At 66.6% G+C, this 57,671-nt stretch carries 51 protein-coding genes and 3 pseudogenes (2 of these 54 only partly in view); 36 read left to right on the forward strand and 18 right to left on the reverse strand.

Annotation, left to right across the window (positions count from 1 at the left end; genetic code table 11):
- The 3 genes from ABD793_RS25115 to ABD793_RS42790 form a co-directional block, all read left to right on the forward strand.
- A protein-coding gene (locus tag ABD793_RS25115; RefSeq protein ID WP_344864118.1) for a transposase crosses the window boundary here: on the forward strand, window positions 1-524 show its 3' portion. Its footprint begins 199 nt before the window's first position; only the last 524 of its 723 coding nucleotides appear in the window; its start codon lies beyond the left edge, outside the window; the stop codon is at window positions 522-524.
- A 35-nt stretch (window positions 525-559) separates the two neighbouring features.
- Window positions 560-844, forward strand: coding sequence for a hypothetical protein (locus ABD793_RS25120; RefSeq protein ID WP_344864120.1), 285 nt, complete (start codon window positions 560-562; stop codon window positions 842-844).
- A gap of 241 nt (window positions 845-1,085) precedes the next feature.
- Window positions 1,086-1,442: a transposase gene (locus ABD793_RS42790; protein WP_425548771.1), complete on the forward strand. Its 357-nt coding sequence runs from the start codon at window positions 1,086-1,088 to the stop codon at window positions 1,440-1,442.
- Here ABD793_RS42790 and ABD793_RS25125 read toward each other — a convergent pair.
- Window positions 1,385-2,446 carry an endonuclease domain-containing protein gene (locus ABD793_RS25125; protein ID WP_344864122.1) on the reverse strand — a complete coding sequence of 354 codons (1,062 nt, stop codon included), beginning with the start codon at window positions 2,444-2,446 and terminating at the stop codon, window positions 1,385-1,387. The genes ABD793_RS42790 and ABD793_RS25125 overlap by 58 nt on opposite strands.
- A gap of 476 nt (window positions 2,447-2,922) precedes the next feature.
- Between ABD793_RS25125 and ABD793_RS25130 the strand changes: the two genes are divergently transcribed.
- From ABD793_RS25130 to ABD793_RS25140, 3 genes and pseudogenes are all read left to right on the forward strand, one after another.
- Window positions 2,923-3,624 carry a GNAT family N-acetyltransferase gene (locus tag ABD793_RS25130; RefSeq protein WP_344864124.1) on the forward strand — a complete coding sequence of 234 codons (702 nt, stop codon included), beginning with the start codon at window positions 2,923-2,925 and terminating at the stop codon, window positions 3,622-3,624.
- A gap of 67 nt (window positions 3,625-3,691) precedes the next feature.
- A pseudogene (locus ABD793_RS25135) lies at window positions 3,692-3,976 on the forward strand (transposase); the annotation flags it as partial.
- Entirely contained in the window at window positions 3,973-4,884 is a 912-nt protein-coding gene (locus ABD793_RS25140) for an IS3 family transposase (RefSeq protein WP_344864126.1), read from the forward strand. The pseudogene ABD793_RS25135 and the gene ABD793_RS25140, both read left to right, overlap by 4 nt.
- Here ABD793_RS25140 and ABD793_RS25145 read toward each other — a convergent pair.
- Window positions 4,827-5,231: a helix-turn-helix domain-containing protein gene (locus ABD793_RS25145; RefSeq protein ID WP_344864265.1), complete on the reverse strand. Its 405-nt coding sequence runs from the start codon at window positions 5,229-5,231 to the stop codon at window positions 4,827-4,829. The two genes, ABD793_RS25140 and ABD793_RS25145, sit on opposite strands and share 58 nt — an antisense overlap.
- A gap of 799 nt (window positions 5,232-6,030) precedes the next feature.
- Here ABD793_RS25145 and ABD793_RS25150 point away from each other — a divergent pair.
- Both ABD793_RS25150 and ABD793_RS25155 read left to right on the forward strand, forming a co-directional pair.
- Entirely contained in the window at window positions 6,031-6,456 is a 426-nt protein-coding gene (locus tag ABD793_RS25150) for a hypothetical protein (RefSeq protein WP_344864128.1), read from the forward strand.
- Between the two features lie 62 nt (window positions 6,457-6,518).
- The gene (locus ABD793_RS25155; protein WP_344864130.1) at window positions 6,519-7,145 is read left to right on the forward strand and encodes a hypothetical protein; all 627 of its coding nucleotides are present in this window, start codon (window positions 6,519-6,521) and stop codon (window positions 7,143-7,145) included.
- 613 nt (window positions 7,146-7,758) lie between these two features.
- Here ABD793_RS25155 and ABD793_RS25160 read toward each other — a convergent pair.
- The 10 genes from ABD793_RS25160 to ABD793_RS25205 all read right to left on the reverse strand — a co-directional run bounded on the left by ABD793_RS25160 (window position 7,759) and on the right by ABD793_RS25205 (window position 16,032).
- A complete protein-coding gene (locus ABD793_RS25160) occupies window positions 7,759-8,622 on the reverse strand; it encodes an aminoglycoside phosphotransferase family protein (RefSeq protein ID WP_344864132.1) in 864 nt (287 codons plus the stop codon).
- Window positions 8,619-9,356: an AAA family ATPase gene (locus tag ABD793_RS25165; RefSeq protein WP_344864134.1), complete on the reverse strand. Its 738-nt coding sequence runs from the start codon at window positions 9,354-9,356 to the stop codon at window positions 8,619-8,621. The genes ABD793_RS25160 and ABD793_RS25165 overlap by 4 nt, the downstream gene beginning before the upstream one ends.
- 18 nt (window positions 9,357-9,374) lie before the next feature.
- Window positions 9,375-10,277, reverse strand: a complete 903-nt coding sequence (locus ABD793_RS25170) for a radical SAM/SPASM domain-containing protein (protein WP_344864136.1) — start codon at window positions 10,275-10,277, stop codon at window positions 9,375-9,377.
- Between the two features lie 96 nt (window positions 10,278-10,373).
- The gene (locus ABD793_RS25175) at window positions 10,374-10,850 is read right to left on the reverse strand and encodes a hypothetical protein (protein ID WP_344864138.1); all 477 of its coding nucleotides are present in this window, start codon (window positions 10,848-10,850) and stop codon (window positions 10,374-10,376) included.
- On the reverse strand, window positions 10,850-11,785 hold the full coding sequence (locus ABD793_RS25180) for a hypothetical protein (protein ID WP_486303689.1): 936 nt from the start codon (window positions 11,783-11,785) through the stop codon (window positions 10,850-10,852). The genes ABD793_RS25175 and ABD793_RS25180 overlap by 1 nt, the downstream gene beginning before the upstream one ends.
- Window positions 11,755-13,044, reverse strand: coding sequence for a class I SAM-dependent methyltransferase (locus ABD793_RS25185; protein WP_344864142.1), 1,290 nt, complete (start codon window positions 13,042-13,044; stop codon window positions 11,755-11,757). The genes ABD793_RS25180 and ABD793_RS25185 overlap by 31 nt, the downstream gene beginning before the upstream one ends.
- 77 nt (window positions 13,045-13,121) lie before the next feature.
- Complete coding sequence (locus ABD793_RS25190) at window positions 13,122-13,955, reverse strand: S1 family peptidase (RefSeq protein WP_344864144.1); 834 nt, start codon at window positions 13,953-13,955, stop codon at window positions 13,122-13,124.
- Entirely contained in the window at window positions 13,952-14,779 is an 828-nt protein-coding gene (locus ABD793_RS25195; protein ID WP_344864146.1) for an SAM-dependent methyltransferase, read from the reverse strand. The genes ABD793_RS25190 and ABD793_RS25195 overlap by 4 nt, the downstream gene beginning before the upstream one ends.
- A gap of 40 nt (window positions 14,780-14,819) precedes the next feature.
- Window positions 14,820-15,458 carry a hypothetical protein gene (locus tag ABD793_RS25200; RefSeq protein WP_344864148.1) on the reverse strand — a complete coding sequence of 213 codons (639 nt, stop codon included), beginning with the start codon at window positions 15,456-15,458 and terminating at the stop codon, window positions 14,820-14,822.
- A 169-nt stretch (window positions 15,459-15,627) separates the two neighbouring features.
- Entirely contained in the window at window positions 15,628-16,032 is a 405-nt protein-coding gene (locus tag ABD793_RS25205; RefSeq protein ID WP_344864150.1) for a hypothetical protein, read from the reverse strand.
- 361 nt (window positions 16,033-16,393) lie between these two features.
- Between ABD793_RS25205 and ABD793_RS25210 the strand changes: the two genes are divergently transcribed.
- The gene (locus ABD793_RS25210) at window positions 16,394-17,827 is read left to right on the forward strand and encodes a helix-turn-helix domain-containing protein (protein WP_344864152.1); all 1,434 of its coding nucleotides are present in this window, start codon (window positions 16,394-16,396) and stop codon (window positions 17,825-17,827) included.
- Between the two features lie 27 nt (window positions 17,828-17,854).
- Here the strand turns inward: ABD793_RS25210 and ABD793_RS25215 are convergent, their stop codons facing one another.
- On the reverse strand, window positions 17,855-18,676 hold the full coding sequence (locus tag ABD793_RS25215) for an alpha/beta hydrolase (RefSeq protein WP_344864154.1): 822 nt from the start codon (window positions 18,674-18,676) through the stop codon (window positions 17,855-17,857).
- A gap of 592 nt (window positions 18,677-19,268) precedes the next feature.
- Between ABD793_RS25215 and ABD793_RS42795 the strand changes: the two are divergent.
- The 7 genes and pseudogenes from ABD793_RS42795 to ABD793_RS25245 all read left to right on the forward strand — a co-directional run.
- Window positions 19,269-20,057: pseudogene (locus ABD793_RS42795) on the forward strand (IS5 family transposase); the annotation flags it as partial.
- Window positions 20,058-20,307: 250 nt separating this feature from the next.
- On the forward strand, window positions 20,308-20,835 hold the full coding sequence (locus ABD793_RS42800; protein ID WP_425548765.1) for an IS110 family transposase: 528 nt from the start codon (window positions 20,308-20,310) through the stop codon (window positions 20,833-20,835).
- Window positions 20,832-21,305 carry a transposase gene (locus tag ABD793_RS25225; protein WP_344864267.1) on the forward strand — a complete coding sequence of 158 codons (474 nt, stop codon included), beginning with the start codon at window positions 20,832-20,834 and terminating at the stop codon, window positions 21,303-21,305. Before ABD793_RS42800 ends, ABD793_RS25225 begins: the two co-directional genes overlap by 4 nt.
- A 384-nt stretch (window positions 21,306-21,689) precedes the next feature.
- Window positions 21,690-22,556, forward strand: a complete 867-nt coding sequence (locus ABD793_RS25230; protein ID WP_344864156.1) for an SDR family NAD(P)-dependent oxidoreductase — start codon at window positions 21,690-21,692, stop codon at window positions 22,554-22,556.
- 137 nt (window positions 22,557-22,693) lie between these two features.
- Entirely contained in the window at window positions 22,694-24,820 is a 2,127-nt protein-coding gene (locus tag ABD793_RS25235) for a hydantoinase/oxoprolinase family protein (RefSeq protein WP_344864158.1), read from the forward strand.
- A complete protein-coding gene (locus tag ABD793_RS25240) occupies window positions 24,817-27,111 on the forward strand; it encodes a hydantoinase B/oxoprolinase family protein (protein ID WP_344864160.1) in 2,295 nt (764 codons plus the stop codon). The genes ABD793_RS25235 and ABD793_RS25240 overlap by 4 nt, the downstream gene beginning before the upstream one ends.
- Before the next feature lie 16 nt (window positions 27,112-27,127).
- Window positions 27,128-28,720: a class I adenylate-forming enzyme family protein gene (locus ABD793_RS25245; protein WP_344864161.1), complete on the forward strand. Its 1,593-nt coding sequence runs from the start codon at window positions 27,128-27,130 to the stop codon at window positions 28,718-28,720.
- Window positions 28,721-28,742: 22 nt separating this feature from the next.
- Here the strand turns inward: ABD793_RS25245 and ABD793_RS25250 are convergent, their stop codons facing one another.
- Complete coding sequence (locus ABD793_RS25250; protein WP_344864163.1) at window positions 28,743-29,525, reverse strand: enoyl-CoA hydratase/isomerase family protein; 783 nt, start codon at window positions 29,523-29,525, stop codon at window positions 28,743-28,745.
- 17 nt (window positions 29,526-29,542) lie between these two features.
- Entirely contained in the window at window positions 29,543-31,390 is a 1,848-nt protein-coding gene (locus ABD793_RS25255) for a helix-turn-helix domain-containing protein (protein ID WP_344864165.1), read from the reverse strand.
- A gap of 124 nt (window positions 31,391-31,514) precedes the next feature.
- On the opposite strand from ABD793_RS25255, the gene ABD793_RS25260 reads away from it, so the two are divergent.
- From ABD793_RS25260 to ABD793_RS25310, 11 genes and pseudogenes are all read left to right on the forward strand, one after another.
- Window positions 31,515-32,219 carry a TetR/AcrR family transcriptional regulator gene (locus ABD793_RS25260; protein WP_344864167.1) on the forward strand — a complete coding sequence of 235 codons (705 nt, stop codon included), beginning with the start codon at window positions 31,515-31,517 and terminating at the stop codon, window positions 32,217-32,219.
- Between the two features lie 298 nt (window positions 32,220-32,517).
- Window positions 32,518-33,660, forward strand: a complete 1,143-nt coding sequence (locus tag ABD793_RS25265; RefSeq protein WP_344864170.1) for an acyl-CoA dehydrogenase family protein — start codon at window positions 32,518-32,520, stop codon at window positions 33,658-33,660.
- The gene (locus tag ABD793_RS25270) at window positions 33,657-34,649 is read left to right on the forward strand and encodes a thiamine pyrophosphate-dependent dehydrogenase E1 component subunit alpha (protein WP_344864173.1); all 993 of its coding nucleotides are present in this window, start codon (window positions 33,657-33,659) and stop codon (window positions 34,647-34,649) included. The genes ABD793_RS25265 and ABD793_RS25270 overlap by 4 nt, the downstream gene beginning before the upstream one ends.
- Window positions 34,646-35,659, forward strand: coding sequence for an alpha-ketoacid dehydrogenase subunit beta (locus ABD793_RS25275; RefSeq protein WP_344864175.1), 1,014 nt, complete (start codon window positions 34,646-34,648; stop codon window positions 35,657-35,659). The genes ABD793_RS25270 and ABD793_RS25275 overlap by 4 nt, the downstream gene beginning before the upstream one ends.
- Before the next feature lie 3 nt (window positions 35,660-35,662).
- Window positions 35,663-36,895 carry a dihydrolipoamide acetyltransferase family protein gene (locus tag ABD793_RS25280; RefSeq protein WP_344864177.1) on the forward strand — a complete coding sequence of 411 codons (1,233 nt, stop codon included), beginning with the start codon at window positions 35,663-35,665 and terminating at the stop codon, window positions 36,893-36,895.
- Between the two features lie 11 nt (window positions 36,896-36,906).
- On the forward strand, window positions 36,907-37,953 hold the full coding sequence (locus ABD793_RS25285) for a zinc-dependent alcohol dehydrogenase (RefSeq protein WP_344864181.1): 1,047 nt from the start codon (window positions 36,907-36,909) through the stop codon (window positions 37,951-37,953).
- 26 nt (window positions 37,954-37,979) lie between these two features.
- Window positions 37,980-38,717 carry a hypothetical protein gene (locus ABD793_RS25290; protein WP_344864183.1) on the forward strand — a complete coding sequence of 246 codons (738 nt, stop codon included), beginning with the start codon at window positions 37,980-37,982 and terminating at the stop codon, window positions 38,715-38,717.
- Window positions 38,710-40,077 carry a dihydrolipoyl dehydrogenase gene (lpdA, locus tag ABD793_RS25295; RefSeq protein ID WP_344864185.1) on the forward strand — a complete coding sequence of 456 codons (1,368 nt, stop codon included), beginning with the start codon at window positions 38,710-38,712 and terminating at the stop codon, window positions 40,075-40,077. The genes ABD793_RS25290 and lpdA overlap by 8 nt, the downstream gene beginning before the upstream one ends.
- A complete protein-coding gene (locus ABD793_RS25300) occupies window positions 40,074-40,850 on the forward strand; it encodes an SDR family NAD(P)-dependent oxidoreductase (RefSeq protein WP_344864187.1) in 777 nt (258 codons plus the stop codon). The genes lpdA and ABD793_RS25300 overlap by 4 nt, the downstream gene beginning before the upstream one ends.
- Window positions 40,851-40,903: 53 nt before the next feature.
- Window positions 40,904-42,406 carry a class I adenylate-forming enzyme family protein gene (locus ABD793_RS25305; RefSeq protein WP_344864188.1) on the forward strand — a complete coding sequence of 501 codons (1,503 nt, stop codon included), beginning with the start codon at window positions 40,904-40,906 and terminating at the stop codon, window positions 42,404-42,406.
- 95 nt (window positions 42,407-42,501) lie between these two features.
- Window positions 42,502-42,950, forward strand: a pseudogene (locus ABD793_RS25310) (transposase); the annotation flags it as partial.
- Window positions 42,951-43,055: 105 nt separating this feature from the next.
- Here the strand turns inward: ABD793_RS25310 and ABD793_RS42805 are convergent.
- Together ABD793_RS42805 and ABD793_RS25315 are read right to left on the reverse strand one after the other, a co-directional pair.
- Window positions 43,056-43,232, reverse strand: a complete 177-nt coding sequence (locus ABD793_RS42805) for an integrase core domain-containing protein (protein ID WP_425548766.1) — start codon at window positions 43,230-43,232, stop codon at window positions 43,056-43,058.
- 85 nt (window positions 43,233-43,317) lie between these two features.
- On the reverse strand, window positions 43,318-44,142 hold the full coding sequence (locus ABD793_RS25315; RefSeq protein ID WP_344864190.1) for an HARBI1 family protein: 825 nt from the start codon (window positions 44,140-44,142) through the stop codon (window positions 43,318-43,320).
- Between the two features lie 654 nt (window positions 44,143-44,796).
- Between ABD793_RS25315 and ABD793_RS25320 the strand changes: the two genes are divergently transcribed.
- The 4 genes from ABD793_RS25320 to ABD793_RS25335 all read left to right on the forward strand — a co-directional run bounded on the left by ABD793_RS25320 (window position 44,797) and on the right by ABD793_RS25335 (window position 48,196).
- Window positions 44,797-46,161: a helix-turn-helix domain-containing protein gene (locus ABD793_RS25320; RefSeq protein WP_486303690.1), complete on the forward strand. Its 1,365-nt coding sequence runs from the start codon at window positions 44,797-44,799 to the stop codon at window positions 46,159-46,161.
- Complete coding sequence (locus tag ABD793_RS25325) at window positions 46,158-46,718, forward strand: NUDIX domain-containing protein (RefSeq protein WP_344864194.1); 561 nt, start codon at window positions 46,158-46,160, stop codon at window positions 46,716-46,718. The genes ABD793_RS25320 and ABD793_RS25325 overlap by 4 nt, the downstream gene beginning before the upstream one ends.
- Before the next feature lie 809 nt (window positions 46,719-47,527).
- On the forward strand, window positions 47,528-47,809 hold the full coding sequence (locus ABD793_RS25330) for a hypothetical protein (RefSeq protein ID WP_344864196.1): 282 nt from the start codon (window positions 47,528-47,530) through the stop codon (window positions 47,807-47,809).
- A gap of 63 nt (window positions 47,810-47,872) precedes the next feature.
- Window positions 47,873-48,196, forward strand: coding sequence for a helix-turn-helix domain-containing protein (locus ABD793_RS25335; protein ID WP_344864198.1), 324 nt, complete (start codon window positions 47,873-47,875; stop codon window positions 48,194-48,196).
- Between the two features lie 180 nt (window positions 48,197-48,376).
- Here ABD793_RS25335 and ABD793_RS25340 read toward each other — a convergent pair whose 3' ends face one another.
- Window positions 48,377-49,258: an SDR family NAD(P)-dependent oxidoreductase gene (locus tag ABD793_RS25340; RefSeq protein ID WP_344864200.1), complete on the reverse strand. Its 882-nt coding sequence runs from the start codon at window positions 49,256-49,258 to the stop codon at window positions 48,377-48,379.
- A gap of 251 nt (window positions 49,259-49,509) precedes the next feature.
- Here ABD793_RS25340 and ABD793_RS25345 point away from each other — a divergent pair, with 251 nt between their 5' ends.
- The 5 genes from ABD793_RS25345 to cas7c all read left to right on the forward strand — a co-directional run.
- Complete coding sequence (locus ABD793_RS25345; RefSeq protein ID WP_344864202.1) at window positions 49,510-50,127, forward strand: MerR family transcriptional regulator; 618 nt, start codon at window positions 49,510-49,512, stop codon at window positions 50,125-50,127.
- A 1,209-nt stretch (window positions 50,128-51,336) separates the two neighbouring features.
- The gene (gene cas3, locus ABD793_RS25350; RefSeq protein WP_344864204.1) at window positions 51,337-53,550 is read left to right on the forward strand and encodes a CRISPR-associated helicase Cas3'; all 2,214 of its coding nucleotides are present in this window, start codon (window positions 51,337-51,339) and stop codon (window positions 53,548-53,550) included.
- Between the two features lie 926 nt (window positions 53,551-54,476).
- The gene (gene cas5c / locus ABD793_RS25355; RefSeq protein ID WP_344864206.1) at window positions 54,477-55,142 is read left to right on the forward strand and encodes a type I-C CRISPR-associated protein Cas5c; all 666 of its coding nucleotides are present in this window, start codon (window positions 54,477-54,479) and stop codon (window positions 55,140-55,142) included.
- Window positions 55,143-56,924 (forward strand): type I-C CRISPR-associated protein Cas8c/Csd1, encoded by a 1,782-nt coding sequence (gene cas8c / locus ABD793_RS25360; protein WP_344864207.1) that lies wholly within the window; start codon window positions 55,143-55,145, stop codon window positions 56,922-56,924.
- Window positions 56,925-56,976: 52 nt separating this feature from the next.
- Window positions 56,977-57,671: the 5' portion of a type I-C CRISPR-associated protein Cas7/Csd2 gene (gene cas7c / locus ABD793_RS25365; RefSeq protein ID WP_344864209.1), read on the forward strand. The gene runs 196 nt beyond the window's last position; 695 of the gene's 891 nt are visible here — the first part of the coding sequence; the start codon lies at window positions 56,977-56,979; the stop codon falls past the right edge of the window.

Genomic DNA, 57,671 nt, shown 5'->3' on the forward strand with positions numbered 1-57,671 from the left:
TCCGGGCCTGGGACCGGCTGCACCCACGACTGACCCACCGCATCGTCTGGCGGCTGGCCACGGCGAACCACATCAGCGTCTTCGATCTGACGCGCTATCTGGCCGGGGCACCCGAGAAACCTCTGCGGCCCGAGTGGGTGGCCGCCGCCAGCGGCTGGCCGTTGCCGATCTTGTTGCAGCGGATTCGCGGCCTGCTGGCCGAGGACCAGGTGAGCGGGCATTCGGGCACCGTCTGCCGACGTTGCATGGCTCACCGAGGCGTGTTCGAGCGCGTCGTCGTCTGCCGCCCCTGGCACATCAACGTCTGCCTGCGCCACCGACTCTGGGTCGGCGACATCCACAGCCCCGAAGAGCAGTTCGGCCTCAGTGACCTCCCGACGTCGTCGCCGCGCAACGAGCCCATGACCGTCTGGTCCGCCGGCACGGCACCGACCTCGCCAACCATGCTTATGACGCCGCCGACCGAGTCGTCCGGCGCTGGACCGAACGCCGCGACTGGCCCGAACACCGGGACCGCAGGCTGAAGGCCGGGCTCGCACGCCGATACGAACGCATCCTCATGAACTCGATCGAACTCGACGTCACCAACTACCCGGAAGTCGTCACCCTCGCCGGTCTCCTGGCATCCGAGTACTGGCGACGCACTCTCGTCAACCACGACGAACCGCCCAACTGGGCGCCCAACAGCGCCGAGCAACGCTTATACGACGAAGCCAGCAGACGCCTCAAGATCGCATACCAGCCCTGGGGCTACGACCCTCTGGCCACCTGGGTCGACCACATCAGGCGCTCCTACCTGCTCCAACGAGCAAACCACCACGTCGAAGGCCAGCCCAGGCGATAGACTGCGTCATCGCTGATCGGTCCCCGCGGACACGGTCGGAAGTGAGCCGGGGAACGCGCCCGATGGAATCGGGACCCCGGCTTCGCGCTATCCAGGGACCAGAGACGTCACCCCGCAAACACCTGCTTGGCTCAACTCAAGTGGCAGACACCGGGAGCCGTCATTGACACCCAACCTGAGCCACCGCAGCTCGGAGCCTGTTCAATGGATCAGATCAACTGGCAAAGGACAGCAGTGGGCGTTGATCGAGGGCTTGTTGCCGGTGCAGGCGGGCAAGCCGGGTCGGCCGTTTTCGGATGCGCGGGAGATGGTCGAGGGGATGATCTGCCAGTATGCGTGCGGGCTAGCGTGGCGGGATGTGCCGCCTGTTTTTTGGTCCGTGGCAGTCGCTCTGGACCCGGCACCGGAGGCTGGCCCGCGAGGCCATCTGGCATGTGGTGCTGCGGCGGTTGCTCGCGACGGGCGACGCTGCGCGCGAGATCGACTGGGCCATCTCGGTCGATCCCACCATTGCCCGCGCGCATCAGCACGCCACCAACATCACCCGCGCCACGGGGGCTTCGTCGAATTACACGAATCCTCGGATCGAGTCGCCTGACCATGCGCTGGGCCGCTCATGCGGCGGGCCGTCGACCCGGATTCATGAACTCGTCGACGGCGACGGCCGTCCGCTGGTGGTGCTGCTGACCGCGGGGCAGGCCGGGGACTCACCGAAGTCTCTGCCCTTATTGGGCCATTTGTCCGTGCCCGGTCAAGCCGGAGAAGCAGCGCGGACACAGCCGGAAGGGGGCCGATGCCGAGGTACTCGATCCGGGCGCGGTGGTGTTCCCGGTCGCGGTGCGCGAATGGGTAGCGCATGTGCAGGTCCCGGGTGGGCGGGTTGTTGAGGTAGTCCGCGCGGGGGCAACCGTCGAGGTGCGGACACTCGTCGATCCAGACGTTGCAGTTCCAGCACACCAGGCCGCGGCACATCCCGGTGAAGTGGTCGTGGTCGACGATGATGCCGATGGTCCGGCCGCAGGCGTGGCACATCGGGCCGGCGTGGTCGATCAGGCGTTGGCGGATCCGGCCGAGGCGGTCGTCCCCGGTGTAGCGCGGCCAGATACTCCGGCCGCCGATGAACGCGCACCGGCGGGCAGGCGACACGGTGCTCGGGTCGACCGGGTCGTTCCGCAGGCCCACCGTCCACCAGACTCGATGGTGTTCGCGAGGAGCACGCCGTTGTTCGTCGTTGGGTGCGAACATGCGGTAGACGATGCCGTCAGTCCACCAATCGCACTGGCGCTCGTGGGGGATGCGGCCATCGTGGCGAGCACGATCTTCGGCCGCGAAACGCTGTTGGAGCTGGTTCGCCTGCGCGACCAGCTGTTTCCCCAGTGCGGCGCGCGCGTCGGCGTCGGGGTTTCTGGCCGCTCGGGGATTCCGGCCCATCACAGCGTGGACTTCGTCGCCGTAGTACATCTCGGTGCACAGCACCGCATCCTCGCGAAAGAGGTGGTAGCGGCCGTCGTCGCCGAGCACGGTCGTCATCAGCCCTTCGGGGGGCTTCCAGTCCGCGTTCAGGCAGGACAGGTGTGTGCTGGTGCGGACGTAGTCGTCCACCCCGTCGTAGTCCAGGGTGAGCGTGAACCGCTACAACAGCGCGTCCCGGCGCTGCTCCGGCCACTCCTCGATGCCGCGCAACCGACGTCGCCGACGGGCAGCCACTACGGGTCTCGTCGAGGAGCCCGGCTGGCTTCCTCGGCCAGCACGCGGTCGAGCTGGCCGAGCACGCCGTGCGGATCGTTCGCGACGCCGTCGCATGATCCGAAGGTGCGCGAGCGGCGGGTTGTCGCGACCGAGCATCAGACCCTGCGTGGTACCGGCGAGCTGTTCCGCGGCGACGTGAACGTCCTTGCCGCTGTTCTGGCGGTGAGGACATCGTCAGCGCGGTCCCAGGTCGCGGTCGGCCAGGTTTGGTCCTGAGGCACAGTCACCTGTATCAGACGGTAGCGTCGGGATCCGATGCCTCAGTTCGGCTGGCTTGGTTGATGTTGGCGTCGACTGCAGCGTCGGCACGAAGGGAATGAGAGCGCCTGATGACCGACTACGAGTTTCCGAGGACACCCGAGATCGAGAATGCGTACCGGGCTGCATACAAAGCGCTGGCAGCCCTCGCCCCACACGCGGTCACCGCCGAAGAGGAAACTTCCTTCCCCGACGTGCTCTCACAGTTTCAGTTCCTGATCGACAGGGCGGATCTCGCGACCTCCGGGCAACTCGGCCCGCCTGTTTCATGGCAGGCACCGCGGCTAGATGGCGACTGGGACCTGGTCATGTCAGGCATCGATCTTGACAACGGCGTGCATGACTTCGACGATGTTCAGCTAGGCACGGACGCATGCGAAGGCTCGAACGGCTCTTGGCGCGATAGCGCTCTGGCTCGGGCGGGCTTGGTGTACAAGCGAGCGTGCAAATGGGACTTCCCGCCAGGTGAGGCCGGCGTGTGGCTGGTGATGTTGGCCCCGGTATCGGCGAGCGGCGGCGAGGATGAGGACGGCCCGTGGTACTTCAGTGGCCGTCTGGCCGGGTTCGTGGTGGTATACGACCGCGATGAGGACGGCGCCTACGAGTCGGTAGGCCACATCTGGACTGCGACCGCATGGCAACGCCGCGGGATCGCGCGGCGGCTGCTGGCAGAGGCAAGGTCGCGGTTCCCGGTCACCAGCGTCGAGGAGCCATACACCCGCGCAGGCGCCGCGTTCCTGGGTGCTTGCCGGGCACCGGGCTTCCCCTCGTAGCGTGGAGACCTGAACCAGGAGAGATGATCAGGTCGTGGGAACTAGAAGGCGCTAGTTCGACCCGGGGTTCCGGGCTGGTGCGGTGCGGATCGTGGCCGAGACCGGGAAGCCGGTCGCTCAGGTTGCGCGGGACTTGGAGATCAGCCCGTACACGCTGCACAACTGGGTGCAGGCCGAGCGAGGCAAGGCCGAAGGGCCACAGGGTGCGTTGAGCGAGGCCGAGCGTGAGGAGTTGGCCCGGTTGCGTGCTGAGAAAGTGCGGTGGGCCAAGGAAAAGACGGAGTTGGAGATGGAGCGTGATGTGCTCAAGCGCTCCGTGGTCCTGTGGGTGAAGGATGCGATGAACCAGTGATCGTGGCGGAGTTCATCGCGTCCCAGAGGACCGGTTTCGGCGTTCCGCACGCGATCGCCTGCCGGGCTTTGGAGGTCTCGCAGTCCTGGTTCTGCAAGTGGATCAACCGTACGCCCACCGGCCGGGACCGGCGGCGGGAGAAGTTGGATGAGCAGATCAGGCGGCTGTTCACCGCCTCGGGCGATACCTACGGCAGCCCGCGCATCGCCCGTGACTTACGCGAGGCAGGCTGGAGGATCTCGGAAAACACAGTCGCCGCACGGATGGTCGAACTCGGCCTGGCCGGGCGGGCGCCCCAGCGGCGGCGGTCGCTGACCCGACAGGGCACACGGCCGGTCGCGCGGGACCTGGTCCGGCGGGTGTTCACCGCAGTGGCACCGAACGTGCTGTGGTGCGGCGATGTCACGCAGATCGACACCGACGAGGGACTGCTCTACATCGCCACCACCGAGGACCTGTTCTCCCGGCGGATGCTCGGATACGCGATGTCCGAACACCATGACTCTGCGCTGGTGGTGGCCTCGCTGCGGATGGCCGCCACCACCCGGGGTGGCCAGGTCGACGGGGTGATCTTCCACAGCGACCGCGGATCCGAGTACACCGCTGCCGCGACCGGTGCGGCCTGCCAGGCGCTGGGTGTGGTCCAGTCGATGGGCCGGGTCGGGTCCGCGCTGGACAACGCCGCAGCCGAGTCATTCAATTCCACGCTGAAGGTCGAGTTCGCGCACGGACACCGGTTCGCTACCCGGGCCGGAGCGCGGATCAAGATCGCGACCTGGATCGCGGACTTTTACAACACCACCCGCCGCCACAGCGCCAACGACGGACTCGCCCCGATCCCGTTCGAGCATCAGATAGCACACGCACGGGCACCATCAGCGACGCAGGTCAGGACCGAAGTGGCATAACACCGTCTCCACGATTCGAGGGGATTGACAGTCCGGGCGGGCAGCTCGCAGGCCAGCGCTTTGATCTCGGCCACGGTCGTCGCGGTGAACACCCGAGGCCGCCCACTGCGCGGTCGATCCTTCAACCCCGGCATACCTTCGTCGCAGAACCTCCTGCGCCACTTGCGCACCGTGTCCTCAACCACGCCCAGCTCGCGGGCGATGCCGGCATTGGATCGCCGGTCGGCGGCGGCCAGCACGATCCGAGCCCGCACGACCTGACGATGCTCGGCAGATCCCGAACGCGCTATGCCCTCCAGGATCTGCCGGTCTGCTCCGGTCAACGTGATCACATCGGGGCTCACCATGCCCACCGACTCACCCGCCTCAAGATCGACTGTAAGGGTGGGACGGTATTGGGCAGGATGTCGTCATGGCCTCCCCGCCCGAGTCAACCAAGACCTCGCTGCGTCAACGCCTGCAAGCACGAGTCCGGGACCGCTGGCCCGTCCTGGCCAGCGTCACCACCCGCCACCACGGGGCGTTCGCATACATCAGCGGCCACCTCGCCGACGACACAGTGTTGCCCTTGTTCCGGCTACGCTACAACGGATCCGCCACCACTGGGGGTTCGCCGTCTATCTGGCCAGCCGAGACGGCTACGAAAACTCCATCCTGCCCAGCGGCTACCCCTCCGGAACCCCAGAAGAAGCCCTGGACTGCGCCTGCGGGCTACACTTCAACGACGCTACCGCCTGGCTCAAACCCCCGACGAACTAACGGGCGCAACCACTAGTTAGTTCGTCCGCGACCGCAGCCATCAGTGCGCCCGCCGAGCCGAACGGCGGATCGCAACCGCCCCGTACATAGCTGTGAACCCGGTCATCACAGCGCCTGGGCCGACCAGACCAGTTCAATCCGATGTGCGGTAACAGGAGCCTACGCTGGACCGAGAGCCATTATCCGCCCTCTACCTACGATCTTTTTGCGAAATCTGCAGGTAATTGGCCTACTATTGACTGGTTCGCTTTCTCGCGCATTACCCGTACCCCGGTAGCCACCCGTTTGGGCCTTTCGGCACACTTGTCTGCCATGCAAAGATTGTGATCACGTCAGTAGTGATAAGTCTTATTATTGGCCCACTACCAGGAAGGCAGGATGAAAACTATGAAGTCGATTGCCTTGCCAGTTATCGCCGCAGTCGCCGGTTTGACATTTAGTACACCTGTAGCGTCGGCTTCAGATCAGGCTGTTCCCAGAAGACCGAATCCTGCGGCGCCGTCGTGTGGCGGCACGTTCTCGGTGTTCTACCTTGGGTCTAAGCCGGTGAACGACGTCTTTTCAGTGAGAATCTACTACAGCGATATGTATCGCTGGACTCAGGGACAAGGCGGAACTATCGACTACACCGCTTCCTCCGGCCAGTCGTTCGACGGCTACAACGCAAACCCGAGCGGTGGATCCAGCGTGATCGACAATGTTCCATCCACGTTTGTCGGAACTTGGCACGCCTACGTGTACCGCATCGACGGCACCAACGCGTGTATAGCAGAGTTCGATGTAGCCCATGACACTCCACCCAAATCGCATTAGTAGCCGCTAATAGGATGACGCGATAGGATGCGTCATCCTATCGATGCTGGTATGCTCTCCTGATGAGCGACACGTTTTCCGTCCCTCTCGCTCTCTATGAAGCAAGTGGACGAGGCGAGCGGAGATGGTTGGAAGGTTTCCAGGTCGATCCAATAGAGCAGACTGTCATCGAGATGTGGATTGGTCATCGAGATGACAGTACCCCGACATGTCGAGACACGCTCACAAGTAGCTACTCTTCAGATTTCCTGGAAACTCCAATAGTGACTAGCGTTGGGGCAGAGCACTACGTTGCACGCGAGGCGCTTCATGTCCAATTAAACCGAAATCTGCCAACCAGAAATCATCCTGATGGTTTCACCAGAAGAATGATGCGTTTTGCTGAATCTGTAGTATTTACCTCATTAGGGTGGTCCACTGAAGATGTGATCGTAGGCGACAACAGTGCATCTTTCAGGTATCTCCAATTTGCGGAAGACAAAGTTGGAGTGGTCAGGCGAGGTAAACTCCCGCCGATCGGGTTGATTACTCCTACTGGCTTCTCGGGCCGCCTGAAGTTGTCGAAGGTGGAAGATTTCTCAAAGTACGGTTTCGAGAAATTTTTAGGGGTTAGTCGAGAGTCAATTTCGAACGCAGTTCATCGCCCATCAAATTACCATCCTGACTACTCACAATTTTTCGAAGACTAATGCAGGCTACGTCGTACTCGCCGCTCTCCGCGCTAGCCATGGCATTTCACGGTGGGGCGGATGTTTGGCCCTGCGACGAGGAAAGAGAATGATGCCGTGAGCTGCGATGATACGGCTTGTCAAAGCCTACAGCGGTTGCACGTTTTAGGAGTACCCGTTTAGGAACTGCCAAAGCCGCCGACCGGCGCGCCGTGCTCGCCGAGGCCTGGGCCAGGCACCCGCACCGGTTCGGTGGTATCACCACGGCACCGAAGGTGCTCGATCTCCCCGACACCGTCTGGATCAACCGACCAGCCGACAACACCAGCCAGGAGACCAAAACCGAAGCCGCCTATCACCCACTGGTCTCACTCACCTTGACAAATTCCGCCGTGGCCCGTCGCTGCGCGGGTGCTGGGAATCCATCCGCTCATTGTCGCCCTCGACTACCGGGGACACGGTCTTGCGGGTCATGTCAGTCGATCCGTATCTCGCCCTGCATCAGGCCGGGTTGCTGTGAACCAGTGGACTCAACTCACCCTGACACGCAGGGGAGCACGATGCGAGTGGGTTCCGGGGTCGGCTTGCTGCGACAGGTTCGCCGGGTGTGGCGGCGGGACCGGCTTCTGGGCTGTTACCTGGGGTGGTGGGTGGTTGCGTTGATGAGTGGGGTGATGAAGTGTCGGACGGGGTTGGCGAGGTTGGGGTGGTCGCCGTGTGTGGTGCGGTGGAGGATGCGGGCTGCTGCGGTGATGAGGGCGGCGTGTCCGGTGGGGGTGGTGAGGGTGTCGGTGAAGGTGTTCCAGACGTGTGTTGCGGTGTCGGGGGTGGGTAGGGAGTGCAGGTAGAGCGTTGCGGCGTCGATGCCGGTGGGGCCGCGGCCCCACATTTCCCAGTCCAGTAGCCCGAATCGGGGCTGGGTGAGGTTGTTCCAGTGCAGGTCGCCGTGCACGGTTTCCCAGTGCCGGGGGAGTGCGTCGGCGACGTGGTCGCCGAAGATGTGCCGTACTCGTGGGGGTTCGGTGGTGTCGTGGTGGAAGCGGTGGGTGGGGATGGTGTGCAGGTGCTCGAGGCTGTGGCGTAGGTCGTGCCACCACTGTTGGGGCAGCGTGATCGGTGTGTGCAGGGTGTCGGTCGGGGAGCAGGGGCGTTCGGGCAGGAAGGTCATGAGTTCGGCACGGACGCGTCGTTGCTGGTCAGGTGTGTCCCATTGAGTCCAGTCGAGGACGTGGGGTTTGCGGATGCCGGTGATGGTGTTGGCGTCGACGTTGCCGGTCCACCAGTCGGCGTCGGTGGTGAGCCATCGGGTGTGTTCGGTGCAGATCCGTAGCCAGCGTGGGGTGCCGTGGTGGTTGCGGACGGGTGCGCTGAGGGAACGGAGCCGCCAGCCGGTGACCGGTGGCCCGGTGACCGTGACGGCGAAGTGGCGGGCGGCGGTGTCGAGGTTGGTGCGCATCCAGGCGGTGAAAGTGGCGTCGGAGCGTTCGATGCCGGTCATTTGGTGAGGTGGTGCAGGTAGAAGGCCGGGTCGGTGAGGAAGCGGCGCCATTGGGCGGTGAGATCGAGTTCGGTCCAGCGTACGTGCCGGGAGCCGTGGTCGCCGACCTCGATGATGTCGGCGCCGGGGGTGGCGGCCAGGATCGGTGAGTGGGTGGCGCAGATGACTTGCGCGCCGGTGGTGCCGAGGTGGTGCATGAGCGCGGTGAGCTGCAGACATGAGGTGAACGAGAGGGCTGCCTCGGGTTCGTCCATGAGGTAGAGGCCGGGGCCGGTGAACATTTCGTCGAACACGGTCAGGAAGCCTTCGCCGTGGCTCATCGTGTCGGTGTCGGCTTGCCAGTATCCGAGCCGGCCGGAGACGGCGTTCATGAGCCCGAAGGCCGTTTCCGCGCGCAGGAAGAACCCGCGTCGTTTGGTGCGTGGCCCGGACCGCAACCGCGCACCCTCAGCTGTGGTGTCCAGCCGCAGCACCTGCCCGAGCGCGGTTTTGGGGCGGTTGTTGCCGTACTTGCGTCCGGCCCGTCCGCCCTGGGCATCCAGTCCGAACGCTTCGGCGAGCGCTTCCACGACGGTCGATTTGCCGGACCCGTTCTCGCCCACGACGACCGTGACCGGCGCGGTGAACTCCCACCCGTGCTCGGCCAGCTCCGCCACGCACGGCACCGTGTAGGGCCAGGTGGTCATCGCGTGCGGGCGCAGCGCGCCGGGCACGGACGCGCGGGTCACGAGCATACGGTCCCTCCCAGCTGGTCACCGGTAGTCGGGCGCGCACGCCCCGGCAGGCCCGCAGTTGCCGGCCGGACGGCAGGCGGGGCTGCACGACGGGCCGCACTGAGGGTTGCACATGTTCGGCACACAGGCTCTCGCGGCGGGTCGTGTGTCGAACTCTGCCCGCAGTGTGGCCTGCACGTTGGCCGCTGTGTCGCCGGTGAGGATCGTGTGCAAGGCGGTGTCGTGGACGTTGCCGATCGGCAGCCAGCGGGAGAACACGCACGGCCAGACCGAGCCGTCCGGTCCGATCGCCGCTGTGCCGGTGCCGCAGCGCCCGCACAGCTGGGCCAGCGACCGCTGGTCGGCCCGGACCCCGCGCCCGACCTCACGCAGCCGGTCGTACCCGACCATCGGCACGCCGAGATCGACCAGCTGTGCGCCCGCTTCCCGGGCACGTTGGTCGCCGCCGATGTCGATGATCCCGGCCCGCACCGGGATGCCGCGGCGGAGTGCTTCGTCGATGTTGGCGCGGGTTCGGTGATAGGTCGGGCGTCGGGTGATCGCCTGGTGCTGGGCGGGGTCGTCGGAGTAGAACGACGTCGCCAGCGACACTCCCTCGCCCGCGAACGTCTCCCACAGCTTCTCGGTGATGTGCACCAGGTTGGTGAACACTTCCACCGTCAGCCCCAGCATCCGTGCGTACGACACCAGAGCGGGCAGGCTGGGGTGCAGGGTCGGCTCGCCCCCGATGAACTGGACCGTGCGCACACCCATCGCAACCGCCTGGCGCATTACCTGGCACCAGCCAGCCGTCGTCATCGTCCCGTGGTCACCATCCGGGCCGCTATCGGCATAGCAGTGAACACAGTCAAGCTGACACCTACCGGTGATTTCCAACCACAGAAAGTTCATCGGAACTGCACTCGAGTCCATGGTGGACATTGCAGAGCTCCCATCCCGTTGTGCGATGACGTCACTACCTGCGCGACGCTGACGTGTCCTCCTGCAGGGCGTATTCCTCGCCGAGGAGTGGCGCGATCACAGCGTCGCCAACAACACGGCGGACACACTGAGCGCGGTGCTATGCAGTGCTTGATCAGTCAGGTATATGCCGTTGAGTCCACCCGCGTTGAGCCGGGCGAAGCCCTTCTTGCCGATGTGGTCTAACAGCCAACGAACCGGCCAGCGACGATCCAGGAACGCATGGGTGGCAGCCGACCAGAGCAGCGCAGTCGTGATCCCCCATGCTGACCAATGCAACGGCAGCACCAGCCATGCCAGGGACCCGAGCAGGAGCAACGTCGCGTGGTACTGCCCGACATGAGCCAGGTTCGCCGGCCATCCCGTATGCGGGTTCGCCCCGGCGGCGATCTGGTGCGACGTCGGTGCGCCCTTGTTGTCGGCTTGCCAGTCGGTCTGGCCGGTGACGTGATCAGCGAGGTTGTGGGCGACGTGCACGACTGCCCAGCTGGCCGCGAACGTCGCCAGCGTCGCCAGTTCGGCCTCCGTGGCCATCAGGGCACCGCCGGGGCGATGTCGAGTTCGCAGGACACGAGCCAGTGGTCAGACAGGTGTGTGCCGGGGCGGACGTGGACGCGGTAGCTGCCGGGGACCAAGGTGATCGGTGCCCGCGTGCTCCAGGCGATGTGGTCGATGCACATGCCGGACGTGCCCTCGGCGGCGGGGTTCACCGTCGGGGTGAGGTCGCCGGCTTCGATGGCGGCGTCGCGCCAGCCGTGTTCGAGGAACGCGTCGTAGGCAGTGGTGTGTACTTTCCACCCCTCGCTTGTCCGGATCCCCTTCTGCGAGCGTTTCCACGGTGTGCCCTGGGCATCGCAGTGGGCTCCCCAGTCCTCGGGGTAGGTCGCATCGGGATGGGTGGGGGCGGCGTTGAAATCACCACCGGTGAGCGAACGGTATTGGGCCAGTTGTCCCGATCGGCTCGCTTGCTGGTCGAATCCGGTGGCGCCGTCGGAGCCGTTCCAGTGTTCGCATTTGAGACGGATCTCGTGGCCGTTGATGTCGGCCAGGAGGGTGTTGGCCAGGAGTTTTCGTTCTTCGTCGTGCTCGTACCACTCCCGGGGGCGCACGAAACGGGTCTCGACGAACAGGCCGGGGACGTTGATCGATCCGGGCACGGTGGAGATCCAGCCCTGGTAGCGGCCGACCGTCGTGCGCTGCCCGTCCGGCGTGGTCGTCATGCCCCAGAGGTCTTGCAGCAACTCGAGGAACTCGAAAAACGGTCGACACCGAAACTTCGTGTAGTAGGTGCATTCGGGCATGAACAGCACGTGCGGGGGCTGCTCCAGTGTGGAGAGTGAGTCCCGGACCGCGCCGAAGTCGTGGATACCGCTGTCGCGGTCGTAGCCGCCGCGCTTGTGGTTGAGCGTGGCGACCCTCAGCCGCATCGGCAGGGACGTCATTCGATGCCTCCTGCGAAAGGACGGCATGCGGCGGGTGCGCCGGAAGGCGGATGGTCGGTCAGGACGATGCGGTGGCTGCGGGTGTGGATCACCCCGGGCCGGTGGATGCGGGCGCTGACGGGGGCTGGGTCGGGGCCGATGTCAAGAGACCACGTGCGGTGGGGTGAGGCGCGCCATTCGCGCAGCAGCCGCGCGATCCGTACGGCGATGTGGTGGGCACCGGGGCCGTGGAAGGCGACTCCCAGTTCCACCGTGCCGGTGGTGCCGGGCACGGGGCGGGAGGTGAGGTAGGCCAGGTCGCCCTGGTAGGCCACGGCGGGGCCGCTGTGGCCGGAACCGATGGGGATTTCCAGCGGGACGTCGGTGGGTGTGCTGAGGCGGCAGCTGCCGGTTTCGGTGGCGGCCAGGCGCAGCCACAGCCCGGTCGTGGTCAGGGTGGGCGGGATCTGCAGCTTGGTCCAGAACACCCGTGCCGGGACGGTGAGGGACTGGTTGATCCACTCGGGTCGTGGTGGTCGGGTGTGGCAGAGCTGGTCGTCGTCGGCTTCCAGCCGCCACTGGTAGGCCAGCGCTCTGGTGTGTGTGCCGGTTGGAAGTGTGCCGGTGAGCCGGTTGAGCGCGATCAGCCGGGTCGGGGTTGCCCGTACTGTGCCGGGCGCGGAAGGCCGCGGCCGGGTGCCGGCGAGCAGGTAGGTTGCGCCGCGCAGCCGCAGGGGCACGGTCAGGATGCCGTCGTGCCGCAGCTGGGTGATCCAGGATGGGGCGAGGTCAGATGCCGCGGCAGTGACGATGATCCGGTCGTAGGCACCCGGCGAGCCCTGGAAGGTGGCGCCGTCACCGGCCGCCACGTGCACGTGCGCAGCGTGGACGGCGAGCAGGTCCCGGGCGAGCGCCGCGGCGGTCGGGTCGATCTCCACCGCCACGACGCTGCCGGTAGGGCCGGTGCAGTGGGCGGCCAGTGCGGGAATCAGCCCGGTGCCGGCCCCGACGACGAGGACGGAGTCGCCGCGCTGGATGCGGGCGGTGTCGAGGATCGCGGCGCTGAGGCGGGCCGAGACCACGTGCACGGTTGACGGGCCACCCGCGAGCGGGACCCGGACCGTGGTGTCGGGGTGGTAGACCTCGGTGAGCGGGATTCCGGGCAGGAAACTGTGGCGCGGTAGCGCGGCGACAGCGTCGGCGACTGCGTCCTGCTGTAACGCGGGGCGCAGCGTGGCGGCCAGGCCGGCATGCAGCTCGGCTGCCGCGGCATCGGTCTCCGTGGCGGTGGTGTGGTGTCGGGGCATGGGGTGCACTTCCAGAACGCGAACGAGGCCGGGGCGCCCGCCACCAAGGGAGGGAATGGCGGACACCCCAGCGGCTGTCAGCTGGGCCAGGGAGCGGCGTTGCGGGCGACGTCGACGACCCACACGCGCCAGGCCGCGGCGGCGCTGTAGACGGTGGGTGCCTGCCCGGGCGGGGCCGAGGCTTCGGCGCGGCTGCAGGCGCCGACGAGGACCTCGTGGCCACGGTGGTTTGTGACGGCGGGGCCGCCGGAGTCACCGGGGCCGGGCCCGTCGGTGCCGTGAGGGTTGGTGGTGCACAGCTCGTCACGGCCGATCCCGGCGTCCCGGCACGCGGCGTGTGGGAGCACCGTCGTAGGTAGCTGCTGCAGCTGTTGAGGCAGGGTTCCGGTGCCGGAGGGGTCGAGGCTGCCCCACCCGAGGAGCGTCACCATCTCGCCCGGCCAGGCCGGGACAGTCTCCAGTGGGATCGGCTGGTTACGTAGCTGATGGTCCAGCCTGAGCATGGCGACGTCCCACACGTCGTCGCCCGCGCCCCATGCCCAGCCGGGGTGGACCACGATGTGGGGCACGGTGGCGGTTTCACCGCCGCGCGTGCGGTCGGCCGAGCCCACGCGCACGTGGAATCGCTTGCTGCCGACCGGCACCTCGTCGGTCGGCAGCGGGCCGGCTGGGTCGGTGACACAGTGAGCGGAGGTGACAACCCACCCGGGAAATACCAGTGAGCCGCCACAGGTATGTGCATTCTTCTTGTGGTAGTCCGGGGCGTCGTATTGCAACGACACCATCCACGATCGGGGCTGCGCTGGGCTGCCACCCACCAGGAAAGGGTCGGCGGCTGCGGCGGGAGCCGGTGCTGGCCCCATGGACAGCAGCGCCGCACACGCCAGCGCCGCGAATACCCGGAGTGTCATTGCTCTCCTTCGGTGTCGTGAGGACATGCCGACGTGGCGTCCCCGGTGCTGGTTGGGGTGCTCCAGGTGTGGGCGACGATTCCAGCGATGAGGTCCTGTGCGTCGGTAGCCTGCGTGAGAGCCGGGCCGTGCGGGAACCACTGCTGGGCGGGACCCGGTGGTCCTACGAGGGTGTAGCCGGTGAACAACTCGGCAATCGCGTCGGGACTGCGGAAGTGCACGGGTCCGGCGGCAGCGTCGTTGACCTCGTCCTGTATTTGCTGCGCAAGACTCGTTCCTGCAGGGGTTCCGGGGTCACAGGCGTGAGTTGCGACCACGCAAACCCCGTGGCCTTCGTCTAGCGATCGAACGTGATCGAGGAGGGTTCGTGCGTCGTCGCTTGTCATCGTGTCCAGTAGTCCGGGAATGACCACCGATAGTGGCAGGTGGTCGCGAAATAGCCGAGATACATCGTGATGGTCGGGTACTCGTCGTGGCATGGACACAATCCGGACGCTGTCACCGTCGGCAATCCACGCGTGCGCCTTTGCCAACAGCAGTTCCCGATCCTCCACGTACACGGCGTGGAGCTCGTCCCACGCGTATTCGGGCGGTGCTACTCGCCGGTGCAGCGGCTCACCGACAGGTACCTCGGCTCCCAGAACAAGCAGATTGCAGCGAAACGTTTTGACTGCCCACCGCGCGGCCCGCTCGATGAACATCTCGCGGTCGCGTACCGCGCAACCCAGGTCAGGTGTGATCTGCTCGAGCTTGTCCAGCAACCTATGGTCGGCGTCGTACATCACTTCGTTGCCGCCCAACAGATGGTTACGAATCCGGCCCAAATCCGGGCAATAATAGAAGAAACTGATGTCCTAACCCCGTTCACTGAATGCAGTTTGCGTCTCGTCGTCCCAGCGAATACAGGTTGGCCGATCTCGGGTCCTGCAGAACTCGTACGCCGCGGTGTACGACCTTGACCCGTTCGGTTTCGGATCTGATCGGCTGAGGTAGCACGGTTCCTGCCGCGCAGTGGCAGCACATCGACGTGGCCTCATGCGAGCCACCGGCCGGATGGGCTTCTTTCCCGTGGTCACTCCAGGCGAGCAGCCCGTTCTTGCCGTGCGCCCCGACCCGGAGAAACGCGGCATCTGGTGGGGTGTCCGCGTAGAGCCAGACCACCCCAGCACCCGCTGAGGCGGGCCCACGTCTAAGAGCCCGACTCGGAGCGAGCCGGTCAGTCGGCGCGGGGAGGGCGAGGAGTGCATCAACGACCTCCGCGATGCCACCCGAGCGTTCCCGCCTCAGTGAGTGGTCGGGGGCGCGGTGGAGGCCCATGGCGTTGCAGAGCCCCTTGAAGGCGAACACGTCAGCCGACCCTTCTGGCCAGCGCTCTGCTGCCATCACCCCTGCTATCTCGCCGTCGTGCTCGGTTTCGGTGACGAAAAGCCATCCGGCACGGCGCGGATCCGGGAGATGCCGAAGCTCTGGAAACTCCACGAACGCCGCCAGTTCGTTCGTCATCGGTCCATTCCGTCCTGTCGAGTTGCTCGGCCTTCCCGTCAGAGAAGACGGAGATGGAGGGGCCTGCCCCGCCTCTGCGGGGCAGGGGCGCTACGCCGGGCGGGGCAGGCATGGCGATGCAGCGAGCGATCTGCGGGACGCTCGAGCCGCACCGAGGTCTGCACGCGGATCAGCTTCCCCGAGTTACCTGCTCCCGCGGACGCATGCCCGCATCCGGGTGGTAGCGACGCACCGGGGATGCCTGGAGCGGGACGACTGCGATGTCCTCAACCTCTGGGATCACCGACATGATCTCTTCGTCGCGCTCTGCCGCTGTCCGTTCGGCACGTGCACGGAACTCGGCAGCTCGCCGGTCCCGGATCGCAGCCTGTACTTCATAATTCTGCTGTGCCTGCCTCTGCAGCCGCGTTTCGACGTCCTTCACCGTCGGCCGCCCACGCGGGGCAGGGATCGGCCGCCGCGCTCGCCGCAGCAATCCCATGACCAGGATCATCAGCGGAAATAGGCAACACACGATGACCGCTGCCGGGTGCCCCTCTCGAGCTACTTCGCCAAGCGTGACCACTTCCTGCATGTCATGCACCCCTCTCGCCGGACTCGCTTCTCATCGGCGGTATCTCGTCGTCGGTGCCGGGCGGGCAGCGCCTGGAGCCGCTGCCCGCCCGGCGGCACCTCCGCTAGGCGGGGCTCCGCTCAGCTCCCGGAACGGCGGTTCTGCATTGGGGAGACGCCGCCTGGGAAGAGCTGGCCTCAGCGAAAAGGCCGTCGCGCCGGTCCGCCGGAGGTGCACGTCACAACCTTGAGACCAGCGGCCGACCGGGACCAGCCAGTAAACCGGCAGAAAACCGGCAGCGAACCGGGCTACATCACTTGCCAACAGCATGATGACCTGCGGTAATGTGACGAACCCGGGTTGTGACTGAGGGGAGACGGTCATGGGTACACGGCGCACCGGACTCATCCGCGCGCGCAAGGCGGTCGGCCTGACCCAAGAAGAACTCGCTGAGCTGCTCGGCGCCGGCGTAAAGAGCGTCCGAGCTTGGGAAACAGGACGCTCCGAGCCTCAGCCGTACCGCCGGGAGCACTACGCGACATACCTGCACATCACCCCGGCGGAGCTGGAAGCGCATCTGCGATGGGGTTCCACGGCCGGCTCGCCCCAGCCGTCAGCCCCTACCGAGCCCCGGATTCCGACCATCCCGGCTGTTACATCCGGCATCCTGCTTCCCGTTATCGTGGATGGACGACCTGTCGCGCTGCCCCTCGACAGCACAACCGTCGCAGCCAGCGCCCTGGGTCCGCTCGTATCCACCGTCAGCTCACAGCGCAGTGAGAGGGCAACCGCAGCGGTTCCGATCGCAGAATGGGACGCCATGAGCCCACTCAGTCGCCGCTCTCTGCTCAAGAACGGCATCCCCGCAGCCGCACTCTCCACGCTGGGGCTAGACAACGTCGAGCACATCACCCGAGCGATCGAGAATCCACGAAGGTATATGGATAAATCTGTCACAGAGTACTTCCGGCAGAACCTCGATAATTACAAATCCGACGACGGGGAACGTGGACCATCCAAGACATTTCCAATGGTGGTCGGTTTAATGGATCTGATTAAACGGATTTCTCCCGAAGTGAAGTCGGAAAACCAGCGAGATCTCCTTCAAATAGCAGCAGAAGGAGCCGAGTTTGCCGGGTGGCTCTGCCGCGACCGTCGAGAGATGGGCGAGTCCTTGTACTGGCACGACCGCGCTATGGAGTGGGCGCAGGCGGCAGGTGACTTCACCATGCAGGGCTACATCCTGTTCAAGAAGGCGCAATCCGCGTACGACGAACGCGATCCCCGACAAATGCTTACTCTCACCAAGGCAGTCCGCAACGGCCCCTGGGCACTGCCACAGCGACTGCAAGCTGAGGCCGTCCAGCAGGAAGCCCGAGCCGACGCGATGCTAGGCGCATCCGCCCACCAAATAAGCCGCAAGCTTGACCTTGCATGGCAGCTGCTGGATACGGCAGGCTCATCGGAGTCTTCGCTCGGCTCACACTTCAACGCGACGCTCTTGAATATGCAGACAGCGATCTGCTATGCCGAAGCGGGCGAGCCGCGACGATCGGTCGAGCTGTACGAGAGAACACTCAAGGAAACCCAGCTCTCCCGTCGGGATTACGGCTTCTTCCTGTCACTCATGGCCAACTCCTTGGCACTGTCAGGCGAGCCTGATCAGGCGGCGAAAATCGGAATGATTTCCGCCCAACGAGCGTCGGAAACCAACTCCCGCCGTACCAAGGACGAGCTTGTCCGTGTTGTCGAGGTACTCCGCCCGTGGCGGAACCGCCCGGCCGTCCAACAGCTGCGCGAGGCGGTGAGCGCCTGACGACAGGCGCTCACCTTCATGAGGTGATCAAGCGGCTCCGAACCATTCCTGAACCTCGCGGATGACCTGCCGTTGCCAGGCTTGGGTTTGCGGATCGGCGTACTTCGGGTCGTCGTGCACCGCCAAGCCGTGCTGCGCACCGTCCAGCAGGAGCAGCCGATGTTCGCACGTCAGTTCCCGGCTGGCAGCACGCGACGACTCGACGGAGATGAAGGTATCCGCGGTGCCATGCACGATGAACGTTGGTGCAGAGATCAGCGGCAAGCTCTGACGGGCCTCGAACCAGAACGCCTCGTTGAGCAAGGCGCGGCCCAGCCGGAAGCCCGGCCCATGGCCGAGGTAGCCAGGCTTCTTGAGATCAGCTGCACCTTCATCATCGATGTAGCCATCGTCCGACCACGTTGATTTCTCATCGACAAAGCGCTTCCGGTAGTCGATGAGGGGGTTGAACAAGACAAGGCGTTCGACGTCTTCCGGTCGCTTCGCTGCGTAGTATGCCGCAGCCCCACCAGAAAAGCTGGCTGCCACGAGAGACGTGCGAACGCCCGGTACAGCAGAGCGGAGATGTTCGAGACTACCGCGAATAACGTTGAGCAGCGACGACAACGAAAGATCTTCCTGACGACCCTCGCTGTCACCATGTCCCGGAAGGTCGACACGAAGTGACGCGACACCAACGTCCGCCAGTGCGGTGGCGAGCCTGGTGAAGAACCCGCCCTCCTCGCGAGTGACGCTCGCACCTTGAACCAGGAGGACGGCACGGCTGGGCGCCCGATCCGGCTCCGTCAACGTGCTGGCCAGGTTCAGACCGTCCGGCGTGCGAACCTTCGGGTAGCTGTCGCGCGGCATGAGTACTCCCGGAGTTGTCGGTTACACACAGTGTGACAGGTCGCCACCGACCGAAGACGGCAGGCGGGTCCGGCGCACCGAGGCGTCTCTATGGCTGCTACGTGAGCCAAGTGTCTTCATGCGCCGGGCGTTGACGGCCTGGTGGTGTTGCTGGAGCAGACGGAGCGGTTGGTGTGAGGTTCCCTCGGACCGGACATCCTGAGCTCGGGCAGTGGCCTGGGAACGATGTCCTGGTGTCTGCGCTCGAATGGGACGAAGACTAGCTCGCGGCACCCACACCGAGCACCGTGGGGAGGCTGCCGAACAACAACCGGACGCCTCGGCGTTGGTTCCGCTGTCGATTTGATCGAGCTCGCCGCAGTACTGAGATGTGTCGACATCGCCCAGGCGAATGCCTTCTCGTTCGGTGTCGATATACGGTTGAGCACCGCGGACCCAATGCCGTTGATCGTCGGTGTGCTGCTGGCTGGCCTATTGGACACGCTGGTCTTCCTTGGCGCGTTCATCCTGGTGATCGGCTCGGCGGTCGCGGGAGTTGTCGCGGTCCAAGAAGAACCTGAACACCACCGGAGACCTCGTGGACACTCTAGCGGTGGCGGAGTGGTTCGACCTGACCGACGAGCAATGGGTAGCGCTGGAGCGTTTGCTGCCTGAACCGTCGCGGCCGGGTCGGCCGTCATTGTGGAGCAAGCGGCAGTTGATCGACGGGATCCGGTGGCGGGTGCGCGCCGGTGCGCCGTGGCGGGACATGCCGGCGGGGTATGGGTCCTGGGCGGCTGCTTATGGGTTGTTCCGGCGGTGGCAACGCGCCGGTGGCTGGAAGCAGGTCTTGACCGCGTTGCAGGGGCTGGCCAAGACGGCTGGGCGCAGCACCTGGGATGTCAGCGTGGACTCCACGATCGCTCGGGTACACCACCATGCGGCAGGTGCGCGGAGAAGGGCGATCTTCAAGCCGAGCCGCCCGGCGGGATCACCACCGAGCCGGGCGGCTCGGCTTGGGGCGGTCGCGGGGCGGGCTGACCACGAAGCTGCGTCTGGGCTGCGAGCAGGGACAGAAGCCGTTGTCGATCGTGCCGACCGGGGGCAGCGTGGCGACAGCCCGCAGTTCATCCCCGTCCTGGCCGGGATCCGGGTGCCTCGCCCGGCCGGTGGCCGGGCACGGACTCGTCCTGACCGGGTGCTGAAGGCCAACCGGGCTCACCTGCGCGGGCGCGGTATCCGGGCGACTATTCCCCGCAAGGCCGACCAGGACGCTCACCGCAAGGCCAAGGGGTCGCAAGGCGGACGGCCACCAACCTTCGATCCCGAGATCTACAAACAGCGCCACGCGGTGGAATGCGGCATCAACCGACTCAAACGCTACCGCGCCGTGGCCACCCGCTACGACTGTGAGGATGTTCAGGTGCCGTCCGGTGCTCGGGTCTGGCCCGCGCTGCGACCGGCCTGTGGTGCCGTGAGTTTGATCTGTCGACTCGGGTTCCGGGCGGTGCTTGCTGCCGCCGGACCAGCGGGACGTGTCCCGATAGGGGCCTTGCCGCTACCAAGGCGCCAGCACAGTCCTGACTGTCCCTGCCGGCCCGGCGACGGCCGTCCGTTCCCGAGCCCTCAGGAGCCGAACAACCGTGCCCGGCATGTCCCACCCACCGGCGATCGGCCAAGGCGGCATCTCTCTCGAAGTGATTCTGGGTGTCGACACGCACAAGGACATCCACGTCGCCGCGTTCATCAGCAGTCACGGTGCCCTCCTTGGCAGCCGGAGTTTCCCCACCACCGCCGAGGGCTACCGCGGGCTGCTGGACTGGGCTACCGCACTGGGCCGGGTGCGGCAGGCTGGAGTGGAGGGCACCCATTCCTCTGGCGCCACTCTGACTCGTCACCTGCTCGGCGCCGGGATCGGTGTCATCGAGGTCAATCAGCCGGACAAGGCCCACCGCAGGCGCCGGGGCACGACCGGACACCATCGACGCCGAAGCAGCAGCCCGAGCGGTCCTGTCCGGCCGAGCTGCTGCCCACGCCAAGGTCGGCGACGGCCACGTCGAATGGATCCGCCTGTTCAAGCTGGCCAAAGCCTCCGCCACCAAATCACGGACGCAGGCGATCAACCAGCTCAAGGCCATCCATCCTCGTCGGCGCCGGACCCGCTCTGCGTGACTCGATGACCGGACTCAGCAACCCCAGACTCGTCCGCCGATGCGCCGACCTCGACCCAGGCCAGCCCGACACACCAGCGACAGCAGCCGCATACACCCTGCGACTGCTGGCTCGCCGGATCATCGAACTCACCCGCGAGGCCGACGACCTCAACCAGCAGATCACCAATGCCATCAACGCCCACACACCCGCACTGCGGCAGCGATACGGTGTCGGTCCCGACACCGCCGCAGCCCTGCTCCTGGCCGCCGGCGACAACCCGCACCGTCTCACCAGCGAAGCGTCTTTCGCGGCACTCTGCCGAGCCAGCTCCATCGAGATGTCCTCCGGCAAAACCCAACGACGCAGACTTAACCGAGGCGGCGACCGCCAAGCCAACTCCGCCCCCTACACAATCGTCATCGCGCGACTCCGCTGGGAACCGCGCGCCCGCGCCTACATCGACCGCCGCACCCGCGAAGGCAAGACCAGACGCTAAGCGATCTGCTGCCTAAAACGCTATGTCGCACGCGAACTCTACGGGCTCATCGCCCGGACACCCCAGCACACCAGCCAGCCAGCGATCACTTGACATCCAAGGGTGGCGGGACCGGCGGCAACGGCAGCCTGGGCCATCCGGCGGCAGCGTGATGGGAGCCATACCGATCCCACCCGCACAACTCGATCTTTCCGGACGACAGAGCGCACGTGAAGAAGGTAGGGCGTGATGGGGTCCCGGGCTTGCCTGCGGCCTTTCCGTCGTCGGTAGTCGACGGCGAGTGAATCTTGGAGATGCCTACAGGCGGTGTTTGTCGCTTGGGGCGGGTCATGCGGGTGCTGTTCCTACAGTCGGCTCGACAGGAGCGTGAAAGGGGCATCAGGCATGGCAAGTACGCAGCAGGATTTGCAGGGCAAGGTCGCGATCGTGACCGGCGCGAGCCGCGGGATCGGCGCGGACACGGCACGTCTGCTCGCGGCTCGTGGCGCATCCGTGGTGTGTGCCGCACGCACGCTATCCGCGGGCGGGCATCCGCTGGCCGGCTCGCTGGACGAGACCGTAGCCGACATCGTGAACGCGGGCGGCACGGCACATCCGGTTGCGGTGAACCTTGCCAAGGACGAGGACTGCGCCGAGCTGATCTCGGTGGCACGCGAGCGGTACGGCCCGGTCGACATTCTGGTCAACAACGCAGCGGTGGGGTTTTTCGGCCTGGTGGAGTCGATGCCGGCATCGCGGTGGCTGTTGTCGTGGCGGGTGATGTGTCACGCGACATTCGTGTTGAGCCAGCTGGCTTTGCAGGACATGCTGCCGAGGACGAGTGGCCGGATCGTCAACGTCACCTCGGAGTCGGCTATCGGTCCGGGGCGTGGTCCCTATGACGGGTCGGGCGATCCGATCGGGGATACCTGCTATGGAGCGCACAAGGTCTCGGTCGAGCGGTTCACCCAGGGCCTGGCGGAAGAGGTCTACGCCCGGGGCATCGGGGTGGCCGCGCTCGCGCCGTCACAGCTGGTGCCCACGCCGGGAGCGGTGCTCAACGAGCTGGTGCAGGGTGCTGAGGACCCGCGCGCCGAGCCTGCCGAGTACATGGCCAGGGCAGTCGAGATCCTGCTGACCGCTCCGTTGAAAGAGATCAGCGGTCGGGTCGTGTACAGCCAGCAGCTGCTCGCCGAGTATGGGCTGATCGACCACGGCCGCGGTTACGGCGTGGACGCCGAAATGCCGGTCAGTGGGTTCGCCACGCGCTGACCGGGTTTCTTGGAGACCTCAACAGGCTCGGTGCGGGCCATGAACTCCCGTTTTCCTGCTCGATCTGCCTGGATGAGTGCTGCGTCACGGCTTGGAGGTCCGGGCTGGCGAGCGATCATGACAGCAAGGGAGAAACCGTGTATTACATCGGCGTAGACATCGGTGGCACCTTCACCGACTGCGTGTTGGTCGATTCCGGGGGCAGGCACCTCACCGCGAAGGCGCTGTCCACCCGAGCGAATCCGGTGGACGGGGTCCGCGCGGCGTTGGGGCGGCTCGGCGAGCAGGTCGGCAGCGACCTGCCGACGATTCTGGCGAAGACGTCGCGGTTCAGCCATGGCACGACGATCGGCACCAACGCCGTGCTGGAGCGGCGCGGTGCCCGGGTCGGTCTGATCACGACAGCTGGACACGGCGACGCGCTGGCGATGATGCGGGGCCGGGGACGCGTCGCCGGACGCCCTGTCGAACAGGTTTTCGAGGTTCACGGCACATCGCTGCCGGAGCCGTTGATCATGCCGGGTGCGGTCCTGGAGCTGCACGAGCGGGTGGACAGAACCGGCGCGGTTGTGGCCGCACTCGACGCGGACCGTGCTCGGGAGAAGATTCGCGCGTTCGTACGGCGGCACGAGCTGGACGCGGTGGCGGTCACGCTGTTGTGGTCGTTCGTCAACCCCGCGCACGAGCGGCGGGTTGCCGAACTGGTGGCCGAGGTGGCGCCGGAGGTCTACGTCTCCTCGTCGGTGGACGTGTCGCCCCGTCTCGGCGAGTTCGAGCGCATGGTCGCGACCGTGATCAACGGCTACGTCGGCCCGGCCTGTAGCCAGTACCTTGGCACACTGGCTGATTCGCTTCGCCAGGAAGGGCTGGCCACGCCACTTCTGGTCATGCAGTCCAACGGCGGGGTGCTGCCGGCCGCTGCTGCGGCGGCGACCTCACTCGGCACGATCGACTCCGGTCCTTCCGGTGGGCTGACCGGGGTGTCATCACTGGCCAGGGCCTACGGCCACGACCGGGTGGTCGCGACCGACATGGGCGGGACCTCCTTCGATATCGGCCTCGTCGTGGACGGCCAGCCGGTGATGGCGGAGGAAAACATCGTCGATCAGTACACCTATCGGCTGCCCCACCTGGATGTGCGGACGGTGGCCTGCGGCGGGGGCACGCTGGCGCGGGACGACCGGGCGACCGGGTCGATCCGGGTCGGGCCGGAAAGCGCGGGTTCGGAGCCCGGTCCGGCTTGTTACGGGCGAGGCGGGACCGAGCCCACGGTGACCGACGCGGACGTGGTGCTCGGTCTGATCCGCCCGAAGGCGTTTCTGGACGGGCGGATGCCCTTGGACGCCGACGCCGCCCGCGCGGCGGTGGGCGCGCTGGCGGAGCGGCTGGGGCTGTCGGTGGAAGAGACCGCGGCGGGCGTTGTGAACGTCAACAACATGCGCGCGGCCACGCTGATCCGCCAGCAGACCATCGAACGCGGGCAGGATCCTCGTGACTTCGTGCTCTACGCCTACGGCGGCGCCGGGCCGGTGCACGCGTTCGGGTTCGCCGCCGAGATCGGGGTGCAGGACGTGATCGTGCCGCTCGGCGATGGGGCGTCGACCTTGTCCGCCTACGGCATTGCCTCGGGGGACGTCGTGCGCTACGTCGAGTACGAGACGGCGATCCTGGCTCCGTTCGCCGACGACGCTCTGGCCACGGCCGTCGACGACGCGGCTGACGCGGCGCGGAGGGCACTGGCGGAGGCCAAGGCAGACGGCGAGGTCACGGTCTCGGTGGTCGCGCTGATGCGTTTTCAAGAACAACTGGTCAACAGTATCGAGATCCCGGTCGCACTGCCGGTAGGACCGCGGACCGGCCCGCGGCTGCTGGAGGCGTTCCAGGCCGAGTACCAACGCCGCTACGGTGCGGGCGGTACCGGGTTGTTCGGCGCAGCCGAGGTATTCGCGTTGCGGGCCAAGGCAACCATCGCCTCGTCCGTCCCCACGGTGGGCGGGGCGTCCGCATCGGGGCCGGGTGCCGGGGCGGCGACGGACACGACCGAGGTGTTCTGGCCGACCCAGCACGAGTGGCTGCCCACCACGGTGTTCGACGGGCCCGCGTTCGCCGGGGCCGGCGAGGTCCGTGGTCCGGCGCTGGTCGAACTCGCCCATACAACCATCGCCGTACCACCGGAGGCAACCCTGTCCACCGGGCCGCGAGGGGAACTCCGGCTTCGTCTGTCCGCCGCGTCGACCGCGCCGAGCATGGAGGGAACACGATGACCGCCACCACCGAGATCGTCTGGGACGGCGTACAGCGAGGATACGTCCCCGGCGAAGAGCTCCATGTCGCCGAGGGCCTGTCGTTGCACGAGCGCGTGACCGACACCGTCGACCCGGTCACCTTTGAGGTGATCAGGTATTCGTTGCTGAACACCAATATCGAGCACGGGCGCACGCTGCAGCGTCTGTGTGTCTCGCCCATCACCATGCTCACGCGGGACTTCCAGCCTTCGATCACCCTGCAGAACGGTGACCTGGTGTTCCTGGGCCCGTACTTGCAGTACTTCTCCAACTGCCAGTCCCTGACGATCAAGTGGATCCTGGAGAACCGCAGCGAAAACCCCGGGATCGAGCGGGGCGACATGTTCCTGTCCAACGATCCTTACGTCGGTTCACCGCACCAACCCGACGCCGTGGTCGCCGCTCCGGTGTTCGTCGACGACGAGTTGTTCTGCTGGGTGGCCAACGTGCTCAACCACGCCGATGTCGGCGGCAACGACATGGGCAGCTTCTGCACCAGCGCCGAGGACATGTTCACCGACCCACCCGCGCTGCCTCCTGTCAAGATCGTCAGCCGGGGACGCGTGCAGGCCGACGTGGAGCAGCTGTTCCTGCGCCAGTCACGGCTGCCGAACAACGTGCATATGGATTTGCGGGCGGCGATCTCGGCGAACACGGTCGCGGTCGAGAAGATCACCTCGCTCATCGACCGTTACGGCGCCGACGCGGTCAAGACGGTCATGACGCGCGTGCTCGACGCCGGCGAGCAGACCTTCGCCGAGCGGCTGCGGCAGGTCCCCGACGGGGAGTGGTCGCACCGGATCTTCGCCGAGGGCAAAGGAACCGGGGACGACGGGGTCTACGCCTACCAGCTGACCGTGCGCAAGCAGGGCGAGCACCTGTATGTGGACAACGCCGGAACCGACCCTCAGGCCGGTTCGATCAACGCGACCTACGCCTCGTTCATCGGCGCGTTCCTGTGCTCGCTGACTGCGTCGATGACCGCGGACCTGGCCGGCGCCTACGGCGGCGTGTACCGGCGAGTGTCGTTCGACCCGGTGCCGGGGACGCTGTCCTGTGCCGACTTTCCGGCGGCGGTGAGCCCGGCCGGGGCCTACACCATCGAGACGATGATCAGTTTGTCCAGCGCGGTCATCGCGAAGATGCTGTCCTGTGCCTCCCCGGAGTTGCAGAAGCGGGCGATCGGGCCCGCCAATCCCGCCTTCTACGCGCTGATCACCGGTGGTGAGCAGGACGGGCGCCCGTTCATCGCGCCGAACGTGAACAACATGATCGGCGGGCTCAGCGCCACCCCGCACACCGATGGCGTCGACTTCGGCGGGCATTTCTGGATTCCCGAGGGGGAGGCCGGCAACGTCGAGGAACTGGAGTTGCTGTGGCCGATGCTGTTCCTGTACCGGCGGGCGATGCCGGTCCGCGCCGACGGCGCCGGTTGTTACCGGGGCGGGCGCGGCTTCGTCGAGGCGAGCATCCCCTGGTCGGTTCCGGGCCTGGCCGCCGCGCTGTACATTGATGAGTCCTTCCCGCGTCTGGTGGGCCCGTTCGGTGGCAACCCGGGCACGGTGGGCCGGTTCCGGCTCAAGCACGGCAGCGATGTCCTCGATCGCCTGGACCGGGGTGAGGTGCCCCAGGACTTCGACGTGCTCGACGGCGAGTCGGAGCCGGTGCAGGCCAAGGGACCGATGCTGATGGTCGGCGCCGCCGACGTGTGGGAATGGACCGGCGCCAACGGCGCGGGCTACGGGGATCCGCTCACCCGTGATCCGGCGGCGGTGTTGCGTGACGTGTTGGCCGGCGCCCTGGACGCGCCGACCGCGCGCCGCGTGTACGGCGTGGTGCTGACCTCCGGCGGGGGTGCCGTGGATGACGAAGCCACTCGGAAGGCGCGCGCGACGGCCACGGCCGAACGGCTGGCCGCGGCGACGCGGCCCAGCGGGGAAGTGCCGACCGTCGCCCCCGATACGGAGATCCGCCCGATCGGCGGTGAGCTCGGCGTTGTCGACCAGGACGGCAAGCCGGAGTTCTTCGCCTCGCTGACCGGACGGGCGCTGCTGGGGCTCGTGACCGGCAACTTCAAGGAGCACTGCGCGGTGCTGGAGCGCTTGACCGGCGAGGTCGGGCCCGAGTATGCCTCGTCGCCGGGCCGGGTCGGGGAGCGGATGCGCTACCGCGAGTACCTGTGCCCGATCACCGGGTTGCGCATCGACTCCGAGATCGTGCGCGAGGGCGACGAGGTGCTGCACGGCGTCCGGCTCGCGGTGGGCTCGTGACGGTGACGTGTCTCTCATGATCGATATTGGGCACATTCTGCGGGTGGCGACCGGGCCCACCGGTCGCCACCGCGGCGACGAAACCGCGCTGTCGCTGGAGAACGACGAATCCTGGAGCTGGGACCAGCTCGCCCAGCGGGTCAGCCGGCTGGCCAACGGCCTGCTCGACCTCGGTGTGGTCAAGGGCGACCGGATCGGGCTCCTGCTCTACAACGCACTGGACTACGCAGCGCTGTATCTCGCGATCACCCGCATCGGCGCCGTCGTGGTGCGCCTGAACTGGCGCCTGGCGCCCGAAGAACTCGACTACGCGATCAACGATTCCGGCTGCCGCATCGTATGCGTGCACGACTCCCTCGTGGAGCAGGTCGCCGCGATCCGCGGCCGGCTGTCGGCCGAGCGGATCGTCGTCGTCGACGACGTGGCCGGCGAGGCGGCAGGGGGCGTGGCGGGGCGAGGAGTGCAGCCTGGATGGGCGATGCGCCTGGACACCGTGCTCCAGGCGGAGGCAGGCGAACCGCCCTGTCCACCGCCGTCGCCGGAAGACCTCGCGATGATCATGTACACCTCGGGCACGACCGGGCGCCCGAAAGGCGCGATGTGGACCCACGCCAACACCATCACTGTGGCGGCCATGCAGGCGATGCAGTGGCAGTACTGTTCGGACACCGTCGCGATGACCACGGGCCCGATGTATCACGTCGCGGCCTGGGAGGACCTGGTCCTGCCCGCGCTGCTGCTCGGCGGGCGTGGCGTGGTCTCCCGCAGCGCGGGCTTCGATCTGGCGCGGGTGCTGCGGACCGCGGCCGCGCAGCGGGTGACCGACTTGTTCCTGTTCCCGGCGATGGTGGCCGAACTGCCCAGCGTGCCCGAGGCGCGTGAACTGGATCTGTCCTGCCTGCGACGCATCATCTGTGCCGGCACGACGGTCACACCCCGCATCGTCCGGGACTTCCGTGCCGTGCTGCCACATGTGGCGCTGGCCGTCGGCTACGGGCTCACCGAGGGCGGGGCCGTGGTGAGCGTGCTCAGCGACGCCGAAGCCGAAACCCACAGCGACACGGCAGGGCGGCCCTTCCCGCTCGTCGAGGTGCGGATCGCGGGCACGGACGGCATCGAATGCCCGCACGGTACTGACGGTGAGATCTGGGTGCGCAGCCCGGCGGTCTCGCCCGGCTACTGGCAACGCCCCGACGCCGACCGCGAGACCTTTGTGGACGGCTGGTGCCGTACCGGGGACCAAGGACGGATCACCGCAGGCGGGCTGGTCAAGATCACGGGCCGGTTCAAGGACATGATCCGCACCGGCGGGGAGAACGTGTACCCGGCCGAGGTCGAAAGCGTGCTCGCCGACCACCCGGCCGTCGCGGATATCGCGGTGATCGGCGTGCCCGATCCGGTGTACGACGAGGCGGTGTGTGCGGTCGTCGTGGCCCGTGACGACCTGCAAGCCGAGGAACTGGTCCGCTACTCCCGATCACGGCTCGCCGGCTACAAACGACCGCGGCACGTGTTCTTCACCGACCAGTTGCCACGCAATCCCTCCGGCAAGGTCCTCAAATACCAGCTGCGTGACCAGTACGGCCCGCTCGCCCGGCGCGATCGCTAGATGCTGAAGCGGCGTGCGGAGTTCACCGTCCGGTGAACTCCGCACGCCGCTTCTGCCTGAATGCGGCCAGGCCTTCGGTCAGGTCGTCCGAGGCCAGCAGGGTGGTCAGGGCTTCGTGCGTGCCATCGATGGCGTCGACGAGGGTCCGTTCGCGTCCGGCCGTGACTTCCGCCTTGACCGTGCGCACGGCGAGCGGGGCGTTGCGAGCGAGGGTGGTGGCCAGCCGCTGAGCGCGTTCGGGCAGGTCGTCGCGAGGGACGACCTCGCTGACCAATCCGATCTGCCGTGCCTCCGCGGCGTCGACGGCGCGGCCCGTCAGCAGCAGGTTCTTGGCGGGGCCTTCGCCGATCAGCCGCGGGAGTCGCTGTGTCCCGCCCGCGCCGGGAACGAGCCCGAGCCGGGTCTCCGGGAGCGCGAGCGTGGCGGTGTCGGCGGCGATCCGCAGGTCACAGGCCAGCGCCAGCTCCAACCCGCCGCCGAGCGCGTGTCCGTTGATCGCCGCGAGGGTCGGCACGCCGGTCAGGTCGATCCGGTTCATCAGGTCGACGAGCGAACGGTTGTACCCAGCATTGGCCGCCGGGGTGTTGCCTGCGATCTCGGTGAGGTCGGCGCCGGTGGCGAACACGTCGCCGACGCCGGTGAACACCACGCACCGGAGGCTGCTGTCCCGCTCGATGGCGTCCAGCGCCGATACCAGGTCGGGGATCGCCGACGGCGAGAGCGCCAGTCGCGTCTCGGTGGTGACGAGGCCGACGGTGGCGATGCTGCCGTGGTGCTTGACCGTGACGGTGGAGGGGCAGGGCACGGGTGCGGGCTCCTTGCTCACGCGGGTACGGCGTGTTCGTCGCGGGCTTCGGTCGGGGGCAGTTGCCCGCGCAGGCGGAGGATGAGCAGGGCCAGCTGACAGCTGACCTGGTCGTCCGCGCTGCCGGTCAGGTCGAGGCCGGTGAGGTCGTGAATGCGGCCGAGCCGGTAACGCACGGTGTTCTCGTGCACGGTCAGCGCGCGGGCGGTGTCGCGGACGTTGCGCGCGTGGCGCAGGAACACGTCGGCGGTGTGGATCAGCTCGCGGTCCCGAGGCTCGTCCGACAGCAGCCCGCCCAGCGTCCTGTGCACCTGCAGGTCCGCGCCGGTGCGGTCGATCGTGGGCAGCAGGACGCAGGCGAACCCCAGTTCGTCGGCGCTGAGGACCCGGGTCGAGTCAGGGCAGAGTTGGCGCAGGCAGTGCATGACCCGTTCGCTTTCGGTGTGGGCCCGCGCGATCGCGTCCGCCGTGCGAACCGGACTGGCCACTGCCGCGATCAGGTTGTCGTCCGCGTCGGCTGCCCGAAGCGCCGCCGTGGCCAGGGTGCGAACGCGCGCGGCCACGGCCGCCGGCGTGTCGGAGTCGAGGTCGACCAGCACGACGACGGACCCGTCTGCGGTGGGCGTGGTCAGCACCGGCGGGCCGTCGTGGACGGCGTCGAAGGCTTGGGCGATGTCGTGGGCCTCGAGCCGGATCGAAGACTCGTGTCGCTGCGTGACCAGGCAGAGCACGCGGTGCCGGTCGAGCGGGATCGAGTGCAGTGCGGCGCGGCGCCGGGTCGCAGTGTCCAGATTGCCCTCGATCAAAGCACGAGCCACCTGCTGGCGTCCCTCGGAGGTCGTGGCCGCGGAACCCGCCTCCACCCGGAGCTCGACCGCGATCGCGTGAGCCGCGCCCAGCAGTATCGCCTGGTCCTGGCTGGTGGCCTGCCGACCCTCGCAGACGAACGAGACGTGCCCCCACCGGCGCTCCTGCACACTGATCGGCGCGACCACCAACCCGCCGGAGTCCGTCGCGCCCGACGCGATCGGGACGTCGAGCACCTCGTCGTCGGACAACGACCGCAGTGCCGTGATCGTGGCCGGGTGAGCCAGGGCGCGCGCGATTCGTCCCTGGTCGCGGTGCGCGCCCGTGTGCGCGATCGGGCGATGAGCCCCGTCGGTGACCCAGCACTCGTGTCCGGCCGCGTCGGCGGCGGCTGTGGCGATCTCCTGCGGCGTCGTCCCTCGGCGGGACAGCCGCGCCAGGTCGTCGAGCACACTGTGCGCCTTCGTGGCTTCGTGGGCCCGGATCCGCAGATCCTGAATGGCGCCGTGCAGATCGTGGATGCGATGCAGACCGGGCAACAAACCTGCCACCAGGTCGGCGTAGAGGCAGACCCGGCGCGTATCGACCGGATCGAATCCCCGGTGGCTCCCGACCAGGTCCAGAAACAACAGGCCCTGGACCTCGCGGCGCAGCATCAGAGGCACGCCCAGCACTTCCTTGACCTGAAGGCTGACCATCGTCGAGCGGACCGGCCGCCCGTCACTGGCCGCGTCGCGCACCAGCACCGGCCGCCCGGTGGCCACGATCTCCTGTGACATCAGATCGGGCGCCACCCCGCACAACATGCGATGCACGATGCTGCGGTCCCCGGGAGTTTCCGCGGCGACACCGTGAAAGAGCCGCGAGTGCGACCCACGCAGAAACACCGAGCAGCGATCCACCCCGAACAGTTCGCACGCGTTGGCCACCGCGGCCCGCAGGGCACGCTCGATGCCGGGTTGCCGCGCCGCGACACTCGCCACGTCATGGAACGCCTCGACGAGCGATGCATTCCCTCCGTCATCCGGGATCTCGGGCGAGACCAGTCCCGTGGGCATTGCGAGCTCGGGCGACGCTACAGGCGTGACAACCACCGCACACCTCCGTTGGCATGGGTATCGGATCGGGCTGCAGAAACGATATGGTTGACCGCCCGTTCAGTCAACCAGTGAGGTGTACCACATGAGCTCGGTGGTCGTGGACGAGCGGCCGCTCCCGCTGCGTGCGCGTATCCAGCAGGTGTTCACGGCGTTCGTCGCCGAACACGGCTTCCGCGGCACGGCGCTCGGCGACGTCGCGGAGCGTCTTGGCATCAGCAAGGGCACGATCCTGCATCACTTCAAGTCGAAGGAAGCGCTGCTCGCACGGGTCGGCGAGGACTACATCGATCGGCGTGAGCGGGAGCTGCGGCAGATCCTGCGCCGTGTCCAGGATCCGCGCGAGCGGCTGATCGCGTTCATCCTCTCGATCACCCTCTGCCATCGGGACGATCTCGATGCCACCCGGGTGTTCGGGCGAGAGTTCGCCCGGTACGCGGATTCACCTCATCTCAACCGGGTGCGTGAGCGGCGCCGCGGATACACGCACACCGTGGAAGAAGTGATCGTCGCAGCGATGGACGCAGGAGTGCTGTGCCGCGACGAGCCGAGCGTCGTGGCGTTGCAGATCTTCGGGATGTGCAACTGGACGTGGGCGTGGTACCAGCCCGAGGGACCTCTGACGATCGAACAGATCGCGGACCGCTATGTGCGCACGCTGCTACGCGGTCTGGGCACCGCCGAAGCCATTGCGGCCGAGGAATCCGTGGCGCGATCAGCGTGGCTGCGCGCACTGGTGGCGGAATCCGCCGCGCTGGCATGGCAGGGCCAGGCCGTGCGCGAAGGCTGAACCGTGCGCGAGTATCCGGACGAATGGTCTTGGAGAAGCCGCTAATCCGGTCGGACGCGGTGGTTGGAGGCCTCGGGAGCGTGTGGTTAAGGCGGCCACGTCCGGCGTCGGGCGCCCAGCAGCCGGAACGTGGCCACCGGAGCCCGTCACGGCTGCGGCAAAGCCGGTGGCGGCCGGGCGACCGCGCCGCCGGAGCCTAGGAATCCTCACCAATCGCCGGTCGTGTTCTCGCTGGAGTGCATCGGGCCTCGCAGGGTTGGCTGATCGTGCTGCCAATTAGCCCCGAGGTGAGGACACGATGACTGCGGTGGACAGTGATGAGCATCGGCTGATGCGGGAAACGGTGCGCAAGTTCGCCACCGACGACGTGGCGCCGAATGCCGCGGAGATCGACCGGCAGGAGCGCTTTCCCCGTGAGTCGTGGGAGCGCGCCGCCGAGCTGGGACTGCTCGGTATCCGCGCGCCGGAGCAGTTCGGCGGTTCCGGGCTAGGCCTGGCCGAAACCTGCATCGTGGCCGAGGAACTGGCCGCGGTGTGCATGGCGACCTCGGTGACGGTCCTGCATCAGAGCAACCTGGTGGTGGACCGCATCGTCGACCACGGCACCGTCGAGCAGCAGGCCAAGTTCCTACCGGGGCTGTGCGACGGATCGGTCATCGGCTGCCTGGCCATTACCGAACCGGAGGCCGGCTCGGATGCGATGAGCATGCGCACTCGAGCCAGTCGCGTCGACGGTGGCTGGGTGCTCAACGGCACCAAGACCTTCATCACCAACGGGCCCGTGGCAGACCTCGCGCTGGTGTATGCCAAGACCGGCCCCGCAGACGGACGTGAGATCAGTCTGTTCGCCGTGGACACCACCAGCCCGGGCTTCCAGCGAGGACGCAAGCTGGAAAAGCTGGGCTGGCGCGGATCACCGACCGGTGAGCTGATCCTGACCGACTGTTTCGTGGCCGACGACGCTGTGCTCGGCGAGGTCGGCCTGGGTGTTCAGGTACTGCGCGGCGGGCTGGCCAGCGAGCGGGTGGTGATGGGTGCCCAGGGCGTGGGACTGGCCGCGGGGGCGTTGCGGGAGGCTGCGCGCTACGCCACCGAGCGCCATCAGTTCGGCCGCCGGATCGGGGACTTCCAGCTCATCCAGGCGAAACTGGCCGACATCTACGTGGGTGTCGAGCTGGGCCGTGCGCTGGTGGCGAGGACCTCGTCCGCGATCGACGCCGGCGACACCCGCGAGATGACCATCCAGGCGTCGGCGTGCAAACTGCACGGCTCCGAGCTGGCGATGAACGCCACGATCGAAGCCCTCCAGATCTTCGGTGGCTACGGCTACACCACCGAGTTCCCGATCGAGAGGTACCTGCGCGACGCCAAGATCATGCAGATCGGCGGCGGGACCTCGGAGATCCAACGGGTGATCATCGGTAAGGAGCTCCTGCGATGACCACGACCACGACCACGTCATCCCGCCCCGTTCCGGACATGGTGGCGACCTATCGGCTGATGGCGCTGGCCCGGGCGTTCGAGGAACAGCTGGGGGCCATCTTCGCCGAGGGCAAACTCGGTGGGTGGTTCCACTCCTGCATCGGCCACGAGGCGACCGGCGCGGCGGCTGCGGCGCTGCTGCGCGAAACCGACCACCTCGTGCCGTATCACCGGTCGAGGGTCTCGATCCTGGGCAAGGGGATGCCCGTGTCGGCGCTCGCCCTGGAGATCATGGGGCGGGCCACCGCGCCCAGCCGGGGCCGCGCCGGTGAGGCGCACATCAACTACGCCCCGGCGCGGATCTACGGCACCACCGGTGTACTGGGTGCCAACATTCCCATCGCGGCCGGCGTGGCCTACGGCGCGCAGCTGCGCGGTCTCGACGAGGTCGTGGTGTGCGGGTTCGGGGAGGGCACCACCAACCGCGGGGCGTTCCACGAGGCGCTGAACATGGCCGCGATCTGGGATCTTCCCGTGGTCTATATCTGCGAGAACAACCTCTACGCGGAATTCTCCCCGTCGCACGAGCAGATGCGCGGTGCCGACGTCGCCGACCGCGCCGCTGGGTACGGCATACCAGGGGTGGTCGTGGACGGAAACGACCCCGATGCCGTGTACGCGACGCTGTCCGAGGCGATCGGGCGAGCCCGCGGCGGGGGCGGTCCGACCCTGGTGGAAGCGAAGACCTACCGGCTGCAGGGGCACTACGAAGGTGACCCGCAGTCCTACCGGGACAAGGCCGAAGTCGCCGAATGGGCGCAACGTGATCCGGTCCCGGCCTACCGGCGCCGGCTCTCCGAGCGGTCGGTGCCCGAGGACGAGCTGACTCGGATCGACACCGATGTCGCCGACGAGGTCCGCGCCGCCTTGTCCGCGGCGCTGGCAGCTCCCGCTGCAGGACGCGAGGAGATCTTCGGTGAGGTCTACGCGGAAAGGACGACAGCGTGACCGCGACGAATCAGCGGCAGGGCACGAACCAGCAGCAGGAACAGACGCTGTCGATGCGGTGGTCGATCACGCATGCGCTCGACGAGGAACTGGCCCGCGACGACCGGGTCTGCCTGATCGGCCAGGACATCGGTCGTCCTGGCGGCACCTTCGGACTGACCCGCGGCCTGCTCGACAAGTACGGCGCCGCACGTGTGCGGGACGCGCCGATCAGCGAGGAGGGTCTCGCCGATCTCACGCTGGGGGCGGCCATCGCAGGCTGCCGCCCCGTCCTGGAGATCATGTTCATGGACTTCCTGGCACTGACCATGGACGCGCTGGTCAACCAGGCCGCGAAAACCCACTACCTGTCCGACGGCGCGATCCCGGTCCCGATGGTGGTACGAACCCTGGCAGGCGCAGGCTTCCGCGTCGGATCACACCACTCGCAAAGCCTGGAATCGTGGTTCACGCATGTGCCGGGCCTCAAGGTCGTCTACCCGTCCACACCCAGCGACACCAAAGGGCTGTTGAAGGCCGCGATCCGCGACGACAACCCGGTGCTGTTCTGCGAGCACAAGGCGCTGCTGTCGAGCAAGGGCCCCGTGCCGGGAGGCGACCACGTCGTCCCGCTCGGCCAGGCCGAGGTCAAACGGACCGGTACCGCAGTGACGGTGGTGACCTACGGGCGCACGGTCCCCGTCGTGCTGGCGGCCGCCGAGCAACTGGCAGGCGAAGGGATCGAGGTCGAAGTGGTCGATCCGCGGACTCTGCTTCCCTTGGACACCGACACGATCCTGGAATCGGTGGCGAAGACCTCCCGGTTGGCGATCGTGCACGAAGCGCCCGGCCCGAGCGGCTTCGGTGCCGAGATCGCGGCCCGCGTAGCCGACGAGGGTCTGTACTACCTCGACGCGCCCATCAAGCGCATCACCGGCGCGTTCTACCCGGTCCCGGTCGGCGAGGCCGAAGACCTGCTCTTCCCCGACGCCGCACGCATCGCCGGCGAGCTGCGCGAGCTGGTGAGGTGACCTATGAGTGCCAATATCACGCTTCCCCAGCTCGGGGTCGAGATGACCTCCGCGCGGCTGACCGAATGGGCGTTCGAGGACGGAGCGCCGGTGAGCACCGGTGATGTGGTCGCCATCGTCGAGACCGACAAGGTGACCTACGAGATCGAAGCACCCGACGACGGGGTGCTGCACACCGAAGCCGTTGTGGGCGAGGAGTACCAGGTCGGCGACCGGCTCGCCGTCATCACCGGCGTCGACGAGTCGTACCAGCCGCATGCCCCCGATAACAGTGGCCCCAGTACTGACCTCGGCACTGGTCGCGCCTCGGCCTCAGCGGCTCCCGGCGCGACCTTGGCACCGTCGACAGCCCCGCCACCAGCGGAGGCCGAAGAGCTCGCAAACGGCACGCTGCTGGCCACACCGCTGGCCCGGAGAGTGGCCACCGACCAGGGTGTCGACCTGCGGAGCGTGACCGGCAGTGGGCCCCGCGGGGCCATCCGTCGCCGCGACGTGGAGGCGGCAAGCGCCCGCGCGACCGCCACCACGCCACTGCCAAGTGCGCCGACCACCGAGGGTGTGCCGTTCAGCCCGATGCGCCGCACCATCGCCGGGCGAATGCAGGAAAGCCTGCAGACGACCGCGCAGATGACCGACGTGCGCGAGGTCGATGTCACCGCGTTGACCGAGCTGCGCCGCCGTCTGGCGGCCAGGTCGGATGGGCTGGGGCTCACGGTGTCGTTCACCGACCTGTTCCTCAAGGCGACCGCGATGGCGCTGCGCGCGCATCCCGAGCTGAACGCGACTGTGCACGGCGACCGCGTTGTCCAGCACGACCGCGTCCACCTCGGCCTGGCCGTGTCACTGTCGGAAGGCCTGGTCGTCCCGGTGCTGCGCGATGCCGACCAGCTAACGCTGCGCGCGATCCACCAGCGCAGCGGCGCACTGGCCACTGCTGCCCGGCAGCGCACCGTGACCTCTGAGGATCTCGACGGCGGAACGTTCACCGTGACCAACATCGGGTCCTACGGCTCGCACTTCGGGACGCCGGTGCTCAACCTTCCGCAAGTGGCGATCCTCGCTACCGGGGCCATCCTGGACCGGCCGGTCGTGCGCGAGGGCGCGGTCGTTCCCGGCAAATTGGTCCACCTGAGTCTCACCGTGGACCACCGCGTCATCGACGGCGAAACCGCGGGACGGTTCCACACCACGCTCGCCGGGCTGCTGGCCGAGCCGGACACGCTCCTGGTCGGATGAAGGGAACAGACATGAAAGCCGCCGTCTACCAACGCCCCGGCCTCATCGAGGTCAAGGACGTACCAACCCCGCGACCGGGCCCACGGGACGTGCTGCTGCGCGTACGCACGGTCGGCATCTGCGGATCCGACCTGCACGTCTACCGCAAAGGTCACTACGGCGCACAACCCGGTTGGATCATGGGCCACGAATTCTGCGGCGAAGCCGTGCACATCGGTGACGAGGTGACCGACGCGACCGTGGGCGGGCGCTACACCGGGTTTTCGGTGCAATTCTGCGGCGAATGCTTCTGGTGCCGGCGAGGCCAGCAACGCCTGTGCCCGGAGTTGTTCCAGCACTACACCGGCTACGGCGCACCCGGCGCGATGGCCGAATACGTGCTGATCCGCGACGCCGCACCCGCCCGGAACCTCTTCGCGATCCCGGACTCGCTGAACGACGAGGCGGCCGCGGTCGCCGAACCACTCGGCACCGCCGCCTACGCCGTCCGGCGCGCCAAACCCGCCGATGGCGACACCATCGTGGTGATCGGCGCCGGCATGATCGGCAACCTGCTCGTCCAAGCCATCAAGGCCACCGTGAACGCCACCGTGATCGTCACGGAAGTCTCGCCCCAGCGCGCCGAACTCGCCCTCCGCCTCGGCGCCGACCAGGTCATCGACGCGCGCCGGCCGGACGTCGTCGACGCCGTCCGCAACGCCACCGGGCGAGGGCGCTACGCCTTCGGTGAGGGCGGCATGGCCGACATCGTGTTCAACGCGGCCGCCGCGCCACCCACCTTCGCGCAAAGCCTGGACTTCGTGCGGAGCAAGGGAACCGTCGTCCTGGTCGGCCTTGCCGAGGAACCGGCCACGGCGGACGTCTCGCTGATCGCCTACAAGGACATCCGACTTCTCGGTGTCATGGGCTCCGCGATCAGCGACGGTGTCGACCTCCTCCGGAAAGGAAACGTCCGGGTCGATCCGCTGATCACCCATCGGCTCCCCCTGACCGACGCCGACGCGGCGTTTCGGCACGCTGCCGACCCGGCCTCGATCAAGGTGGTGATGAGCCCGTGACCAGCACGACGGAAGGAGCTTCCGCGATGAGCCAGCAGTGGTTCGACCCCGGCGAACTCGCGCAGATGTCGCGGCCGACAATGGATCGCGCGATCGAAGCCATCGACCGCGGCGACCTCGAAGAGGCGCGCGCGTTGTGTTCGGAGATGCGCCACGAGTGGCGTTTCCTGCATGACCTGATGGCGGAACAACTCCTCGGCCTGGTGACCTTCATCCAGGAACGGTTCGGCGAGGAGTACGTCGCCGACGCCTGGACGCTGAGCATGGAACGCGGCTGGCGCAAGGACGTCGCCAAGATCCAGCAGGCCGACCGACGCGAGATCGTCAAGTCACTGGCGGCCACCTGGCGGGCGCACAGCACCAGCGGCGTCGGCTCCCATCCCGGTGCCTTCACCATCACCGAGGACGAGGAAAAGTTCACCTTCACCATGAACCCGTGCGGCAGCGGGCAGCGCCTGTGGCGACGCGGTCGGTACCAGGGCCCGAACGCCTTCGGCGTCACCCGGCAGGCCCACGACTGGTCCTACGGGCGCGAAGGCTTTCCCTTGTACTGCACGCATTGCACGTTCATGAACGAGTCGCTGCCCATCCGCTGGTACGGCGCCCCGCTGTACCCCTCCGACCCGCCCGACGACTTCGACCACGACCCCTGCGTGTGGTACTGGTACAAAAACCCCGACGACATCCCCGAACGGCACTGGACCCGCTACGGCGCGGACAAACCGGACACTGTGACCCCGGCCCACAGGAGTACCGGTGAGTGAACGGTTCGATCTCGCCGTCATCGGCTCCGGCCCCGGCGGTTACGTCGCCGCCATCCGCGGCGCCCAGCTCGGACTGCGCACCGTCGTCGTCGAACGCGACGCTCTCGGCGGGCGCTGCCTCAACTACGCCTGCATCCCGGCCAAAGCCGTGCTCCGGGCCGCCGACGCCGTCGACGCCATCCGTGGCGCGGCGAGGTTCGGTGTGCACGCGGACAATCCCCGTGTCGAGTTCACCGGTGTGCGCGCCTGGCGCGACGACGTCGTGAGCACACTGACCGGCGGCGTACGGGGTCTGTTGCGCAAGAACGGGATCGAGGTCCGACACGGCCACGGGCGCCTCACCGGCAACGGCGGTCTTCTCGTCGACGACCACCAGCTGACGGCCCGAGCCATCGTGCTGGCCACGGGATCGGTCGCGACCACCGTCGCGGGAATCGAGTTCGGCAGACGCGTCATCGGCACCGAGCAGGCCTGGGCGCTCGACGAGCTGCCGGGCCGTATCGCGGTGCTCGGCGCGGGCGCCTCCGGAGTCGAGATCGCTTCGGCTTACGCACGCTTGAGCAGCGAGGTCCTGCTGATCGAAGCCACCGATCGCATCCTGCCTGCCGAAGACGCCGACATCTCCGCTCTCGTCGACAGGAAGCTGCGGGATCAGGGCATCACCATCCACACCGCGGCCACCGTCGCGGAGCCAAGCCAGGACAACCACAGCGTGTCGTTCACTGTGGACAGTCACACCGAGCGGGTCGACTGGCTGGTCGTGGCCGCCGGGCGCGGGCCGGACACCGAGGGACTCGATCTCGCCGCGGGACAAGTGGAACTCGACGAGCACAGGCTGATCGCGGTCGACGCTCACCTGCGGACCACAGCCGAGGGCGTCTGGGCCATCGGCGACCTCGTCCGCGGCCCGGCACTGGCGCACAAGGCCTCGGAGGAAGGCATCCTCGCCGTCGAAGACGCCGCAGGCAGGAGCCCGGAACCGCTGAACCACCGCCTCATCCCGCGGGCCACCTTCGGCGCGCCACCGGTCGCCAGTGTCGGACTCACCGAGGCCCAGGCCCGCGACCAGGGCTACGACGTGCGGGTCGGCACCGCGCGCTACGGCAGCGTCGGCGCCGGAACGGTCCTCGGCGACCGGGACGGACTGGTGAAACTCGTCGGCGAGGCCCGCTACGGCGAACTGCTCGGCGCCCACATCGTGGGTGCCAAAGCCACCGAGCTGATCCAGGAACTGGTGGCCACGCAAGCGCTCGAAGGCGGACTACCGGAACTCGCCACGACCATCCACGGCCACCCGACCCTGTCCGAAGCCATCCAGGAAGCCGCACGTGACGCACAAGGATGGATGGTGCACCGATGACCCCCACCACGACCACTTCCGACTGGCACACCACCCCCGAAACCGGAAGCCGCGTCCTGGTGACCGGCGCCGCAGGAGGTCTCGGACGCGCACTGCTCACCGCCCTGCACGACCTCGGCTGCCGGACGGTCGGCATCGACCGCCCCGGCGTCACCGACGAGACACTCCCGGTCGAACGGCTGCTGGGCGCCGACCTCTCCGACCCCGACGCAGCCGCCGAGGTCGTTACCGAAGCCTCAGCGGTGCTGGAAGGACTCGACGCGGTCGTCGGTGCCGCCGGCATCGTCGACACCATCCACCGCGCCGCGAGTTTCCCGCCCGACGCCTTCCACCGCGACGTCGAAGCGAACCTCCTCGCCCAGTTCTACGTCCTCCAGGCGGCCTACCCCTCGCTGGCCGACGCCACAACATCCAGCATCGTGCTGTTCTCCTCGATCGCCGCCCAAGACGGCCTACCCGGACAGGCCTCCTACGCTGCCGCCAAAGCCGGCGTTCTCGGGCTGACCCGATCCCTGGCCGCGGAATGGGCCAGCGACGGCATTCGCATCAACGCGGTCGTTCCCGGACTGGTCGCCACACCCAAAGTTCTCGCGATGCCCGAGACGGCACGGCAGCGCCTCCTGCGCAACGTGCCCCTAGGCCGCGTCGCCCACCTGGGAGAGGTCGTCGGCGCGGTGCTCTACCTGCTCTCACCCGCCGCCGGATACACCACCGGCCAGGCACTACGCCTCGACGGCGGACAAAGCCTCAACAACAACGGGCTGTTCCGATAACGCGCACACCCACACCCACACCCACACACCCGAGCCTCGGCGAAGGACAGTCCATGCCCGACACCATCGGAACCCTGCTCGTGCACTCTGCGCAGAAACACGCCACCCGCACCGCTCTCATGGAGGCCGGCACCACCCTTACATACGAGCGCACCCTTGACCTGGCCACCGCCTGCGCCGTAAGACTGCGCGAGCGTGGCATCGCACCCGGCGACCGCGTCGGCATCCTGCTCGCCAACGGATGGGACTACGCGGTGTCCTACTTCGGCGCCCAACTCGCTGGCGCGATCGTCGTGCTGGTCAACGCCCGGCTGAGCGCCCCCGAGATCGCCTACGTACTCGCCGACAGCGGTGCATCACTGACCATCACAGACGACAGCTTCACCGACCGCCTGCCCGCGGGCGCCGCCACCGTCGACGCCACGGAACTGGTCGCCGAGCCGGGCGAGCGGCGCTCCCCGACATCACTGCCGGGCCTGCTGCGCAACACCGACGACACCGCACACCTGCTCTACACCTCCGGCACCACCGGCAGGCCCAAGGGCGCAGCCCAGACACACGCGAACCTACTGTTCAACGCCGGCACCGTCCGCGAACAGTTTCAGCTCACCCCCGACGACCGCACCCTGATCGTCGCCCCCATGTTCCACGCCACCGGGATCAACTCCCAACTGATCGGGTTCCTCTCCGCAGGAGCCTCCTGCGTCGTCGCTTCCGCCTACAAAACCGCCGACACCCTCCACACCGTCGCGAAGCAGCGCATCACCGTCTTCGCCGGCGTCGCCACCATGCTCCAACTCATGCTGGACCGCCCGGAACTCGACAGCCTCGATCTCAGCGCACTGCGCCTATTCATCATGGGTGGGTCGCCCGTGCCTGAGTCCCTTCCGAAACATGCCCGCACCAAACTTCCCCACACCGAGCTGGCCAACGTCTGGGGACTCACCGAAGCCACGTCCATCGTGACCTTCGTCCGGGGAGACGAGTACCTCGCCCGCCCTTGGTCGGCCGGACGAGCTGTGCCCGGCGTCGAACTCGGCATCGCCACCGACCACGACGACATCACCACCAACACCGACCGCGTAGGCGAGCTGTGCGTCCGAGGACCCATCGTCACCGCCGGCTACTGGAACAAGCCGGATGCGACGGCCGAAACCTTCCGCGACGGCTGGCTACACACCGGAGACATCGGCACGATCGACACAGACGGCTACGCCCACGTTCTCGACCGCATCAAAGACATGATCATTCGCGGTGGCGAGAACATCTACAGCCTCGAAGTCGAATCCGTACTTGCCGCCCATCCCGCGGTGGCCGACGTGGGCGTCGTCGGCGTCCCGGACCGTATTTTCGGCGAACGCGTCCGAGCTGTCCTGGTACTGGACTCCGGCTACACGCTGACCGCAACTGAGCTGCACGAGTACGCCAGCCAGCACCTGGCCGACTACAAGGTTCCCGCCGAGTTCGTGTTCGTCACAGAACTGCCCCGCAACCCCTCCGGCAAACTACTCAAACGATCGCTCACGCAACTGCCCACGGCGCACGACGCGACGTAGCGGGAGTGTCTGAACGACGGTGGAGCTGATCTTGGTCGACACGCCGGGCGTAGCTCAGTGGGATGGAGCCGATCACGAGCGAAACACTGGATTCCATGGCGGATGAGGACGGTGCGCAGCAGCTGGCCGAGCAACTGTTGGCCCAGGCCAAAGGGCAGGGTGTGGATCTGGTCCGGCCAGACAGCTCTACTGAACCAGTTGATTAAGAAAGTGCTCGCGACCGCCTTGGAGGCGGAGATGACCGAGCACCTCGGCTACGACAAGCACGACCCTGCCGGGCGCACCAGGGGCAACTCGCGCAACGGCACCCGGTCCAAGATGGCCTTGACCAAGATCGGGCCGGTCGAGATTGAGGTCCCGCGGGATACCGACTTGACGTTCGACCCGCAGATCGTGTGGAAACGCCAGCGCCGGCTGACCGGGGTGGACGAGATCGTGCTGTCGCTGACCGCGGAGGGTTTCACGACTGGGGGAGATCGCCGCGCATTTCGACGACGTGTACGGCGCGAAGGTCGTCAAGGACACCACCTCGAGGATTACTGAGCTTCCTCCCTGATCGTGGAGGACTTCTCTATGCGGCCCGGTTGGCCGCAGCGATCTCGTAGTCGATCGGGATCGCATTCCACAGGAACTGTGGCGACGTCGGCGATTATAGAAGTCGACGACCCGTTAACAATAGTCTGTTTTGCTTCCTTCCGGGTTTGAAGTGATGCTGAGAGAGCACTTCGTGTTCCAACGTTGAGAAGAACGACTCGGCCGCGGCGTTGTCGAAACACGACCCGGTCCGGCCCATCGACTGCCGAACGCCGAGCTTGTCACAGAGCACAGTGAAATCGTGCGCGGTATAGGTGGCGGGTTCACTGAGGCTTTTGGTGTAATGTCGTGTGGCGGTTGCGTGACCGTTTTGATGGTCACGTCGTGCGGCCGTGTTCGTGGTGGAGCAGGATCAACGCGGCGGCGACGATGTCTCCGAGGCGCCAGGGGTAGCCGCGGTAGCGGCGTAGGGCTTTGTAGGTGGTCTTGAGCAACGAGTTGGCGCATTCGCCGAGGCAGCGCAGTGCGCCGTGGATGGCGTTGTAGGCCTGCTGATCGACGGTGAGTTCTTCATTTTTGGTTTTCTTGAACGGGATCGTGAAGGTTTCGGGTTCGCCTTCGTAGCCCAGATCGGCCAGTGCGTGGGCGCCGTCGCTGATCCAGTCGGTGATCAGGGCCAGCAGGTCGGGGTCGGCACGGGCGGCGCTGGTGTCGTGCTCGCGGCCGGGCCGCACGTCCGAATTCCACAACGGCCATCCGTCTGGAGCAGAGACGATCTGGATGTTTCCGCCGTGATGGTGGTGCTTGCCGCTCCACCACAAGTCCACCCGCGACGTCGGGCCAGGGATGGAGATCCGGTCGGTGTGGATCAGCGTGCCGTCCACGATCACGTGTGAGTGACCAGCAGCTTTCGCCGCCAGCAGCGCCCCGTGCAGCGACGGTTTGCGTGCCGCGAGTACCGCGATACCCTCGTCGCGGTACTCATATGCGGTGGACAGCGCGATGCCGTTATCCCTTGCCAGGGCCGACACCCGGGTGTCGTCGAGGAACCAGCGCAGCACCAGCACGGCCTGTGTGTAGGTGCCCAACGCGCGGGTGCCCTTGCGGGTGCCCCTGCGCAGACGTTCGCCGTGCAGCGGCGCCGACAAGAACAACACGCCGTCCTCGGATACCTCCAGGACAGCGGCGTATGTAACACTCATCGACGTGGGGCCTCTGTGAAGTTGATCTGTGAGAAGACCACTTCGTAGCAGAGGTCCCGCGCTCACATCTGGACGCTGTCCGGCGCGACCCTAATATCACACAGCGTCGCGAACCGCTACCCGGAAAGGCTCAATGTCGTCAACAACATTCTCGCGTGAGTGGCCAACGCGAACACCGCCAGGCTGTAGAGCTGCGCGGGTTCCGGCACCCGCGGCCCGGGAGTGTGTTCGAGCCGGTTGTGGCCCCGCTGCCACGCTGTCGGCACCAAAGACAGCGGGGGGCTTCCTGGACGTGCCTCCGTTTCGTGGGGACGCCGTTGCCGGTTGAGGATTGCCGAGTTGAGCCAAATTGGTCACTGGGACCGCCTCGTTCCTTGCTTCTGCCGAATTCGTTGTGGCGGCACCCAGGCGGCGACGAATTCACGCACTTGCCCGACAGTGCACGCGGCGACGGAGGGGAATGCCGCCTGGACGATGCGTGTGCCGGGCAAGGTGGCTGCGCCAACCGGCTGCCGGGGTGCCACATATGAGCGTGGGCCCGCAGGCCGTTGCAGCCCAGGGGGCAAACCGTGGGAAAACCGGGGACGAACCTCGTGGCGGCCATGCTGAGCTGCGGTAATCTGGTGGCCAGGAGACGTTTCGGGGGAGGCGAAAATGGGCTTACGGCGGACCCTTCTGGTGCGTGCCCGCAAGGCGGCTGGGCTGACGCAGGAGGAACTGGCCGAGCTGATGGAGGCCGACGTCTCGAGCATCCGAGACTGGGAATCCGGGCGCTCTGAGCCATTGCCACGCCGACGCGTCCGGCTCGCAACTGCTCTCCGTATCTCATCCGCGGAGCTGGAGAATCTGCTGCGGGACGGCGCCGATACGGTCACGGTGGAGTCGGCGATTGCCCCGACACCCTTAGCCACCAACGAGGCTGAACCGTCCGGTGTTACCGCGCTGGCGTATGCCGCGTCCCTGGAGCAGACCCTTCGCACGCTGTCCGGCTTGGTCCGCGCCGACGATCAGGGCATTGCGGCGTCGTTGGCTGGCACTGTCGCAGTCGATTTGTCTGCCGAATCGGTCTTGAACTGGTTGTTCGGTGACCGGTACGACGATGTCGTGCTGTCGGGACGTCCGGTCAGTGTGCTGGACATTGATGAAGTCATGGCAACGACCAAGGCTCTGGATGGCCTCGATCGCCGATTCGGCGGTGACTACGCCCGGGGACTGGCCGTGAAGTACCTCAACGACCGGGTGTTGCCTCAATTGCGCCGACCGGGGTCGGACTCCCTGCGGCACGAGCTGTTTCAGGCCGCGGCGGTGCTGTGTGAGGTCATTGGCTACATGGCCTACGACGGCCAGCAGCACCAGTTGGCGCAGCACTATTTCGTGCAATCGCTGCGGCTGGCGAAAGAAGCCGGTAGTTCGGTATACGGGTCGTTCGTGCTCGCCACGATGAGCCACCAAGCGCTCTACCGTGAGAGGCCGGATCAAGCGTTGGTGCTGGCTCGGGCCGCGCAGCAGGGCGCACCAACCCGCGCGGTTCCCGTCGTTGCCGCCGAAGCTGCGATGCTCGAAGCGACGGCCAGCGCGGCGGCCGGTGACCGCTCGGCCAGTCTTCGTGCGCTGGCCCAAGCGGAGGCGGCGTTCGAGCGCCGCACCGCAGAAACCGTGACGCAGTACTGGGACGAGAGCGTGTTCGCGAGCTTCGCCAGCAGCGCCTGGCTGGATCTTGGCCACCAGGCCGCAGCCGCGCCGTATCTGGATATGGTGTGGAGCGGTGCGGGGCAGCAGGTGCGGCGAAAGGTGTTCGCTGCTGGCCAGCTGGCCCGGGCGGCGCTGTTGGAACACGACGTCGAACGAAGCGTGCACTATGGCACCATTGCAGCCGACGCCGCGGCGGCTGCCCAGTCGAAGCGCTCGCATCGGGTAGTCGGCGACCTGCTCACCCAGCTCGCGGACTACAAGCAGCTGCCACCGGTGAGGGAGCTGAGCGACCGGGTGGCCGCGCTTCAACCCAGTGAGGAACCGTGACCAACAGCCAGCCCCGTCATGGCGGCGATCCGACGGTCTTCGCGCACGACCTCCACGACGAGGGCGAGCCGGAAGCCGAGTTCCACCCTGGGATCGCCGCTCGGCTACCGCGCAAGAACGTGGCCGCAGGTGTGCTGCTACGCGATGAGCGTGGCCGTGTGCTGTTCGTGTGCCCGACCTACAAGCCGTTCCTCGAGATCCCGGGCGGAGTGCTCGAGGACGACGAATCGCCTCTCGCAGCGTGCCGCCGTGAAGCGCGGGAGGAACTGGGCATCGAGTGTGCGGTAGGACGGCTCTTGCTCATCGACTGGATGCCCACCCACGGGGTCTGGGGTGACAGTCTCCAATTCATTTTCGATGGCGGCACACTCAGCCGGGAGCAGGTCGCGGCCATTCAGCCGGACGGGGACGAGGTCAGCCGCTGTGAGTTCCTCGATCTTGACGCCGCGAAGGAACGGCTACGTCCCTCCATGGCTCGGCGTCTGACGCTGGCGCACCACACGCTCCTGCACGGCGGCACTGCCTACGCGGAATTCGGGAGACGACCCGCACGGTAGACACCCCTCGGACGGTGCGACAGGGCGGACCTCAACCGCTGTGCGGATCACCACCAGATACGTCACCAAGGTCAACCTGGCTGACCTGCGAAAACCTGTTGGCCTAACGTGCTGGCACAAGAACCAAACCGACATGCTGCTCTAAGATCACCGTGCGCAGCGCTCGCCAGGGTGGGGATCTCGCACCGCCGGGAATATGGGGCTCGGCCCCAATGCGATCACCACCCGATCCCGGCGAAGTTACGAAACAACATGCAGGATCAGGCAAATCGGATGGGTCTAACGTGGCACACCCGAACACTTCGGTGCTGGCCGGAGGCCCGGAAATCAAGATCCAACCGGTCGGAGTCCGTCGCGTGCCCACAGGTGAAGCACGATGAGCTCCTGAACCGCCGAGCAGCCTGCGTCCCCGTGGGCGGCGATTGCGCCGTTCCTGTGGGTGTGCATCGGCACCTTGGTACTGGCCCGTCCGGTCTGTCGGATCTTTCGATCACCGTGATCGCGACGGTCACGGTCGGGTTGATTGCGGCCATCCCGCCCGCCGGGATCGCGGCGGTCCTCGGGTCCTTGCCGCCGGCCTCGTCGCGAGCCTGGTCGGGCTCGGGCTGTCGCTGGCGACCGTGGAGAAGCTGCTGGAAACTGACCCCGACCGGGCTAGAGCGCTGCAGCGGGACGCGCCGGCAGACGGCGCCACCTTACTGACCGAGCTTCGTGAACTGGTCAGGGGAATCAGGCCGCCGGTGCCGAACGAACGAGGACTCATTGACGCCGTTCGCACTTTCGCACTGGGCAGCTCGCTCGAAGCGACCGTGAGCACCGACGTCCAGCTGAGCCTGGATCCGTCGATCGAGTCCGCGTTGTACTTCGGGTTCGCCGAACTGGTGACCAACACGCCAAGCACGCCGATGCGAACCGGGTGCGGATCTCCTTCGCCCGCGACGCCACCGGCCATCACCGTCGAGGTCGAAGACGACGGCCAGGTGGGGTGGGCATGCGAGCCGAGGGCGGGCTCGCAGGGCTGCGGCGACGCCTCGCGGTTTTCGACGGCACCGTGGAGATCACCAGCCTGGCGGGTGGTCCGACGCGCGTGAGGATGACTGCGCCATGTGAATAGCCGCAGCCGAAGACCTCACCTGCGCGAGGGGATGGTCCGCTTGATCGAAGCGTACGGGCACGAAGTGGTCGCGACGGTGACCACCGGACCCGAGACGCTCGACGCGCTGGTGAAGCCGAAACCGGATGTGTCTATTGTGGATATTCGGATGCCGCCGACCCAGTCGGACGAGGGCCTGCCGGCAGTACTGGCTCAGCTTGATAGCCGAAGGGCTGTCCAGCCAGGCCATCAGCCAGCGGCTCTTCCTCGGCGAAAGCGCGATCAGCAAGTACACCCCTCGCTGGTCGGCAAGCTCGGCATCACTGATGATGACAACAACAACCGCGTCCTCGCTGTCCTCACCTATCCGGACAAGCCCTCCTGACCAAGCTGGCTTCAGTTGTCGTGCCCGAGGGTTCGGCGCCGCGGGGCACGGTGGGCGAGCGCATCGAGGGTGGGGTGCCGCGCTCAGTGGTGCCGGCGTGGATCCATCCGCTCGAACGCCTTCTGCCAGGCGTACGGCTAACGGGCCGGAAATCTTCTGGTATCGCGTCCATCAGGTTTCTCACCCGGCGAACGATGTCGTGCCACCATCCACCACGAGTTGAGCCCCTGTCATGAACGGCAGGTCGTCGGAGGCGAGGATCAACGCCGCCGCGGCCATTTCGTCAGCGGTACCAAGCCGTTTGACGTCTGGAATCGTGTTCTTCGCGTAAATGTCGGCCATCCGCGCCCACACCGCGTCTGGCAGATTCTCGGTACCCGCGGCCCGCCGCACCAATTCGGTGTCGGTTGTGCCCGGCAGCAGCGCGTTGACCCGGATGTTGTCCGCGCCGTAGTCGTGCGCCGCGGATTGCACGAGCCCGATCAGGCCGTGCTTGGACGCGGCGTAGGCGCCCTTACCGCCACTGGTGGCCACCGCGTTCGCCGAGGATGTCACGACCACGGCACCACCGCCGCGGGCAACCAGGTGTGGCACCCCGTACTTCAGTGACAGGAACGCGCCGCGCAAGTTAGTCGACTGTACGTTGTCCCACTCCTCGACCGTGTACTCGTGCACGGACTTCTGCACGGTGATGCCCGCATTGTTGAAGCACACATCCAGCCCGCCGTAGCGGCTAACCGCCGTGTCCACGAAGCGCTGGACGTCCGGCTCGACGCGAACGTCTGCAGGCACATACAGCGCCTCTCCTCCCGCGTTGCGGATCTCCTGCTCGACCTCGCGTCCCAACTCCCGCCGCCGCCCGCAGAAGGCGACCTTGCCGCCCTCCTCGGCGAACCTGATCGCGGCGGCACGCCCGATACCCGAGGTCGCCCCGGTGATCAGCACGACCTTGCCCGCGAACCTGCGCCGGCCGGACGGTTGCAAGAGAGGCGTTGGTGCCGTGCCGCCGACGAGCGCGACTCCGCCCACCGCGCCCGCGAGCACGCCGGCCCCGGCAGCCACGGCACCGGTGGTGATCAGCCGCCGCCGGCTGTACCTGCGGGGCACACGCTTCGCACCGTCCTCCGCTACACCGCGCTGCTCCACGCTGTCCGGCTTCCCGTCGTCCTGTTCCCCGTCGTCCGGCCACTGCGTTGCAGTGTCGTCGCTCGCCATCGCCGGCCTCCTATGGATACCCCGACTATCTGTTATAGAAAGCTAAGGTATCGATACTGAGGGAGTTCTCAGCTCGGAAAGGACGGGGCGCGATGCGCATGGCCGAACTGAGTCGGACCACCGGCGTCCCGGTGCCGACCATCAAGTACTACCTGCGTGAGGGCCTGCTCCCAGCAGGCGAGCGCACCCGTCCGAACCAGGCGAACTATGACGACTCGCACGTGCGGCGCCTGCGGTTGGTCCGTGCGCTGCTCGACCTCGCGGGCATGACCATCATCAGGGCACGCGAGGTGCTCGACGCGATAGACGACCCGGGAACGACATCCCGTCAGGTGCTCGGCACCGCACAGCGAAGCGTCGCGCAAAGCGACGGCAGCGTGCGCGTCGAGGACCGAGAGTGGGCGATGGGAGCGCTCGCCGAGGTCGCCGATGCCCGCGGCTGGCACCTGCACGACCGGGGGCACGTACTCGACTCGCTGATCGCCACCCTTGTTGCCATCCGGGATGTCGGGCAGCACATCCTGCTCGCCCGGTTGGAGGACTACGCGACGGTGGCCGACCAGATCGCCGAGGTGGACGTGTCGTGCTTCGCGGAAGCCACAACCCTGGAGGAACAGGTGGAGCTGGCGACTGCGGGAACGGCGCTCACCGACACCCTGTTGGCGAACCTGCGCCGGATAGCCCAGAAGAACGCCCTCCCGCCTGACTGGCCATGAGGTGTCATCGCCATTGACACACAGGGTCGAGTCCCACGCCCACTGCGCCTCACTCGGCTCCGACTACGCGCTGACCTGGCACCCGCACCACCGGCCGGAACAAGACACACCGCTACTACACGTGCTGGAACCCGACCCGTTACAACGTCGGCAAACGCGACCGGAAAACCGCTCAACGCCGAGGCCGTGGACGCGGCGGTTCTCGACGCCTTCGTCGACTTCTACCGCACCCGGCAAGACCGCATCCCCGTACAAGCGCAGCTCCCCAATACCGGTCAGGTCATTGACCGCTACCTGACCGCGTTCGAGAACGAACGCGATGGGCGAAGAACTCATGCCCGACCGCCTCACCAGACTCCGAGCACGGCTCAAACAAATCCGCGCCGAGCAGGACGACGGCCCGCGACGCCGCTGCGCTGGCACACCAATCCCTGATCGAAGCCTTGGTCGCCATCACCGGCCCGAACACGCTCACGCCCGTGTTCCGCATCCCCCAACCCCGCAACGCAAACGAGACCGCACCCGCCCTACCAGTGAAAACGGCTCTGAAAGGAATGGTTCGCACAATGACTACATCGGTGGGCCGCCAGGGGCGCGAACCCTGGACCCGAGGATTAAAAGCCAGCAGGTTCGATCGCGGTGATCTTGAAACAGACTTCGACTACAAGGATTCTACCTGCGGTTTTGGTGACTTCAAGATCATGTTTGCGGTTGCTAACGGGTGGTCTGGGCTCCGTTGTGTCTCCGTTCTTCCTGCTGCGCTCGTCACGGGGAAAAGCATGGTTTGACCTGGCGGTTTCCCTCGATGGCGGTTGGTTTGAGTCTGGGTCTCACCTGGAAAGCGGTCTCGCACGGGAAGTACGATCCCGTGTACGGCCGTTTGGGTGAATACGTCGGTCCGCGTTCCCGATGTAGACGATGCCCGGGTGGGTCAAGTTGGAGCCTGGTTCGCACCGGGAGGTCTCCGTGTTCTGGTCGTCGTAATGGATCGCTGGCAACATCGTGCGCGGCGATTCGTCCTCGATCAGTTGGAAATCGGCGCCGTCGAACTGCGAAATGCGGAGCGAATCCTGGTTTTTGTGCCGGTGTGCCGATTCGCCGTCGTGTGCGGTCTACTGATCACCACTACGACGACTTGGCGATCTTGAGGAGCATTTTCGGTTAGAGTCTAGTGCACTCTGGATGTTGGCACGTCGTGTGGAGGGATCTATGTGGGCGCATAGTGCGAACGTTTGCGGGCGGCGGCAGTTGTTGTCGGATCATGCTCGTTCGACGGCGGGGTTGGCGGGACGGTTCGCGAAAGAGTTTGGTGCTGAGGAGCTCGGCTTCGCGCTGGGGTTGTTTCATGATGCGGGTAAGGCGTGTGGTCTGTGGCAGCAGGGATTGATGCGTGCGGAGAGGCACGGCCGGCGCGTGGGGGTCCCGCACAAGGAGCTGGGGGCCAACCTCCTGCGCGGCGTGGCAGGTTCAGTCGCGATGGCGATCCAAGGCCATCATGGGGGGTTGACCGAGCCGCGCGATTTATGGGACCTGAACGCAGCGGACGCCGCTCGGGGTAAGGACGGGGTCGAGTCGTTTTTCGGTCTGGTGGCCGAAGCGGCGAAGATTCTCGACGGGGAACCGATGTCTCTGGTGCGGGATGGTTGGCGGTCCGGGGCGACGGTGATGGAGATGGGGGTGCGGTTGGCGTTCTCGTCGTTGGTCGATGCCGATCATTTGGATACCGCGGCTCATGCGCAGGGGTTGGCGAGGCCGCGGGTTCGGGATGACGAGGACATGGCGGCATTGCGTGACCGTTTTGAGGGTGCGCGTGAGGAGCGGTTGGCGACTCGGCTTGGTTCTCCGATCGACGTTGTCCGGGAGCGGGTGTACCAGCGGGCGGTGCGTGGTGCTGCGGAATCGCCTGGGGTCTTCCGGATGCCCGCGCCCACCGGTGTGGGCAAGACGTGGGGGTCGGCCGGGTTCGGGTTGAACCATGCCGCTCTGTACGGGAAACGGCGGGTGATCGTCGCGGTCCCGTTCGTCACGGTCACCGAACAGAATGCCGCCGAGTACCGAGCGATGCTCGGTTCGGACGCGGTGCTCGAACACCACTCGGCGGTCCGGTCGCCCGACTCCGGAGCGGAGGAGCGTGTCATGCGCTCGGTGGTGGAGAATTGGGACAGCCCGTTCGTTGTCACCACGACCGTCCAGCTGTTCGATTCGTTGTTCGCGTGCAAGCCTTCCCGGATGCGCAAGCTGCATCGGCTTGCGAACGCGGTGGTCGTGCTCGACGAGGTGCAGGCCTTACCGCTGCGGGTGCTGACGCCGATCTTGGACGCGCTGCGGATTCTATCGGAGCACTTCGGTACGACGGTGCTGTTGGCTTCAGCGACCCAGCCATCGTTCCCGGAGTTCGATGTCTGGCGAGGGCTGGAGGTGCGGGACATTGTCGACGAGCCCAGGGCGCTGTTCACGGCGATGCAACGGGTGCGGTACGAGTGGTGGCTGGACCCCAAGCCGACACTGGCCGAGGTAGCGCAGCGGGCGTCCTCGTATGAGCAGGTGCTGATGGTGGTCAACACGACCGCTGATGCACGATCGGTGTTCCGGGAGTGGGCGAGCCTGTCGGTGGAAGGGGTGTTCCACCTGTCGACCCGGATGATGCCGGCGCATCGCCGCGACGTGCTTGAGCGGGTGCGCGACCGTCTGGCCGACGGCCGGTCGGTTCGACTGGTGTCCACTCAACTGATCGAAGCCGGCGTGGATGTTGACTTTCCGGTCGTGTTCCGGGCGTTCGCTCCGGCGGAAGCGTTGCAGCAGGCCGCGGGACGGGCGAACAGGGAAGGCCGACTCGGCGGGGACGGCTTGGTGGTGGTCTTCGACGCGGCAGACATGTCCAGCCCCGCCGGGTACACCATCGGTTCGAAAGTGACCGCCGAGATCTTCGGGCCGCACGGTGACATCGCGGTACGGCCGGACGACACGGAGGCTCTGGATCGCTACTATCGAACCCTCTACCGGCGTGCGAACGCCGAGTACGGGACTCGGGCCGCGGAGATCCAGACGAATAGGAAACGTCTTGACTTCCAGGCGGTGGCTGACGGCCCAGAACGAGCACTAGGCAAGGGAAGCGGTCGCGACCCGTCGTTGGCCTTTCGGATGCTCGACGACGACACCGTGCCGGTCGCGGTCACCGATCACCAAGGGGCGACTCCGGCGGAAGCGCTGGTCGATCGACTGCGCAGCGAACCTGAACAGGCGGGGCCTGCACTCCGGCAACTGCAGCCCTACCTCGTAGCACTACCCAAGCAAATACTGCAGAATCCGGCGATCGCGGCGCTGTGCAGACCGGTACGCGGTGACCTCTACGAGTGGACCGGGCCCTACGACGAGCACTACGGCATCGACACCACCGGCGATTCGGAGCGAGAGGTGTGGTGACCAGGGTTGCGGAGCGCCGGCCGAGTGGCGGCATCGGGCCGAAGCCCGACGCCGCCTGGCATCGCCGACGACTCGCGGAGCCAGCGTGTTGCGATCCTCGCCGGGGGTGGTACCAGCGCTGCAACCAGCTTAGCGGCGCACGGCTACGGAACCTGGCTAACTCAATGGGCTGACGGTCCTTGGGGAGCAAGCGTGAACTGAAGTAGGTTGCTGTCCATCTCCGCGAGACGACCGGACAGAGAGGGTTGTGGTGCATGTTCAGGTGAACGCATGGGTTGAGGTCGACGAGGACTCGGCACAGTCGTGCTGCTGCGATACCGCGCCTCCCGTGGTCGTGCGTCGTAGTCAGTGCGGTGCACGGGACTTACTGGCGGGGCGCGGTGGGCGAGTGGTGTTCGGGTGTGCTGTCGTAATCAACGCGGTTGAACTGCTCTCCATCGCGTGGTTCGTGACTCGCGGTGTGCCCTGGCGGTAGTGGTAGGACGGTTTCGGGCCGTCGGTCTGTGTGGATCGGCGATGCGCTTCGTTGATCACGGTTGCTGAGCTGCAGCGAAGGTCGCTGTCGGCCTGCGGTGGTGCGGACCCTGGTAGGGGAGCAGTGTTTCGGTGTCTGCGGCCTTGCCTTGTGGCAGGGCCGCGGCGAATGCTGCGGGATTCGGCGGCTGGAGCTTTGCCCATGGCGGTGTTCGGATAATTCGACGATGAGTACTACGGCGTTGGCACCCCGGCGGGTTCGGGGCGACCGGTGCGGCACCGGGTTGAGATTGCGCTTAGTGCGGCGATGTCGACATTTCCTGGTCCCGATGGGTCTAATTTTCTGCTGCGGGGTGAAGAACAGCGGGTTCGGCTGGGAAGAACGCCGAGGATTGTCGGTGCGGTCTGGTAGATGTGTTCTCGCAGGTCAGGGCAAGGGAAGGGATCATGTGGTGAGTGATGAGTTGCCGCGCTCGCCGGAGGGGGCCTCTCCGGTGAGTGTGCAGGTGTGGGGGCCGGGAGCGTTGTTCACGCGACCGGAGTTGAAGGCGGAACGGGTGTCGTACCCCGTCATCACGCCGACAGCAGCGGTGGGTGTCCTGGAATCAGTTTTCTGGAAACCGGAGTTTTCCTGGGTTCCTGTTGCGGTCGATGTGCTGGCGCCGATTAAGCAGTTTACGCAACGCCGCAATGAGACTACCGACGTCGTCTCGGTGAGTGCGGCGTTGACGGGTCGTACGGTGAACACGGCTGAGCATCGGACGCAGCGGCATTCGGTGTGTTTGAAAGATGTCTGCTATCGCATCTATGCTCACGTCGAGCTGCGCAAGCACGCGACGAAGCCGGTCGCGGCGTACCGAGACCAGTTCCGGCGGCGGGTGGAACGAGGGCAGTGCTTCCACCAGCCGTACCTGGGAACGCGCGAGTTCAGCGCCTACTTCGGGCAAGTCGATGGGCGCGAGCGGATCCGCGCGAACCTGGATCTCGGTGTGATGCTGCACAGCGTTCACCATGGTGACGCCGGAGTTCGTTTCTCGTGGTTCGACGCCCAGTTGCGGGGCGGCCGGATGCTGATTCCGCGGGTCGGCAGTGGCGCCGCTGACGTGGTGGAGGCGTGAATGCTGTTGCAACGCCTCGTTGGTTATGCCGAGGAGAACGTGACGACGCCACCCTTCCATCGGGAACGAGAGTTCCGGTGGAGGCTCGACTTGTTCACCGACGGCCGTGGGGCTCAGCTCACTGGACTCCGTGAGCCGGACGGGAAAGGACGCGGACAGCGCAGGTTTGCCCCGGCAGCGACGCGGACGGTCGGCGTGGCTCCACAGCTCGGTGCCGACGACATCCAGTACGTCTTCGGCTGGGGTGATGACACCACGAAGCCGAAGAGGGTCGCCGAGTGCCATGAGAGGTTCGTGGCCTTGATCCAGGAGTGGTCGGACAGCGATCCGAACGATGTGGCTGCTCAGCGTCTGGTGCGCTTTTACCGGAATGACGATATGCCTTTACGCCCTGAGGGCGTGGGCGCGAAGGACGGCGTTCTGGTTGCCGTGGATGACGAATTGATCATCCACCGACCGTCGCTGGTGCGGTTCTGGATGGCCGAAGTCGCCCGCCGTAAAGCCGGGAAAGCGCCGCGGACCGGGTTGTGTCTGGTGTGTGGGGCGGACAGGCCGTTGCTGGACTCGATGCCGAGCACCGTCGCCAAACGGTTGGTCCCTGGTGCCGGAAACGATGCCGCGTTGGTGAGCGTCAATGCCTCGGTCTTCGGGTACGGCCTGGCCACTGGCCTCGAACACACCCCGATCTGCTTTCCCTGTGGCAACGCGGTGGGCAGTGGCCTCACTCACCTGCTCGGGTCCCGGCACGCGATCAACCTGGCGGGACAGGACAGCCGGATGGCGTGGTGGGTCTTGGGTGCCGAAGAGCCGGACGTGTTCAGCGGGTTCGCCACTGCACCGGACCCGAACCAGGTCAACGTGCTTCTGAAACGGTTGCATTCCGGTGACCTCGCGCGAGCTGAAGAACTGGCCCAGACTGTGGATGGCGACGAGCGATTCTTCTCGCTGACCGTGGGTGGGAACGCCTCGCGGATCATGGTCCGGGACTGGATCGATCTGCCCCTGCAGGCCGCGCTACTGCATCTGGCGCACTGGTACCGCGACATGCTCATGGTCACCCTGGCCGACGACGAGCCGGTCTCCTTCGGGTTGTGGCATCTCGTTCTCGCCATGGGTCGGTGGGATGGCCGCAGCGGCGAGAATGGCCGCTACACCGAGATCGGCAAGAAAAACGGTCGCCGGCCTGAACACGTGCAACGTGACCTCCTCGCGCGCGCGTTGCGTGGCAGCCCCTTGCCCCCGTCGGTACTACATCATGTCCTGCACCGCATCGCCTCTGACGGCCACATCGACGCTACCCGCGCGGCCCTTCTGCGGCTGGCGCTATGCGATCCCCGAGAAAAGGAGCCCCGCGTGTCCGCCGGCCTCGATGAGAACAACAACGACACCGTCTACCTGTATGGTCGTATCTTCGCGCACTTGGAGAAGATCCAGCGCAAGGCCCATGGACGCGACGTCAACACGACGTTCGGCGACCGGTTTCTGGCCTCGGCGATGGGCAACCCCGTCCCGGCCGTGATGGCGGGGCGGAGGATGGCGGCTGCGTGGCTTGGCAAGGTCCGTCGCAACCCGAAAACCCGGAACTCCGAATGGGCCTTGCGCAGCACGCTCGACGCGCTCATCGACAAGATCGACTCGGCGAAGCCGCTCACCGGGTTCCTTCCGGCGCAGCGACAAGCACAGTTTGTACTCGGCTATCACCAGCAGCGCGCCGAGGACCGCCGCCGGGTCCGCGCTCACCGGGAGAAGGAGGAGGCCGAGTTCGACGACGTCGAGGACTGATCCTTCGCCCGAACACGCTCCTCTCCTCATCACTGCAATGAAAGGTTCCTCCATGAGCATCGAGGCACACCTCGACGCGACCGTCCGTCACGACATGGTCTTCCTGTTCGAGATCACCGACGGCAACCCGAACGGCGACCCGGACTTCGGCAACCGGCCTCGCATGGACGAGGAGACTGGGCACGGCTTGGTCACCGACGTGGCGATCAAGCGAAAGATCCGCAACACGCTGCCCCTCACAGCAAGCGGCGATTCCAGGTACGGGATCTTCGTCCAAGCGGGCCACGCCCTCAACACCCGGCTGGCCGAGTCACTGACGGCCAGTAACATCACCGACAAGAAAAAAAACCCCACCGCGGAGCAGCGGCAGGCGGCCCGATCCTGGCTGACCGACAAGTACGCCGACATTCGTCTGTTCGGTGCGGTCCTCTCGACGGGGGACGCCAAATCCCTAGGTCAGATCTACGGCCCGCTCCAGGTTTCCAATGCTCGCAGCTACCACCCGATCATGCCCCAGCATCACACGGTCACCCGTGTCACCCAGACCAGGCAGGAGGACATCGACAAGGGCGAGACCACCGAAATGGGTGGAAAGTGGACGGTCCCCTACGGGCTTTACAAGGCCGAGCTCTACTACTCCGCCACACGGGGCGGCCAGACCGGGGTCGACAGCCGGGACCTCGAGCTGTTCTACCGAACACTGGAAATGATGTTCGACCACGACCGCTCGGCCGCGCGGGGCACGAT

Source organism: Amycolatopsis ultiminotia (assembly GCF_039536925.1).
GTDB lineage: Bacteria > Actinomycetota > Actinomycetes > Mycobacteriales > Pseudonocardiaceae > Amycolatopsis > Amycolatopsis ultiminotia.

Coding starts and splice junctions, on each gene's coding strand:
- ABD793_RS25120 (WP_344864120.1), top strand. CDS start 560: ATGAACTCGATCGAACTCGACGTCACCAACTACCCGGAAGTCGTCACC.
- ABD793_RS25130 (WP_344864124.1), top strand. CDS start 2,923: ATGACCGACTACGAGTTTCCGAGGACACCCGAGATCGAGAATGCGTAC.
- ABD793_RS25145 (WP_344864265.1), bottom strand. CDS start 5,231: ATGGTGAGCCCCGATGTGATCACGTTGACCGGAGCAGACCGGCAGATC.
- ABD793_RS25150 (WP_344864128.1), top strand. CDS start 6,031: ATGAAGTCGATTGCCTTGCCAGTTATCGCCGCAGTCGCCGGTTTGACA.
- ABD793_RS25155 (WP_344864130.1), top strand. CDS start 6,519: ATGAGCGACACGTTTTCCGTCCCTCTCGCTCTCTATGAAGCAAGTGGA.
- ABD793_RS25160 (WP_344864132.1), bottom strand. CDS start 8,622: ATGACCGGCATCGAACGCTCCGACGCCACTTTCACCGCCTGGATGCGC.
- ABD793_RS25165 (WP_344864134.1), bottom strand. CDS start 9,356: ATGCTCGTGACCCGCGCGTCCGTGCCCGGCGCGCTGCGCCCGCACGCG.
- ABD793_RS25170 (WP_344864136.1), bottom strand. CDS start 10,277: ATGTCCACCATGGACTCGAGTGCAGTTCCGATGAACTTTCTGTGGTTG.
- ABD793_RS25175 (WP_344864138.1), bottom strand. CDS start 10,850: ATGGCCACGGAGGCCGAACTGGCGACGCTGGCGACGTTCGCGGCCAGC.
- ABD793_RS25180 (WP_486303689.1), bottom strand. CDS start 11,785: ATGCCGTCCTTTCGCAGGAGGCATCGAATGACGTCCCTGCCGATGCGG.
- ABD793_RS25185 (WP_344864142.1), bottom strand. CDS start 13,044: ATGCCCCGACACCACACCACCGCCACGGAGACCGATGCCGCGGCAGCC.
- ABD793_RS25190 (WP_344864144.1), bottom strand. CDS start 13,955: ATGACACTCCGGGTATTCGCGGCGCTGGCGTGTGCGGCGCTGCTGTCC.
- ABD793_RS25200 (WP_344864148.1), bottom strand. CDS start 15,458: ATGACGAACGAACTGGCGGCGTTCGTGGAGTTTCCAGAGCTTCGGCAT.
- ABD793_RS25205 (WP_344864150.1), bottom strand. CDS start 16,032: ATGCAGGAAGTGGTCACGCTTGGCGAAGTAGCTCGAGAGGGGCACCCG.
- ABD793_RS25210 (WP_344864152.1), top strand. CDS start 16,394: ATGGGTACACGGCGCACCGGACTCATCCGCGCGCGCAAGGCGGTCGGC.
- ABD793_RS25215 (WP_344864154.1), bottom strand. CDS start 18,676: ATGCCGCGCGACAGCTACCCGAAGGTTCGCACGCCGGACGGTCTGAAC.
- ABD793_RS42800 (WP_425548765.1), top strand. CDS start 20,308: ATGTCCCACCCACCGGCGATCGGCCAAGGCGGCATCTCTCTCGAAGTG.
- ABD793_RS25225 (WP_344864267.1), top strand. CDS start 20,832: ATGACCGGACTCAGCAACCCCAGACTCGTCCGCCGATGCGCCGACCTC.
- ABD793_RS25230 (WP_344864156.1), top strand. CDS start 21,690: ATGGCAAGTACGCAGCAGGATTTGCAGGGCAAGGTCGCGATCGTGACC.
- ABD793_RS25240 (WP_344864160.1), top strand. CDS start 24,817: ATGACCGCCACCACCGAGATCGTCTGGGACGGCGTACAGCGAGGATAC.
- ABD793_RS25245 (WP_344864161.1), top strand. CDS start 27,128: ATGATCGATATTGGGCACATTCTGCGGGTGGCGACCGGGCCCACCGGT.
- ABD793_RS25255 (WP_344864165.1), bottom strand. CDS start 31,390: ATGCCCACGGGACTGGTCTCGCCCGAGATCCCGGATGACGGAGGGAAT.
- ABD793_RS25260 (WP_344864167.1), top strand. CDS start 31,515: ATGAGCTCGGTGGTCGTGGACGAGCGGCCGCTCCCGCTGCGTGCGCGT.
- ABD793_RS25265 (WP_344864170.1), top strand. CDS start 32,518: ATGACTGCGGTGGACAGTGATGAGCATCGGCTGATGCGGGAAACGGTG.
- ABD793_RS25270 (WP_344864173.1), top strand. CDS start 33,657: ATGACCACGACCACGACCACGTCATCCCGCCCCGTTCCGGACATGGTG.
- ABD793_RS25280 (WP_344864177.1), top strand. CDS start 35,663: ATGAGTGCCAATATCACGCTTCCCCAGCTCGGGGTCGAGATGACCTCC.
- ABD793_RS25285 (WP_344864181.1), top strand. CDS start 36,907: ATGAAAGCCGCCGTCTACCAACGCCCCGGCCTCATCGAGGTCAAGGAC.
- ABD793_RS25290 (WP_344864183.1), top strand. CDS start 37,980: ATGAGCCAGCAGTGGTTCGACCCCGGCGAACTCGCGCAGATGTCGCGG.
- ABD793_RS25300 (WP_344864187.1), top strand. CDS start 40,074: ATGACCCCCACCACGACCACTTCCGACTGGCACACCACCCCCGAAACC.
- ABD793_RS25305 (WP_344864188.1), top strand. CDS start 40,904: ATGCCCGACACCATCGGAACCCTGCTCGTGCACTCTGCGCAGAAACAC.
- ABD793_RS25315 (WP_344864190.1), bottom strand. CDS start 44,142: ATGAGTGTTACATACGCCGCTGTCCTGGAGGTATCCGAGGACGGCGTG.
- ABD793_RS25320 (WP_486303690.1), top strand. CDS start 44,797: ATGGGCTTACGGCGGACCCTTCTGGTGCGTGCCCGCAAGGCGGCTGGG.
- ABD793_RS25345 (WP_344864202.1), top strand. CDS start 49,510: ATGGCCGAACTGAGTCGGACCACCGGCGTCCCGGTGCCGACCATCAAG.
- cas3 (WP_344864204.1), top strand. CDS start 51,337: ATGTGGGCGCATAGTGCGAACGTTTGCGGGCGGCGGCAGTTGTTGTCG.
- cas8c (WP_344864207.1), top strand. CDS start 55,143: ATGCTGTTGCAACGCCTCGTTGGTTATGCCGAGGAGAACGTGACGACG.